Raw genomic sequence first — 57,671 nt, forward strand, 5'->3', positions numbered from 1 at the left:
GAATGGCCGACAGCTGCCAACTGTTATAGAACATTATCGTCATCAGGGCGAAAATCGTTGCCCCTTCACGAACCAAGTTAACCAGAGCACTACTGGTCGCAGATGCCACCTGCTCAGAGTCATAAGTGATACGGGAAAGGAGCTTACCGGCAGATTCTTTATCGAAATAGCCAACTGGCATTTTCATGAAATGATTGAACATTTGACGACGTAGGCTCATCACGACATTGCCTGAAACCCAGGCGAGACAGTAGGAGGAGACAAAGCCACTCGCACCGCGCAATACCATCAAACAAAACAAATAGATTGGCATCATGGCCAGGAAATTCGATTCAATACCATCTATTCCGCCGAAACTTTCATCCATCAGCGGCTTAATCATCGAGAGCATCAATGCATCACTTGCGGCGTTGATAATCAAGGCAACAACAGCGGCAGCCATACCTGTTTTGTAGAGGCTGATTGAAGGCCACAGTCGCTTAAACGTCTCCCAAGTGGTCTGATCGTTCGAAGTAGTCATGGAAACCATTTTTTCTTAAAGACAATTTTTCTATTCTACTCGCATAAATGCCGGAGACCAAATAAGTTCATCTGCTAAGGCATAATGCTGCTTATTTTTCAAACAACCTTGTTATCCATAGTACAGGTTAGGGTTTTCTACTGTGGCAACACAGACCTGAACCAAGCAGCTTTGATATCTTGCCGATAACGCACCACTTGAATTTTATCACCGCTTATTTGCAGCGATACCTGCCCTGAATCGGCCGTAGAGAGCCACTGTATTCCTCTATCTAGATAGCGCTGATGCACGTCGACAGACGGAAGTTGCCAAGGGTTAAAACGCGCGACCGAAACCAGTGCATACTTGGGTTCCATCCTGTCGAACCAGCCCATTTGATCAAGCCAAGTTACCGTTGATGAACTACGACTGCCATGGTGTGGTACCAAGAGAATGTCCGGTGACAAGTTAGGCTCAAGCCTTGCCAATAACAACTCGGATATCGCATCGATATCTCCGGTCAAAAGAAAAGAAATCCCACGCTCTCCTGTACCAGCAGCATATTGTGTCACTTCAATAACGCAGGAGTGGGGATTAGCCGCTCTCGTCACCTGTTTGGGTGGCCAAAGCACACGGAAGCGCAAGCTGTACCACTGCCATTTTTCGCCACGTACGCAAGCTTGGTAACCCTCACGAACGTCACTACTGCGCTTCCATACCGGTTCAAAAACCTCGACCAAATAGTCGGCACCAGCGGCATGATCGCTATCTGCGTGGCTCAGGATTAAACCATCCAGTGACGTTTGTCCTCGCTGCTTCAATACCGGCTCGATGACTGAACTCGCAATAGAGCCTCCTGGCCAGCGGTTACCGGTATCGTAAAGTACACTACGATTCTGGGTCGATATCAACACCGCCAAACCATGCCCGACATCGAGTAAATCAATCTGCCATGGTTCTCGTTTTTTAGTTGAGACAAAGGGAGAAAGAATCTTCGGCTTGTCGTCTGTTTCAGCCGTTTGTCTACCATGTATGGCTACTGGTCGGTCCCACAACATAACCACAATCGAAAGCACGACTAACAAAGCAGTAAACCGCCTCAGCGGCAGGAGCCAAAGCAAAACCGACATAACCGATACCGCCAAGACCCATCGCCCAGCGCTATCGGCTAACATCCACCAGCCGCCACGAGCCCATTCAGCGAGCCAAAGTACTGGCGATAGTGTCGTGTTTGCCAACTGCCAGCACATCATAGCCACTTGCTCAACAGGCGAGAACACAATGGCTGCCAGCACCAAGGGCACCGTGGTCATACTGACCCAAGGCACGGCCAACAAATTCACCAATGGTGCCCAAGGTGAAAAGCCGCCAAACCACAACCACTGCACCGGCAGCATCAACACTAGCAATGCTAACTGGAGCCATAACAGCACCCGCCATTTGCCAAACCATCTTTGGTGAAGCTTCAGCTCTGAGCTTTCCTCGAACCTTACCCCCCCAATGTGGGCCAACGCGATAACCGCGACCGCCGAAAATGAGAGCCAAAAGCCCGCGTTGTATGAGGCAAGTGGGTCCAACGCTAGGCTAACAGTAAAAACCAATAACAAAATCTGCCACCCGGGCCAGACTATCCGAAACCGAAGTAACACCAGTACAACCGAACTCATCAATAATGCCCGCTGCGTCGGTAAGGTAAATCCAGCAAGCCAGGCGTATAACGCTCCAGTGGTCAAACCCACCCATAACGGTAGCCATATTGCATGCGGCCAATCACCAAACAAGTTCCGTAAAACACCACCGAACCACCACCCCAGCATAATGGCAAGTCCAATATGCAAACCGGAAATCGCCATCAGATGGGCAAGACCACTGTCACGCAGTAGCCCCCAATCCTGCGCCTCCAATGCCCCGCGAAAACCAAATCCCAGCGCCAACAGATACCCTTGATGGTTGAGCCCCTCGGTATGTTCCATTGCGCGATCGAAGGCCATTTGACGAAGACCAGCCAATGAGTGCTGACCACTTGTCAAGCGAACACCACTGGTTACGACACCTACCCCGTGGATCCCCGTGCCAACAAACTGCCGCTCTCGATCATATCCGGCGCTGTTAACGCGGCCATGTGGCGGCCTTAGCCTCACTTGTAACTGCCAGCGCTCTCCCTGCTTCATTACCGGAGTATTGGCTTGATGTTGCCAACTCAATCTTAAGCGCAGTGTTTTACTTGTTCGAAAATCTGGTTGACGTAATTCTGACGTTACAAAATCAAACAAAGTATCTAATTTCTTATGATTTAATAGGCTGCTAACTTCCCCAACTATGGTAATATTCCTCGGCTCAATAAAAGCCAGTTGGACGTTTTTTAGATAGGATGTTGCGGCGAGATTCGCCAAACAAGCACCGATACCGACATAGATCAAAAGTCGCCATCGGAAATAGAAACACACTACACTGCCTATCATTAAGGCTGTAATAAAAACATGATAGGTTGGCAATGCCAGCCAAAAGTGAAGCGATAGCAGTCCAAGTGCAACCCCGGCAGCGCCTTTGTTCATCTTAAGCCTGCCTGTGAACAAAAGAATTACAATGCCAAGACAAGTAATTAAACGAATGATGCCAAGCCATGATGTCATCAAACGCCAGAAAGCGTTGAAGATATTTGGCAGCGTGCTTTATAACCCCAATTTGTGGTGCCTTAACCGCCGTTCGGCGTCTGGTGCATTTGCGGTCGGTTTGTTTATGGCGTTCGTCCCCCTTCCCAGTCAGATGATCATGGCTGCCGGCGTCGCCATATTTTTCAGTGTCAACTTGCCACTTTCGATCTGCCTGGTTTGGATCAGCAACCCAATCACCATGCCAGTCATGTTTTATGGTGCATACAAAGTCGGTGCTTGGCTGATGAATACGCCACACCAAGCCTTCCACTTTGAATTGTCCTGGGAATTTTTGCTGCACCAAATGAATCAGATTGGTCCTCCTTTCCTATTGGGCTGTGCCGTCTGTGCCGTGTTCTTTTCTGCCCTCGGCTACTTTGGCATCCGCGGCCTATGGCGCTACTCGGTAGTACGAAGCTGGCAAAAACGTCGATTCCGTATGCTGAAATAGTTCTGTGCAAATATAGTTTTCTGCAGCTAAAACAAAAAACCTCGCATCTGCGAGGTTTTTTGTAGCCCTATAATAAGGCTGTCTCAAATATATCTGTTCACTTAGGGAAGTAGTTGGCAAACCACTGAAAACAACTTGCGCTGACTCAGCCAAAAAGCGATCTTTCCCCCAAAGCATGATTTCGCCGACAACTTGCCACAGCAAGGATTCAAATCATCATCCTCCAGGGGATATACACTTACTTGGCACTTAATACGGTTGCCGGCTGCAGTGCACATGCTCGCTTCGCTGGATACCAGGTGGCCAAGAAACTCAAGATCACCGCAGTGGTTGTCACCAACAACACGTCCTGCATCGACAGTAACGTTGGAAGAAAGTCGACAAAATAAATATCGCCAGACAAAAACTGGTGACCAATGAGGGTTTCGACTCCCTTTATCAGGCTCGTCAGATTGACGGCAACCAAAGAGCCTAACAACGAACCCACTAAGCTACCCACAACACCCGACAACACGCCGTGCCAAACAAAAATGGAGCGGATCAGCCGATCGGTCGCCCCCATAGTACGCAGTATCGCAATATCCGCCGCCCTGTCTTTCACTGCCATCATCAAGGTCGACACGATATTGAAACTCGCGACCCCAATAACGAGCACCATCACCAGATACATAATGGTACGAACCATTTGGATATCACGGTACAGATAGCCGTACTTTTGGTTCCAGCTTTTAAGGTACACATAAACCGGCAAGGTAAAGCCGACCTCACGCACGATGCTCTGGGCATCCAACACCTTATCTACATTAAGCTCAATACCGGTTACCCCCTCGCCCATCGATAGGTACGATTGGGCATCTTTGAGAGGCACTAAGGCAAAGTTGTGATCAATCTGCCCCGCCAACGCGAGCAAGCCGGCAACTTGAAGCCGTATACGATGCGGCGCCTTGAGCTTCAGGCTCGGGTCAGGATTGGGGATCATTGCCGTGATCCAATCTCCCACACCAATACCAAGCTTGTCGGCCACGCCTTGGCCCAAAATAACCTGTTGCTTACCAGCCTCAAAGCTGTCCCATGCATTGTCCTTGACAAATTGTGGCAACACACTGACGTCACGTTGCTTTTCAGGGTTCACGCCACGGACTTCCACCGCCTTGAGGCTGTTACCTTTCTCAAGCAAGGCAGTAAAGTTGATATAAGGGGCCGCCGCGGTCACCCTTGGGTGTTGTTCGACCAAATCGAGAACGGGTTGCCAATCTTCAAAGGGCGGCGTCACCGCCTCCAGTTCGCCATGGGGGATCACCGACAAAACCCGGTTTTGCAGCTCACGCTCAAAACCATTCATCGCCGAAAGGCCAATAATGATCACGGCAACACCCACTGCGATCCCCAAAGTCGAGGAAATCGAAATAAACGATACCATCCGGTTTCTTTGCTTAGCGCGGCTGAAGCGGCTGCCGATATATAGAGAAAGCGGTCGGAACATCAAGCCACCTCTACCAACTGCAACTCACCGTCTTGCATGTGCATGCAGCGATCCAGTTTGCCAGCTAACTCGTTGTCATGGGTCACCACCAAGAAGGCGGTACCCGACTCCTTGTTGAGCTTGCGCATCAAATCATAGATTTCCAGTGCGGTTTTATGATCCAGGTTACCGGTCGGCTCATCGGCCAAAACCAGAGACGGTTTGTTAACCAGTGCCCTTGCAATGGCGACCCGTTGACGCTCACCGCCACTAAGCTCGGAAGGACGGTGCTCCAGTCTGTGGCCAAGTCCAACCAACTCCAAAATACTGTGGGCCTGCGCTCGTGCTTTATTCGCGGCAACACCTCCGATCAGCAATGGCATCGCCACATTTTCCAACGCGCTGAAATCCGCCAGCAGGTGGTGGAACTGATAGACAAAGCCAATCTCCTGATTGCGTAGCTTAGCCTGTTTGTTGGCACTCATTGCATTGAGTTTTTGCCCCTTGAAGAACACTTCGCCTTCGGTAGGCTCGTCCAACGCCCCGAGTAAATGCAACAGTGTACTCTTGCCCGAGCCTGACGCCCCGACAATACCGATAAGATCACCAGCATCAAGGTGGAAACCCACCCCTTTTAGCACCTCTGTTTCAAGTTGGGCTTCTTGATAAACTTTTCTCAGGCCCTGACAAACCAATAGTGCATTACTCATAACGAAGTGCCTCTGCTGGACGAACCGATGCCGCCCGGTAGGAAGGAAAAACAGTCGCCAGCAAACTCAGAACAATCGCGCCGACAATAACTAAAGTAATCTGCAGTGGTGAGATCACAATCGGTAGCTGACCTCCAGCGGTGATCAAATTCACCCCAATAACAGTGAGCAAGGAATTCAAGTTCAGCGCCAATAAGGTGCCTAATACTCCACCTATGATAGCGCCGATCACACCACTACTGGCGCCTTGTACCATAAATACCATCAAGACCTGGCGGCTGCTCATGCCTTGTGTTTTCAATATGGCTACTTCGGCCTGTTTCTCCATCACCACCATGATCAACGCCGAAATAATATTGAAAGCTGCGACACCGATAATCAGTCCCAGCATCAAGCCCATCATGTTCTTTTCCATTTTCACCGCTTGGAACAGCTCACCGCGTTGTTCACGCCAATCTGACCATGTCATCCCCTCGGGTAGAGGCTGGTTAGCGAGATCGGCCACCACGAATGGATCATCAACAAACAAGCGCCACCCTGTGATTTGGCCGGGTTTCAAGCGTAACAATCGCCCAGCATCCTCGATATGGGTCAACATAATCTGGCCGTCAACATCCGAGCCGGTATTGTATAAACCCGCGACTTCAAAGTTTCTCTGGCTTGGAATTCGCCCGAGCGGCGTATATTGGCTGGCGCTGGTGACCATCAAACGCACCTTGTCGCCAACTTTTACTCCCAGCTGATTCGCTAACGTTTGACCAAGGATCACCTTATAACTGCCCGCTTCTAAATCCATGATATCGCCGTGGTTTATATAGTAGCCAACAGGTTCAAAGGCTTCAGGGTCAACACCCAGCATCATTCCGGCCGCCAATGACTTGGCACTTTGCAGAATCGCTTCGCTACGCGTGAGTGGCGAAACCATATCAACATAGGGAATAGTGGTGAGTGCTTCGGGTGGTTGTTCCGTGCGGGTAAGATGACCATCGTGGGTCGAAATCACAGCTTGCGGCATCACCCCAAGGATCCGCTCCTTGAGTTGCTGCTCAAAACCATTCATCACAGACAATACCGTTACCAGGGATAGTACCCCGACGGTAATGCCCGCGGTCGACATATAAGAAACAAAACGGCTGAACCTATCACCAGAACGACCTCTGAGATAACGCAGACCGATAAAAAACGAGACGGGATGAAACATAGATTAAAAAGATACCATCCTTATAAAAACTGTTCGAAAGCATACCCGTTGCCGCGTCTGATTACCATTAAGCACAGTAAAACTAATGTAAAAACAGCGGGTAAAACCACCACTCTGCAACCACTTTACTTGTCCCTGAGCAATAGGTGGGTGATAATCGTAGGATAGTTAATTTATATCGAGTGCGACATGAATCAGGACGAGTATTTTTCAGTCAATGCTGGATTGACCATCAATGTAGAACCACTCCAACCGGGTGAAAATGTTCCCGAGATGCTGGCTTTCCAGCAAGAAATCCCGCCCTTGTTTCGTATCGCCAGTGAATGCAGCAGCTTGGATGAAGGTCTGGAGCATTCATTATCCCAATTAAAAAAAGACGAATTCAAAGCACTCTCGAATTACCTTACAGCACAGAACAACAAGATAAACTTGTTATTATCTTTTGTTCTCGCTCAACAAGATGATGCCGAACTTCGCTTTACAACCCATACTTTTGGTGCCAGCCAACTGTCCTATTTTTCAACAGAGGCATTAACTGAAGGTGGCAAGGTAAAGCTCAAGCTATTTCTCGATAACCCCGCAGCAGCTGTTTACGCCTATGCTGAAGTAACCCAATGCCAATCCCAGCAAGACGGCAGTTTTGAGATTGCCTTGAAGTACGTACGCTTAATGGAAGATGACAGGGATCTGCTGATCCGAGCAGCCCTGTATTTCCAGCAAAAAATTCTGCGCCAACGCGCCCAACTGCGATCAGACAATAAAAGTTAACCATGAAAGCACAGTCTATTCTCTCTCTTCCATTACCGTCCAAGCCAGGTGACAGCCGATTCATCGGTAATGTATCCGGTGCAGCGCTGGCACTCTCTGTTGCAGAAGTGGCTCAAGATCATCAGGGGCCAATTTTGGCCGTGGTGCCTGATACCCAGACCGCATTGCGGCTACAGCCAGAGGTCAGCCAATTCACATCATTAGAAGTCAGTGTATTCCCCGACTGGGAAACCTTGCCGTATGATAATTTTTCGCCGCACCAAGATATCATTTCAGATAGACTGACTCGCCTATATTCCCTCCCCCAGCAAGCTAATGGGGTAGTGTTGGTGCCAATCAGCACCCTGCTGCAGCGAATGACCCCTAGGGCTTTCATCCACCAACATGCACTGATGGTACATAACGGCGATACCTTGTCGCTTGAAAAGCTGCGCTTACAATTGGAAGCCTCTGGCTACCGCCATGTTGAGCAGGTTATCGAGCATGGTGAATATGCCAGCCGAGGTTCGTTGATTGATCTATTCCCAATGGGCAGCAACCAGCCGTACCGCATTGATTTTTTTGATGATGAAGTCGATTCCATTCGTCAGTTCGACCCTGAAAACCAGCGTTCTACCGGTGAAATAGACCAAATCCGCCTGTTGCCAGCCCACGAATTCCCAACCGATGAAATTGCCATCGAGAATTTCCGTATGCGCTGGCGCGAACGCTTCGAGGCCCGCCGTGAGCCAGAATCTATCTACCAACAGGTCAGCAAGCGTACTTGGCCTGCCGGTATTGAATATTGGCAGCCTCTATTTTTCGAGCAAACCGAAACACTTTTCGATTACTTACCGCAAAATAGCCTATTGATAACCATCGGTGCACTTGAGCCTGCAGTCGACCAGTTCCTGACCGACGCCGAGTTCCGCTATGACCAGCGACGGGTCGATCCTCTGCGGCCACTGCTCGAACCTAAAGAGCTATGGCTGAGCAAAGAGGAAATGTTCACTCATTTCAAAACGCTGCCTCAAATACGCATCCGCAAGGAAAGCGAAGCCGACAAGGCTGGTCGCTACAACTTGCCAGTTAAAGCGGTTCCTGAGCTAACTATCAATCACCAGCTCAAAGAGCCATTGGCTGAACTTCGACGTTATTCGGAAAGCTACCAAGGTAAAATCGTCTTCTCGGTTGCCTCTGAAGGACGTCGCGAAGCACTACTTGATCTACTAGCACGAATCAAGCTTCGCCCAGTCGTTGCGCCAACCCTGGCAGAAGCCTTGGCGGCACCGGGCAAGTTTAGCCTGGTGATCGGCTCGGCTGAGCAAGGCTTTCTGCTTAAACAACCAGAAGTCGCCCTCATTTGTGAGAGTGACCTACTGGGTGAGCGTGTCGTTCAGCGCCGCCGCCGGGATGAAAAGAAATCGGTCAATGCCGATACCATTATCCGCAACCTTGCCGAACTAAAGGTAGGCCAACCGGTCGTCCACCTAGACCATGGTATCGGGCGCTTTCAGGGCTTACAGACACTAGAAGCCGGCGGCATGAAAACCGAATACGTCACCTTGGAATACCAAGGCGGTGCCAAGCTTTACGTCCCTGTTGCTTCGCTGCACCTTATCAGCCGCTACTCGGGCGGGGCGGAAGATTCCGCTCCGATCCACAAGCTAGGTGGTGAAACGTGGGTAAAAGCACGAAACAAAGCAGCTGAAAAAGTCCGTGATGTTGCCGCCGAGCTGCTCGATGTTTACGCCAAGCGAGAAATGAAGCCGGGCCACAAATTTACGCTTGATCGTGAAGCCTATGCCGACTTCAGTACTGGCTTCCCGTTCGAAGAAACCCATGATCAAGCACTGGCCATTAATGCTGTGCTATCTGATATGTGCCAAGCCAAAGCCATGGATCGTCTAGTCTGTGGTGATGTCGGCTTTGGTAAAACAGAAGTCGCCATGCGTGCCGCCTTTGTCGCTGTCGATAACAACAAGCAGGTAACCGTACTGGTCCCGACCACCCTGCTTGCCCAGCAGCATTTTGAAAATTTCCGAGACCGCTTTGCCAATACTCCAGTCCGCGTTGAGGTACTTTCGCGTTTCAAAACCGCCAAAGAGCAAAAGCAGATCTTGGCCGACATGGCCGAAGGGAAAATCGACATCCTGATCGGCACCCACAAACTGCTTAATGCCTCGGTGAATTACTATGATCTGGGTTTATTGATTGTCGATGAGGAGCACCGCTTCGGGGTTCGCCAAAAAGAAAAGCTCAAAGCGATCCGCTCCGATGTCGATATCCTGACCCTAACCGCAACCCCCATCCCGCGTACGCTAAATATGGCAATGAGCGGTATGCGCGATCTCTCGATCATTGCCACGCCTCCGGCTCGCCGCCTGGCTATCAAGACCTTCGTCCGCGAGTCAGATGATGCCTTGATCAGAGAAGCGGTACTGCGTGAAGTGATGCGTGGTGGTCAGATCTACTTCCTGCACAATGATGTCGACTCGATTGAGAAGATGACAGAAGATCTCGCCAAGCTGATCCCTGAAGCCCGAGTTACCTTTGCCCACGGGCAAATGCGCGAACGTGAGCTTGAGAAGATCATGAGTGACTTCTATCACCAGCGCTTCAACCTGTTGGTATGTACTACCATTATCGAAACTGGCATTGACGTACCCACCGCCAATACCATCATTATTAACCGTGCTGATCACCTCGGTCTGGCCCAACTTCACCAACTTCGAGGCCGTGTCGGGCGTTCGCACCACCAAGCCTATGCATACATGCTAACTCCGCATCCTAAGCGAATGACCAAAGATGCCGTGAAACGACTTGAGGCCATTTCATCACTGGAAGATTTGGGGGCTGGCTTTACACTTGCTACACACGATCTCGAGATCCGTGGTGCTGGGGAGCTACTCGGTGACGAGCAAAGCGGCCAAATCCAATCGGTCGGTTTCACCTTGTACATGGAGATGCTCGAACAAGCGGTTGAAGCACTCAAAGAAGGCAAAGAGCCTTCGCTCGATGACCTTCTGCGCCAACAAACCGAGGTGGAGCTCCGCCTTCCGGCATTACTTCCTGAAGAGTTTATCCCGGATATCAATACCCGTTTGTCACTATACAAACGCATTGCCAGTGCCAGCAACGATAAGGCATTGGACGAGCTTAAGGTTGAACTTATCGACCGCTTTGGCTTACTACCGGATCCAACCAGCAACTTGCTAGTACTCAATAAAATCAAACTCAAAGCCGCAGACATTGGCGTGCGCAAGATTGAAGCGGGTGAAAAAGGCGGATTTATTGAATTTAACCCGAATGCCAACATCGACCCAGGCTTCTTGGTTGGTTTACTGCAGTCACAACCCCAGCATTTCCGGATGGAAGGGCCAACCAAGCTGAAAGTCATGGCCCCGATGAGTGACAGAAAAGACAGAATAAAGTATGTTGACGGTCTTCTAACAAAGTTGGCCGAAAACGCTCTATAATAGATAGCACTTAAGTGCGGAGTATTATCTTGAAAAATCTCATTTATTTGCTGCTGTTCGCCATTAGCTGGCCAAGTCTTGCAGCGCGACAGTTCGATATTGAAGTGATCTTGTTCAAGCGAAACATCGCACCGGAGCAAGTGAGCGAATCATGGCAGGACAACCCGAAGCCCGTAAACCTTAAAGGGACAATCGACTTCGGTGATACCGCCCGCCTTCAAGCAAGAGGGCTCACACCGATGTCTTCATCCCAGTTCGAGCTAAATAGCCAGTACAGCAAGCTCAAGCAACATGCAGGCTTCACCCCTCTCGCTCACTTTGGCTGGCGCCAAGGTGATTTGAGCCGAGCAGCAGCGCCGCGCATTCACTTTACTGCAGGCAAAGACTTTTCTGCTCAGTTCTTAGCGGATGGTACATTGAAGTCAGCCCAAGCCGATGAGCAAGCTGCCGTTCCGTCAGACCAAGGGTTTACTGAAGAATCATTGGATACTGCGTCTGATGAAGCTACAGAACAAGAGCAAGCAAGCGCACTACGAGAGCTAGACGGCACATTGCGCGTCTATGTTCAGCATTTCTTGTTCACAGAAGCCAACTTTGCTCTGCGCGAGCCAAGTCGACGCGAAGTCATCATCGGTGCTGAGCCACTTGACCCCATGGAAAGTGCACTAGAGCCGGAAGGCAACGTCCAGATCGGCCACCTGCAGGAAGTAAAAAAGCAAGTGAAGGTGGAAGAGTTCCTCAAAGCCTACCCGTTCCAGCAACAGCGTAAGATGCGAAGTGGCGAAACCCACTACCTTGATCACCCGTTAATGGGCATGGTGATTCAAATTCGCCGCATCGACGGCTAACCCCTCTCACTATCGCGATAAAGGGCTGCAAACGCAGCCCTTTTCACATTTTAAACACCTATTCCAACGCCATCCACGACATTCGTTTATGCTCTTAAATACAAGATCAGGACGGCTGTAGCTAGGATGAAAGCAGACTACCAATTAACAAGCGAACGCTTACTACTTCGCCCCTACAAGAATGCAGACTTGTTGAATTTGCTCGATGCTATCCACCGCTCGCAACAGAGCCTTTCTCCTTGGTTACCTTGGTGTCACGCCCAATACAATCAACATGATGCCCATGAGTGGATTCATGCTAGCCAGCAAAACTGGGTGTATGACATCAGCTATGAATTTGCCATCTTTGAGCGCACCACCGATATATTTCTTGGCAGTACATCCTTGAGCAATGTATCCGATCTCACCAATTCGGCTGAGTTGGGTTACTGGATCCGGTCCAGCGCCCAAAGAAAAGGCTATGCCAAAGAAGCCTGCCAAGCCATTGCCCAGTTTGCCTTTGACACCGTTGGTCTAACACGAATAGAAATAGTTACCCACACTGGCAACCTTGCGAGTCAGCGCACCGCCCTTGCCACTAAAGCCCATTTCGAATGCAAAGCCAGAAACCGTATCATCACCCAAGATGGGCCTGTCGATGGCTTGCTGTTTTCTCTGATCCCCAGTGACATTGCCACTTCCCCTCCGCCTAGCCTTTGATGGCCATACCTTGGTTCAAGTCCTTAGGAACCCACCTTTCCCCTGTGCGTGAGCTCTGCTACTATCAGCGAATATATTCAGCACGAAATGAGGAACTTACGTGTTTAAAATTATCCTGGGTATCGCCCTTATTGCGCTTGTCATCTTCTTTATGCAACGCACGCAAGGCAACAAGCAAGCGGCTGTAGAAAACATCCAAGTGGGTGAAACGTTCCTTGCCGAGAATAAGGAAAAAGAAGGGGTACAAACCACGGCATCAGGCCTACAGTACCTGGTACTACAAGAAGGAACAGGTTCTGTACACCCTAAGGCAAGTGATAAAGTAACCGTTCACTATCATGGTACTCTGCTCGATGGCACAGTATTCGACAGCTCAGTAGAGCGTGGTGAGACCATCCAGTTTGGCCTAAATCAGGTTATCAAAGGCTGGACCGAAGGCGTACAGTTAATGGTTGAGGGTGAGAAGACGCGTTTCTTCGTCCCGGCTGATCTGGCATATGGTAACCGTGCTATTGGCGCTATCCCACCAGGCTCTGTGCTGATTTTTGATGTTGAGCTGTTTAAAGTAAACTAATTTCTATTAGTAATTATACCAACCTACATAAATATTTAATCAGCCTTGCAGGTTAAAATCACTGTTCTCTGCGTTAGAGATTTTGTAATTAGAGCCACTAGTTACTGCAATATCTGCCTTGATAACAACGATTTTTCCAATGCAAATACTTGATCAACTACTTATCCAGATTGGTATTAACAAACGATAGATATAAAAAAACCGCCACTAAATGGCGGTTTTTTAATTTTGCTTCAAGCTAGATACTAGCAGCGACAGACATTTGGATGTCTAGCGCTCGCCTGCTCATGATAGATATCCGCTAGATAGGTAGCCAAATCGGCTTCTTCCAGCTCGGGCGGAATAACAACATCATAAATACGGGCACGCATTGCGGTCTCTGATTCTTTAAACAGCAACCAAAATCCATCTTTTTTCTGCACTGACATCTTGGTGCCGAATACATCAAACATTAAGAACATCATTGCTTTCCTTCTTTTGTACCCCGTATAGAGCTACTTGCTTAGTGAAGTTTCAGGTTTGGACGTAGCACTCGGTTAATACGGCCAACCAACATCATCAAACTGGTTTTCACTACGCCATGCAACGCAATTTGGTGCATTCGGTACAGTGAAATATACACTACACGAGCAATGCGTCCCTCAACCATCATCGAACCTTTGGTCAAGTTACCCATCAGGCTACCAACGGTAGAGAAGCGGCTCAGCGAAACCAGAGAACCGTGGTCACTATAGGTATATGCCTTCTGCTCACGGTCTGTGATTTTAGCCACAATGTTAGAGAAACAGCGGCTTGCCATCTGGTGAGCAGCCTGAGCACGTGGTGGGACAAAGCTTCCGTCTTCCTGTGCACACGAAGCCAAATCACCAATCACGTAGATATCGTCATCACGAGTGGTTTGCAAGGTAGGCTTAACCACCAACTGGTTGATACGGTTAGTCTCAAGACCAGCGATATCCTTGATGAAATCAGGCGCCTTGATACCTGCCGCCCATACCATGATTTGTGCAGGGATATGCTCGCCATCTTTGGTTGTAAGGCCAGTTTCATCAGCCTTGGTTACCATAGTCGCAGTACGAACATTCACACCAAGCTTGGTTAGCTCACTGTGGGCAGCTGAAGAAATGCGCGGTGGTAATGCAGGCAAGATGCGCTCACCAGCTTCAACCAAGTTTACATTCAATCGTGAACTGTCCAGATCACCAAAACCGTAATTCTGGAGCTCTTGAACCGCATTGTGTAACTCTGCAGAGAGCTCAACACCGGTTGCACCGGCACCGACAATCGCGATATCAACTGTTTTCTGCTCTTTATTCGCATGTAGTTTCAGGAACTGGTTGTTCATTTGTGTACGGAAACGGTGCGCCTGCTCTGGGCTATCCAGAAAGATGCAGTTGTCACGCACACCTGGAGTATTAAAATCGTTCGAGGTAGAGCCGATCGCCATGACAAGGATATCGTACTCTAGCTCACGCTCAGGCATCAGCAGTTCATTTTTCTTATCATGCAACGGAGCGAGTGTGATCACTTTACGTTCACGATCGATATCTTTCAGGCTACCCATCTGGAAATCAAACGAGTGATTTTTCGCATGAGCACGATAGCTAAGCGCGTCAACACCTGCATCCATAGAGCCTGTTGCGACTTCGTGCAACAGTGGCTTCCACAAATGGCTGCCCTTACGGTCTACCAGGGTGACTTTTGCACGACCTTTCCGACCCAATGTACGACCCAGCTTCGTCGCTAGCTCCAAACCGCCAGCACCACCACCGACAACAATGATTCGTGTCATCACAACATTCCTTCCACAAATTTAAAAACTTATAAATTTAATCTAGCTCGAACTAAATCCAACCAGTATAATTCTTTTTTATCAACGACTTAACTTTAGATATGCGAGGGATGCTTGCTACATCTTCTTTGTTTAATTAACTCAACTTTTTTTGATTCACCTCAAAAAAAGTTAAGATTTGCATTATAAGCGAATATTATTTCAAGGCAAGAAATAATTGATTAGGATCAAAGCTGGCGGCATGGCATGCTGAAGAACACATAGCTAGCCAATTCTAGTTTGGCTATGAGAGAGGTGAGCTGTTGATATCACTATTCGCATAGGGCTGATGAACATAGAGCAGACGGTCAGTCGGCCGCCTGCTTATCTTGCCAAGCTGAATAGTAAGTAGCAGTTAGGCGGTTTCTTTAAACGCTTTTATCGTTTGTAGGTGCTGGGAGATTTTTTTGAATTTATGTGTTTCTTTCTCGTCCCAAATAATTTGGTAAAAATCACCAAGCACATCTTTGGTGTGGTTGTTGTCTAATACTTCATCGTTCTTTGACAGTATGCACAGGCAGTTACCTGCGTTTTCATGACGGAAGTCCGTCACGCATTTGGTGGAAATGTCCGCATACTCCTCCGGACGGTCAATACGACCTTCCATGTTCTGTTCTGGCGACAAATTTGGGTTAAAGATAACCTGCTTCATACCACACAGAAAGCCAATCCGCTCGGACCAATATCCACCAAGCCCCACGCCACAAATCAGCGGTTGCTCATCAGCAGATTCTTCCTGTAGTTTATGCACTTCTTTTAATAGGTGTTGCATATCATGCTTAGGATGCAGGGTACTGTAATTCACAAAACGTACATCAGGATCAATGAATTGAAGCTGCAATACCTTTTCATGGTTCCCCGGGCTTGTTGAGTCAAAGCCATGCAGATAAATAATCATTTTCCTTCCCTATTGTGATTATCAGTAAAAATTAATCTAACACGTTTTGTAGGGTTTGTTGACATTACTTTCACAAGAGGTGAGATACGAATCTAGTTATTGATTAATCAGCAATGCGACATCCTTACGAAGGTCGACCAGTTTACGATTGAGGTACGCCTGCTGCTGTGGCGACATGGTATGGTTGAGCCGCCGCATCAGCTCAAAGCGGCGGTTGAGGTAGAAGCGGATTTCACTTTGATATTGTGGGCTGTCCAACTCCATCATGTCTCGTGCCAACTTGGTAAGTTGTATTTTGAACTCAGGCTGGGTGCGTTTATTCATCAATTGCTGCCAACGTTCAAAGTAACCGTTGCGCATTGAACGGAAAATTGGAGCCATTTCCAATTGATAGCCCGCCAACTCTGTCAGTAACTCTTTTTGCCTACTCGTCAGCGAGCCTACCCAATCTTGAGTAAAATCTTGTAGCCGACCTGCGCGTTTGGCTAATTTTTGGGCGTCGCTTAATTTACTGCGTTCTTGATCAAATTCGGCAAAACGCTGACGCAAACTCGCTTCAACTTGTGCAACTTGGGTATTACTTAACTGAGAGAATACATCCGCAAGAGGATCAGCCAGTATCGCGGCCGAGTCCTGCCCCAATTGGGTAAACACCCTGTAGTATTCCTGTACTTGGCCAAAAGACATAGGGGTAAGCAGATCGGCTTGCAATCTATCAATCGCGCGATGGATTTTGGGTAGTTCCTGCCGTCGGTGGAGTGCCAAAGCACGGTCCAATCCGCGGTCAAATGTCGAGTCCTGGGAAGAATTAAGCGTCACATATGAAGAAAGACGATAGCTAAGCCATACATCAAGGTTGTTATAGGCCAATCGAGTGGTACACCCCGCAACGATTACCACGCTCAAGGTGAGCGCCGCCCATTTTGGGATTTTCGTACTCATCACATTCCCCTCACCGAACCTTAAGGCTTAATACCAACGTGGAGCAGTCACGCAGCAGAGCGTCACATAACCTACAGTATAGAGGCCCTAGAGGCACGAAATACTGATCGTTTATTATTGTAGACGAAGGAAAACAAAAAGTGCCGACTAATCAGAGAATTGCAATTCATTCCACAATTTGTCTTGCAATTTTTTAGCTTCAGACAAGTAACCCTCATCTGACTGCTCTTGGTCTGCAAAGCGTTGTGCCCCAACGTAGAACCACAGCATTGCCAAATAATCACACCACGGCTGCCAATATGTAACAGCCGACTGCCAACGCGACTGGGTAGCAACATCAATGATCCCCATACGCTGGCAATAATGAGTGACAGCCTTAGCAGGATCCAGATGATTAGCAGCAATGGTCAGTGCCAAATCCAATGACGGATCACCTGCGGCCGCATACTCCCAATCAATCACTTTGTGCTGACTGACTGGAGCAATAATTACGTTATACCACCCCATATCATGGTGGCAACACGTGTCAGCAAACCACGTTCTAATAGACAGAGATTGGAAATAAGCATGGATACGGCAAAGCTGATGATCATCCACAACACCACCAACATGCTGCCAATAATGTTCGCCTCGTAGCTGGCAATCTAGCCGCCACGAAGGCAAAGGAAGCTGATGGATAGTCCCCAATATGGCCACGACGGTTTCTACGGACAGATCAGGCTTAGCGGTTTGCCCTTCAGCCCATTCGACTAATAACCCTTCTGGGAGAAGGGCAAAAGGGCGCGGTGCTATATCATGTTTGCCAGAAAGGTAAATGGCCTGGAGTACATCATGCTCTTGCTGACGTGACACTCCAAAAGCCTGTGATGACACAGAGCAAGGCCGCCATACCAGGGTTTGGCACCGGCCAGTCTGGTCGTGCTTAATCACAACCTGCCAGCAGCGGTTGCTGAGACCGCCGCTGAGAGGTTCAGCACTAGCTAAGAGGTATTCCGGTAGTCTGGCTCTGAACAGAGCCTGCAAGTTATTGATACTCATGTCACCGGAATACCCTTATACCAATCTGGATAAGTCGTTGATCAAATATTTATGTGAATTGGTATTATTACCAGCCCAGAAGACTCTTCGATTCCTGCTTACGGATCTCGGTTTCATCAGCCCATTCAATCAGGCCTGTTTCCAAGTCCATCAAGCGCATGGTCATTTTGTAGTAAACGTCTTTGTCGCTACCGGCAGACTTAACAATGCTCGACAGGTTCCCGTAAAGCATGTATTCCGCACCGACCATTTTCCCGAACTGGATGGCTGTGCTCTGGTTAACCAACTCATCGTTATTCTGGAAGTTAAGCTGCTTACGTACATCTTCGACACGAGTCATGTCCACAAAGCGGAATTTACCCGAGTTTAGCAAACGAGTACTGACCGAGTCGGTAACCGACTCGGTATCAATGTGCTCACTGGTTTTATTCTTGATGCTATCAACAACAATGATTGGGCGCTGGCCATTACCGGTGATATAAGCCACCGAGCCTGAAGTCAGCATGCTGTCAGTCATTTCTTCAGCAATTTTCTGCAAGTCTGTCGAGCCAAATTCAATGGTCGTTGTCTCTGCCTGCTGAGCATCACCATAGCTCACCTTCTGGGCACAGCCGCCCATCAGTGCTGCCACACCCATTAGTGCGATTACGCTTTTTTTCATTGTCTTACCTTTATCAGTCAAACAGCACTCGCTACAGTGCCAATCCCAAAATTAATAATCTGCTTTTCGGATATATATCCGGTATTGCGTTGCCTGAGGACTCCTGGCAACCGCTTGTAATGTCATTGTATCTTTACCGTGCAGCACAACCTGACGCCATGGGCTATCGCTACCACTCACCTCTAGGCCCTGGGCGTCATACCAATAAAAGCGGTATTGCAGATTGAGATCAGAATCAATCTGGCTGGTAACCGGAACCCCGGCCCTCATCAATCCATTTACGTCAGAAATATTGGCTTGTTCAATCGACAGGCGGCTGGCCAAGTGAGAGTTACCAATCACCACACTTTGGTTACTGCTTTCAATGCTGATCCCGGAGGTTGTCGTAGAACAAGCTGCTAGCCCCAAGACCATCCCCAATATAAGTATTATTCTCATTAGTTATTCCCCAATAAGACTGACCAACCGGTCAGCTGATTTCCCTGGCGTGACACCCAAACCATGGTTGTTCTGCCTGCTTTTACATCAACATCTATCTTATGGCCGTTCCAAGCCAAATCATACTGCCCTGCTGCGATATCTTGCTGAGCAATTGCTACCGAGGCCGGCAAACTTTGCCAACTTCTAGTATCCGGCTGTTCAGTTAGGGTGTTGAAAATATTGGTCAACACGTTACCGATATCATCCCCTTTCCTCGCCGCGGTTTTGCGCACTTCATTTTTGGCTGCGACTCGCAAAGCCTGTCGAAGCACAATCACGGGTAAATCTTCCTGCAAACTGTAACGAGCCATCCCATCGACATTGGCGACGGTGCTATCAACCAGCGGTTTACCGTTAAGCTGCAATGGCGAATAAGCCTTATTGGACGGGTTACCATAATAAGGCAGCGCCAGATTATAAATGACACCGTCACCTCGGCTATCTGTCAGCCAAATAGGTAAACGCCAGCCGTCTCGAGCCGATACCACTCCTTGTTCATCAAACACAATCACCCTACCCGTGCTGGCAGAAGGTGCTTGGTATTGGCCATATCGCGCTTGTAATGACGGTAGGTCCTGATCCATTCGCATACGTGTCGCTAAACGCAGCACTGTCTCAGCGACAAACGGGTTGTTCGGCGCCACTGCCAGTGCTCGCTTGTAGTCAATATATGCACTATTCAGATCACCGTCGGCTTCGTACAACACCCCTGAGAGGAAAAACAAATAACCATTTTGGATGTTGCCCAACTGACCACCAACATCCGGGTACCGCGCCAAGACAGCTCCAAGGTTTTGATCCATCCCTTTACGGCGTGCTTCCTTTGCGGCTTTATCGAGTTCAGCTTCCCGCAGCCTTTTGGCCGCTTCTTGTACCTGGTTAGCCCGTCGTACTTCGACCAAGGCACCATCGAGGTCACGTTGCTGTAGGTAGTTAAGCGCCAGATATAAATGCAAAAAACCCAACTCATAATCTGCCGGCTGGTAGGTAATCATATTGTCGTTGGTCAGTAACGAGCCAACCTGATTGAACCCTTCCGATACCTGGATACTGGCCTGACGCTGCTGCTCTTTTACTGCATTGTCTGCTAATTGCAGCGCCCCATAGCTTTGCGGATACTGGCCAGCAACAAAGCCGACTCGTCCTTTTTCCATTCCATCAAGAATTTCACCTGCAGGCGCATCAGGCAATACCTCCAACGCTTGCTGGTACAAGCCCTGCTGCATTGCCTGATGGGTCTTGCTGTTTGCCGCACTATAATGACTAAATAAGCTCTGGGTCGACAGGTTCGCACAAGCGACCAACCCCAAAGACAGTACCGCTACGACGGCATGTTTCAACATCTTATTACTAACCCTAATAAAAAGCCTGAGTGCCCTTACCATCGGCAAACACGCCGTAAATACACGCCACTCAGACTTCAATTTGGAACAGAAGTTCACTTATCCTTGGTTTGCCCACAGGCTAACCAAGTCTTGTGTTAACCCACAAGCATTGGCCCTAGAGGGCGACCGCCCAACAAGTGCATATGAATATGGTACACCTCTTGGCCACCATGCGGATTACAGTTCATGATCAAACGGTAACCGTCTTCAGCAATACCTTCCTGCTCTGCCAATTTACGAGCAACTGTAAACAGGCGTCCCATCATCAGTTCATCTTCTGCTTCCACATCATTGACGGTCGGCAACAATTTATTCGGAATGATCAAAATGTGGCTTGGCGCGCGCGGGTTAATATCGCGAAAAGCCGTCACCAAATCGTCCTGGTAAACAACATCAGCTGGGATTTCCTTGCGAATAATCTTACTGAAAATGGTTTCTTCAGCCATGTCTTGCTCCATTTATCGTTATCGAATCTACACTTGCAGTATGCTCGACTACGCAAACAAGAGCAATATTGAACATTGTTTTTAATCTTTTTTCCAGTGATTTTTTTTAACCGTCAAATTCACGTCCTCCAAACATCTTTAATCGTCCATCGAACGCAGCCTTGAACAAATACCTACAGCCGAGATAACAAAGTTATTTTTTGATGCAGTGGTCAAAGAATGTAAGGCGCGAAATCATTTACTATTTGGCATCAATCTCAAGAGTTATATCAAGGATTTATTACTCAACCGAGTCAATTTTGACGCTTTTTAGCTTGCTTTTTTTGCTTCTAAAAATTTAAGCGTCACACTTTGTACGAAGACTAAAACCATAACTCTAACTTCGTATTACATTGCCATAAGTAAGTTCTGCTGTCGCTTGCTTGGATTTTTTTAGGGATATTATGAAGACAACGAAACAGACCTCCGTCATTCGACGTATGTATACCGGCATCGCCGTCATGGTCATGCTTTTTGTAGCCACGCTGGTGATGATGCTCGATGGCACCAGTCGGATCCATCAACAGCTCCAAATCGTCACCAATCAATCTTTACCCTTGGTATCACTGTCAAACCAAGTCAGTGTCAGGCTATTGGCAGCAGATAAGATCTATAAGGATTTTCTGACAAGCCAAGATCTGGCACGCATGGATACTTACGAAAACCAGTTCGGCCGCGCCCACCAACAATTTCTGGGTGCCTTCAAACAACTTGAAAATGCCGCGCAAGACAATACCGCTCTCAGCAGCCAGCTTGAAGCACTTATCGCCCTTGAAAATCGCTACTTTCGCGAAGCTCATACTGCGATGAACAATTATCGCGCCCAACTTGTTGCTCAAGCAGAGCGCCAACAATCAGCCCGACGCTTCCAGCAACTTCACGGTAGCCTTAATAGCCGGATGAAAGATTATGTTGACGATCAAGAAAGCATTTCAGTCAAAATGATCGCCAAAAACTATTTTGTCAAACTGCAGGAAACCGAAGTTGTCACTTCAGACGCACTGGCTACCGAAAACATCGACACCATCGACACCGCCATAAAGAGTAACAGGCGAAATATCAACCACCTCAACAATGCCTACCGCTCACTGATCGCGATTATGCCGGAGCTCAAGGCGATATTTGATAAGTCGATAGCACAGTACACACTAGATATCGGCCAGTCAGGCGGGGTACTTGATGATCACTTCCAGTATATCGAGGCCCGCAACCGTCTCTATGACAATATTGCTATCCTGGCGAATGAAATCGACCAAGCAATGGAGTTGCTCGATAGCTTCAGTGCCCAGGCTAGTACCCAGATGGATACAGCCATCACCAATGCAGACAGGACCTACAGTCAGGGTTACCGCAATGCAACCTTGCTTGGAGTGGGTGCCACGCTGTTTGCCTTATTTATTGGCTGGTATCTCGCACAAAGCGTCCGCAAGCCGCTGAATGCGACGCTAGCAACCCTTGAGGCATTGGCAAAAGGTGATATGACTAAACGCAGCCAAGTGAACCAATTTGTTGAGTTCAGCAAACTGGGTAGCTACATCAATACACTTGCCGACAACCTGCAAGAGATCCTCGGCAAGCTCAGCCAGGCTTCAAGTGATCTCACGGAAGTCGCTGAAGAGAATCAATCAACAACCACCGAAGCCAAGAATCGACTTCATGAACAACGCCAGCAAACGGCCTCTGTTGCTACTGCGATGACCGAGATGGAGCAGTCTGTCACCGACGTCTCCCACAGCGCACAGAATACCATGGAGCGTGTTCACGAGGTTGAGAAGGCATCCAGCACCGGCCGCGAAGTCATGAGTCGCAATATCAACACAACCCACCAATTGTCGACGCGTTTGGATAAGTCTGTTCACGCCGTTTCTGATCTACAGGTGATGAGCAGCAATATCGGTTCGATCCTCGATGTGATCCGTAATATCGCCGATCAAACCAACCTACTTGCCCTAAATGCTGCCATCGAAGCAGCAAGAGCAGGTGAGCAAGGCCGAGGTTTTGCCGTAGTCGCTGACGAGGTTCGGGTACTGGCTAAGCGGACAACCGACTCAACATCCGAAATCGAGCAGATGATCCAGCGTCTACAGTCCAGCTCGGGACAAGCCGTCGAGGTCATGCAGAGCTGTGTCAGTGAAATGGATAACAGCATTACCCAAGCGTCAGATGCCAACAGCGCCATGGAAGAGATCCAAGCCATTATTCTCGAGATCAGCCAGATGAGTACCCAAATCGCCCAAGCTGCTGAAGAGCAGCGCAGTACGACAGGGTCTATTGCCCGCTCACTGGAAGATATCAGCCATATTGCCGATTCCAACTACCGCTCCATGGAAGAAGTTGCTGAAGCCAGTGGCAAGCTTGATCACCTTGCCCACCAACAGAATGACCTCGTTCACCGCTTCAAGCTCTAGAGTTTCTCTTCTTTGACCCAGTATAAAGCCAGCTATCCAGCTGGCTTTATACTCATGCATGTGCATATCAAATCCTTTTATTTGGCTATCAAAAGCAATCGTTTGCTCTTTTCTGCATCAATAAATTCAATACTTTGAAGATGCCGCTTTACAAGCTCCAGCAGAGGTTTTAGAATCGGTCGATTTTTTTTGGGAGGGAAGCAACAATGACGACTATTACGATTACACGTCCTGATGACTGGCACCTGCACTTGCGGGATGGCGACGTGCTCAATGACACTGTTCGCGATACCAGCCGCTATATGGGTCGAGCTATCATCATGCCAAACTTGGTCCCGCCGGTCACTGATACTGAAGCAGCTCTTGCTTACCGAGACCGTATCCTTGCCGAAAAGCCTCAAGGCAATTTCTCTCCTCTCATGACGCTCTACCTCACCGACAACACTTCTCCTGACGAAATTCGCAAAGCCAAAGCAACGGGCCATATCTATGCCGCCAAGCTTTATCCAGCAGGTGCAACCACCAACTCTGATTCGGGTGTTACATCAATTGAAAAATTGATCCCGACGCTGGAAGCGATGCAGGAAGAAGGCATGCTCCTGCTAATTCACGGTGAAGTAACCACTCACGATGTCGATATCTTCGACCGCGAGAAGCAATTCCTCGATACGGTGCTAGGCCCTATCGTCAAACAGATGCCAAACCTAAAAATCGTGGTTGAACATATCACCACCAAGGATGCAGTAGAGTTTGTCAGCAATGCTGGTCCTAATGTGGCGGCAACCATCACGGCACACCACCTGATGTTCAACCGTAACCACATGCTAGTAGGCGGGATCCGACCACACTTCTACTGCCTACCAATTCTTAAGCGCAATACCCATCAGCAGGCGCTAGTAGCAGCGGCAACAAGCGGCAGCCCGAAATTCTTCCTGGGTACCGACTCAGCGCCACATGCCCAAGGTCGAAAAGAATCGGCTTGTGGTTGTGCTGGCTCTTACACGGCACACGCAGCTATCGAGCTTTACACCGAAGTCTTCGAACAAGCGGGAGCGTTGGACAAGCTTGAAGGTTTTGCCAGCTTCAATGGTCCGGACTTCTATGGTCTACCTCGCAACACCGATACCATCACTCTGACCAAAGAAAGCTGGGCTGTGCCTGAGACAATGTCTTTTGGCAATGATGTTGTCGTGCCAATCCTTGCTGGCGAAGACATGACATGGAAAGTGACGGCTTAATCTGCCAAAAATAAGCAAGCTGTCGAAGACTCTTCGACAAACAACTGGCTAAACAATAAAGGGGCGCATTTTGCGCCCCTTTTGTTCATTCAACCTTTCAAATCCTAATTGGATTTAGCTAGGTACTGGCTCCGGCGCTGCAGGGCTGGTACCAGGCAACGGCAAATGGTGGAACAAACGATAAAGCACTGGCACCACGATTAACGTCAGTACCGTAGCGAAACCCAAGCCGAACATAATCGTCACCGCCATTGGCTTAAAAAACACATCTGGTAGCAATGGCACCATACCCAATACAGTGGTAATTGCCGCCATGCACACCGGTCTGACACGACTCACTGCTGCATCCACTACCGCTTGGTATTTTTCTTTACCACTGGCAATTTCTATTTCGATTTGATCCAACAATACGATACCGTTTTTCACCAGCATTCCCGACAAGCTGAGGAAGCCGAGCAAAGCCATAAAACCAAATGGCGTATTGAGCAACAGCAAGCCTGTAGTTACCCCAATGACAGCCAACGGTACTGTCGCCCAGACAATCAGGGCTTCCTTGACTTTGTTGAACAAGAAAATAGTGATCAGAAACATCACCAGATAACCCATAGGCATCGTTTGGAACAGCGACTCTTTCGCATCGGCTGATGACTCGTACTCACCACCCCACTCCAATGAGTAACCCGGCGGGTAATCCAAGCCTTCAATTTTCGACTGAATCCGAGCCTGCACGGTCGCAGCTGTTTCGTCACCCAATGGATCAGGATCAGCCATCACAGTAAGCATTCGCTTACGGTCTTTTCGTGCAATTAATGGATCTTCCCAAATCACATTAGTGCCATTGATCACCTGCTGAAGAGGGATATACCCTTGCGTTGCCGGGCTCCAGATCTTCATCCCTTCAATGGTACTGATATCCACTCGTTCTTCGTCAGGCAGACGAGCGACAATTGGCATCAAGTTCGTCCCATCTCGATATATCCCGACGGTTAAGCCAGAGAAGGACATCTGTAACAGATCGTCGACATCTTTTTTAGTGATCCCGTAGCGACGGGCCTGACTTTCATTGAAGATAGGTTCAATAACCTTATTACGCTCACGCCAGTCGTGGCGGATATTAAATGCGCCAGGATCAGCATTGAGAATATCCACAACCTGTTTGGCAAGGGTTCGTAATACGGTAGGATCAGGCCCAACCAAGCGAGCCTCGATTTTCGAACCGGATGATGGGCCAAGCATGATCTGCTTGAGCTTATATTCGAGTTCAGGGTGTTTCGTATCTAACGTCTCCCCTATCATTCCCATGACCGGCAACACATCTTCGAAATTCTTCACTCGGATAACCAGCTCACCATAAGAAGAATAGCTCTTCTCTGGCGTATAAGTCAGCATGAAACGCTGTGAGCCCTTACCGGCACTGGTACTGACATAATCCACCCGGTCATCTTTCGCCACAAACCCTTCCAGCTCTTTCAAGGTCGCATTGGTGGCACGAATGTCAGTACCTTCCGGTAACCAAACATCCACCATAAACATAGGTGTCGTCGATGACGGGAAGAAGGATTGCTTGAGTAAAGTGAAGCCATATAAGCTCGCCCCCAGCATGGCAACCAGTACTATCACTGTCAGCCATGCACGACGCATACAGAACTCAAGGAAGGTCTTATACCAAACAAAAAGCTTACCGGCATAAGGGTCTGCATTAGGGTCATCATTACCTGTCTTAACACTTTTGAAGAACAGGTCACTGAAAAACGGCGTGAGTGAAATTGCCGTAAACCAACTCAACATTAATGAAACCAGCAATACGGTAAACAGCGTTCGACAGTACTCACCGGTTGAATCCTGAGATAAGCCAATCGGTGCAAACGCCATCACGGCAATCACCGTCGCGCCCAACAGCGGCCACTTAGTTTGGGTCACAATATCGGAAGCTGCCTGCATCCGGGTTCGCCCCTTCTGCATGCCGATCAGCACCCCTTCGACCACCACTATCGCATTATCCACCAGCATACCCAGCGCGATAACCAGTGCCCCCAATGAGATCCGCTGCAAATCGATCGCCAACCAACTCATGAAGACAAATGTGCCTAACACGGTCAGCAACAAGATCAAGCCAATCAGCAGGCCGGAACGCAGCCCCATAAAGAACAACAAGACAATGATTACAATCGCAACGGCTTGACCTAGGCTTACTACAAAACCGCTGACCGACTTGTCTACCTCTGTCGGTTGACTGTACACCACCCCGATATCGATACCGACGGGCTGCTGCTCTTTGAGTTCACTTAACCGTCGTTCCACTCGTTTTCCGACTTCAACAACATTGACCCCTTCAACAGCAGAGATCCCAACATGCAGTGCCTGCCGCCCGTTGTAATTGATCAAGTTACTCGGAACGTCTTGGAAGTCCCGTTTTATTTCGGCGACATCTTTAAGGTAAATCAATCCTTCGGCGCCGCTATCTGTAATGATCAAATCACCCAGCTCATCGACGTTCTGGAACTCACCGGTAGGATGGACGCGGACATATTCAGACCCGATACGCACTGCCCCCGCACTGGTGACAAGGTTTTGGGTTTCGAGCGTGCTGTAGATGGTTTGCGGCGAAATTCCTAAACTGCTCAAGCGCTGCATCGATATTTCAATGAACACCTGTTCTTGCTGGGTGCCAGTAACCGATACCTTGCCAACACCATCTACCAGTTCGACTTCACGACGTAGGTAATCAACGTAATCGCTCAGCTCTTTGTAGCTGTAACCCTGACCAGTGACGGCAAGTAGCATACCGAACACATCGCCAAAATCATCTACTACCGAAGGCTCTTGCACACCTGGCGGTAGTGAAGGCTTGAGGTCGTTGACCTTGCGCCGCATTTCATCCCAGATCTGCGGAAGATCATCCGGCCCATAGTTGTTCTTCATGGTAACGGTGATTTGAGAAAGCCCACGACTGGAAACCGAGTTGACCTCATCAACGTAGATCAGCTGCTGGATCTCCTTTTCTATCGGATAAGTCACCTCTTCTTCAACCTGGAGAGGCGTCGCCCCTGGGTAAGCGGTGATCACCATGGCATCCTTGATAGTAAATGCTGGGTCTTCCAAGCGTCCTAGCCCAAAGAAAGCCATGGTCCCGCCAATCAGAAATATCAGTGTCAGCATCCAGCTGATCACTTTGTTACGAATAAAATAAGCTGCAATATCCTGCTTCATAATCAGCCTGCCTCCTTGTCCACTATGGTGACCGACTGGCCTTCACGTAACCTGTTTGCCCCTTCGATAACAATATGCTCGCCTTCCTCTAGCCCTTCCAACAGGCGAACGCCTTCTGGCACCACCTTATCGGTAACAACTTTGCGTTTGGTCACTGTGTTATCGTCGTTGACTACCCAGACAAATTTATTGTCCATCGCCAACTTATCACCATCCTCGTTAAAGATGGCTTCAAGTGGTATAACCGCTTCACCCTTACGGTAAACTTTTAACTTCTGGGCGTCCGCTTTCACCTCAACTGCCATCCCATCAAGAATAAAGCGATCCTTAGGCATCGGCATAGTCAACGTAACAAGGAATGAGCCCAAATTAGGATCTGGCTCTGTGGTGAACTCTTTCAAATTGGCTTTAAATTCAGAGCCATCTTCAAGCAAAATTGTCGCTCCCGGTTGAGATTCTTGGACTTCCACCGCCGTACTCTGCGAGTAAATCAGATCTGGTGCTTGGATAATGATATCGACCTTGTCAGCAAGGTGCAGATTCATCACCAACTGGCCTATCTGTACATTCTCAAACTGTTCAACCGGAACTCGTGAGATCACACCAGAAAAAGGGGCTTTAAGTTCAGTAAAAGTTAAGTTGAGCTTGGCATAATCCAAACGGGCTTTGGCGATCCGGCGTTGTGCTTTTAATTCATCAAACTGCGATTGTGGTAAGAAACCTTGCTTAACCAACTTAGCCGAACGGCGGTATTGGCTATCTGAAACATTGAACTTAGCTTGGGCATCATCCACTTCTAGCTTGTAATCCGTCGGGTCAAGGCGTGCCAATAACTGACCTTTCTTGACCTGATCGCCGGGTCGTACCCCGATAAAACTCACTTCGCCTTGTACCCTGAATGACAAGCTCGATTTATCTGCTGCTGCCGCTACTGCCGGAAAGGTCAACTGAGGCGCCGATTGTGCCATTTGCACTTCTGCGATGGCTACGGGTGCAACAACAGTACGAGGCTCTACGGCTGCTTTTTCACAACCGACAAGTAGTGTTACCCCACCCAGCACCAAAGGTATTAGCGTTAACGTCTTCATCCTACAGCCCCCGCTCCTTGACCCATTTACGCACTTTCTGCCCTTCTTGCAGTTCCTGCACCCCTGATGTAACAATCAAGTCACCGTCGTTCAAGCCACTCAAGACCCTTCGCTTCTCATCAAGCTGAATTGGTACCTTAGAAACAATCCCTTTGTCATCAACATGCCAAACAAATGTGCTTTCCCCTTCTGTTAAAATCGCTCGAGAGGGAATAGAACCGCTGGCATTTTGCGGAATAGCCACACGAACATGACCTGCCATTCCCGGTAGCAAGTTGAAACCTTGTGGACGTTCCATAAACAGGGTGACTTTATAACTTGAGGTTTTCTCATCCGCTTCGGTATCGATTTCCTTAAATTCTGCCGAGAAGGTCTGGTCGGGAATAGTATCGAAGGTCACGGTTGGATCCCGTTCGAAGTCAGAACGGTGTTGGAAGCGGGCAAACAGCTGATCCGGCAACTGGAAGGTCACGTTAATCAAACCGGCGCTTTGAATGTGCATCACTGGTTGTTTAGCTGGAATATATTCGAAGTTTTCAACCAAAGAAAGGGACAGCGTACCATCGTACGGCGCAACCAAGCTGGCATAGTTGAGATTGGCTTTGGCTTTGTCCAAGTCCGCTTTAGCCTGATTTAACTCGGCTTCCGAGCGGTCAAAGTCCAGCTCCGATACTACATTGGTTTTGAGTAGCTCTTTGTCTCGTTTGTACTGTACATAGGCCAGCTCATAATCAGCTTTTGCCTGTTCAAGCTTAAGGCTTAGTTCATCAGTATTAAGGTGAGCGAGGACTTGTCCCCGCTTGACAACATCACCAGGCTTGCCGTTGACCTTGTCTAATTGTCCTGATACCCGAAAAGCCAGTACGGCTTTATCTCCCGCTTCGACAACCGCGGGAAATGTCCGAAAGCTTTCAGTATTGCCTACTGATACAGCCTCAAGCTTGACAGGCCTAGAGTCGGGTTCAGGAATGACGACTTCTTTATCCCCGCATCCTTGTACCAATAATGCTAGCAAGGCCGGGGCCCACATCACGCGTCCCATAAAATCCTCTGTATTTCTTCATTATTGTTGTATTTATTTATGGTGCCGATCACGCAAGGCAGCTGCTACGTAACACCAAAATGCTTGTTAATACTATAGTCCACATATCGCTACAATAATTAAACAAACATCAGAAAAACAACAAAAAACAACTTATTAAACAAAGCAACGAAACTAACAGAGCGTTAAGACGGCAACGATAGGCAGAAAAAGGAAATCAGCAGAAGTCAGCAAAAATCAGGTTAAGAAATCTAGATACAGGCGATTCGTTGATTTTTTGAGGCCGGTTTAGCTATTTTTATATGACTCAAGAGTAGGCTTCATATTACCCAAAAACACGGATAACAAAAAAGGAGCCTTTCGGCTCCTTTTTAAATAGATGAAAATTCGTGTACTAAACTTATAAGGTTATACTATCAGCTTTCAAATTCTGCGATTTTCACTTTCCAGGTATCTGGCCCAGTTTGGTGAGCATTTACCCCTTCAGCATCAACCGCAACCGTGACAGGCATATCTACGACGTCAAATTCGTAAATCGCTTCCATACCCAAGTCTTCAAATGCGACCACGCGTGCCTGTTTGATAGCTTTAGCCACCAGGTAAGCAGCACCACCAACAGCCATCAAGTAAACCGCCTTGTGCTTCTTGATCGATTCGATTGCAGCAGGACCACGCTCAGCTTTACCGATCATGCCGGTAAGACCGGCTTGCTCAAGCATCATATCGGTAAACTTATCCATACGAGTCGATGTCGTCGGACCTGCAGGACCGACAACCTCATCACCTACAGCATCAACAGGACCGACGTAGTAGATAAAGCGATTGTTGAAATCAACCGGGAAATCTTCGCCCTTGGCCAACATATCCTGGATGCGCTTGTGTGCCGCATCACGGCCGGTTAGGATCTTCCCTGACAGCAGTACGGTCTCGCCAGAGCGCCAATCTTGCACGTCTGCTTTGGTAATTTCATCAAGGTTGACACGGCGTACGTTGTCTCCAACTTCCCATGTCACTTCCGGCCAATCTTCAAGCTTTGGCGGAGAGAGATCTGCCGGGCCTGTACCGTCTAGGGTGAAGTGCACATGGCGCGTCGCCGCGCAGTTCGGAATCATACAAACAGGTTTAGAAGCGGCATGTGTTGGCGCTGTTTTGATTTTGACATCCAATACCGTTGTTAGACCGCCAAGACCCTGTGCACCAATACCCAGCTTGTTTACTCGGTTGTAGATATCCAGACGCAGCTCTTCTTCTGCATTCTGTGCACCGCGCTCTTGCAGTTCATGGATATCAATAGATTCCATCAAGGATTCTTTTGCCATTACCGCCGCTTTCTCGGCCGTACCACCAATACCGATACCCAACATACCTGGTGGGCACCAGCCAGCTCCCATCAGAGGAACGGTTTTTTCAACCCACGCCGCCACGTCATCCGACGGGTTCAGCATCACCATCTTGGTTTTATTCTCAGAGCCGCCGCCTTTGGCTGCAACCTGAATTTCAACTTTGTTACCCGGAACCATGTCAATGTGGACAACAGCAGGGGCATTATCTTTGGTATTTTTACGGCTACCCGCAGGATCGGCGACGACAGAGGCTCGTAGCGGATTCTCTGGGTTGGTATACGCTTGGCGTACACCTTCATCAATCATTTCCTGTACAGTCAGATCGCTATCCCATTGTACATTCATACCAATTTTGACGAAGCAGGTCACAATCCCGGTATCTTGACAGATTGGACGGCGACCTTCAGCTGACATACGCGAGTTGATCAGGATCTGAGCAATCGCATCTTTCGCAGCCTGGCTCTGCTCTTTGTCATAGGCTTTTTCCAAAGCTTGGACAAAGTCGAGCGGATGGTAGTAAGAAATGTACTGCAGCGCATCAGCCACACTACTAATTACATCTTGTTTACGGATGACGGTCATATCTGCCCTCGTTGATTTTTTATCATTCCCTGGCGCCCGATTTTTTGCTTCCAGTGTAGGGTGTGATTCACATTCTGAGTAATAAAATGCAACCACGTGGCCATGATCCTCATGGCATTTCTCCATTCAGCTTATTTTAGTGCTACCTGCTAAAAATAATGCTTTCAGGACGTCCTTGGGCGTCGGATTAAATTCTGTGTTTATGATACTCTTGCGAATAATTTCGCGCCATGCGCCAGACGTACACCTGTCACAAAAAAGAAAATGATTTGTAAATCACATCCAGAACTGAGTATCGAACAACTCGACTACCACAAAGACGCCTCGCTAACGTGGTTTGAATCGTTTGCGGGTCTGCCGTGGGCTATGATATTACGCTCCGCAGCTTCGGATCATCCAGATAATCGATTCGACATATTAGTTGCTGATCCTTTAGCCACTTTAGAGACATATGGTGAAACAACCCGTATTAATTTTTCAAATGGTGATGAAAAGTCGAGCAATGACGACCCGTTCGCTTTAATCCAAGAGATACAGTCACAGTTGATTCCATCAACAACGCCTTTGAAAGATGTGCCTTTTCTCGGCGGTACTGTTGGTTTGTTCAGCTATGATTTGGGTCGGCGGGTGGAAAGCATAGCGGCCACAGCCCAGCATGATATTGCAACCGCAGACATGGCGGTGGGCATTTACGACTGGGCGCTTATTGCCGATCACCAAACCGAACAGCTTTACCTCGTCTCTCCGGAAGGCAGTGATCGCATGCAATGGCTGCAACAGCATCGTCTATTTGCAGAGCAAACAACTGCCACTACGAATTCGCAACACCCTGCTGCTTTTGCATTAACATCACAGTGGCAAGCCAACATGGATAAAGACGAATATTGCAACAAATTCGACCGCATCCAGCAATATCTACTGTCAGGCGACTGTTACCAGATTAACTTAACCCAACGCTTTTCAGCCCGTTATCAAGGCGATGAATGGCAGGCGTATCGATTATTGGAAGAGCGCAACGGTGCACCTTTTTCAGGATTTCTCCGTACCAGTGACAGCGCCATTCTTTCTGTATCGCCAGAAAGATTCCTGCAGCATCGAGATGGTTATATTGAAACCAAACCGATCAAAGGAACTCGACCACGGAACACAAACCCATCCCGAGATAAGGCTTTGGCTGACGATCTTCGCACGGCGGAAAAAGATCGCTCAGAAAACCTGATGATTGTCGACTTACTGAGGAACGATATCGGACGAGTCGCCAAACCGGGCTCGGTGAAAGTCCCCTCTCTGTTCGATATAGAAAGCTTTCCTGCCGTACACCATTTAGTGAGCACTGTTACAGGCGAACTGGATCAGCAATACACCGCAACTGATTTACTGCGTGCCTGTTTCCCAGGAGGCTCGATTACCGGGGCTCCGAAAGTCAGGGCCATGGAGATTATCGAAGAGCTAGAGCCAAACCGACGTAGCGCCTACTGCGGCAGCATTGGCTATATAAGCCGTTGCGGAAAAATGGACACCAGCATCACAATCCGCACCTTGGTTGCGAATGAGCAGACACTTCATGTCTGGGCTGGCGGTGGTATTGTCGCTGATAGCCAGGCGGATAGTGAGTATCAGGAAACCCTCGATAAATTGAGTCGCATCCTGCCAGTACTCGAAAAGTAATCTGGGCAATAAACACCGGCTGAGAACAAGACAAAGGCCAAGGCAAACACTGTGTTTGTCTTGGTCTTTTCGTTTTGGTTTTAAGTAGGTTTGTTTGTATTCGTATGCTTTTGTCTATAGTCTTGCTTATCAAATGCTGCATGGATCCGCAGCGCTGAAACAGCATCGAATCAAAAGAAATTCGCTAAGTAGCTGTTTCAACATCTATAGTTATTAGTATGCCGTAATAGCAACACCACGGAAGGTTTATGAATTGCCAGCAACAGATAATCACCCGCTTCTTATTGGCTCCACAAGCCAACTACGATATAAGCCACACGCTTCGTGTTCGCCAGCACAACCTTGAAAACCGTCCGTTAAAGCCAGCCGCTGTTTTGATCCCTCTCGTTCCCCGCCACGGCTCTTTCAGTATGATTTTCACCCGTCGGGCTGACCACCTGAAACATCATCCGGGACAAGTTTCATTTCCTGGCGGTAGGTATGAACCACAAGATATTGATTTAATTGATACTGCATTGCGTGAAACGGAAGAGGAGACCGGTATTTTATGCAACCGCGACAGTATTATTGGACAGCTACCAAGCCTACCAACTATCAGCGGTTATATCGTCACCCCGTACTTATCGGTTATCTCGCCTGATTATAGGCCAGCACTGGACCCAAACGAGGTTGATGAATTGTTCGAGGCCCCTATCGAACACGTATTAAACCCGATGAATATACGGATACAAAAAGTAACGTTCAAAGGCAAAAGCCACAATATTTATTCAGTTCCATTCAGCAAATATTCAATTTGGGGGGCCACTGCCCAGATGCTAAAAGTACTGTCAGACCAGCTCTGGCATGAGCAAATCTAATCTGACACGATAATTTCCCTAATTTTACCCTCCCCTCGAGCGTGATCAAGATCACACTAAATTGTATTGCAATTTCGCCCCGTTACAGAACGAGATCTCGATCAAGGTTTTCCTGCAATAAATAACGAAAATGCGCCCCGTTCCTAATTTCCGTTCCGTAATTAACTTTGGATATATAATCATGCAAACATCTACAAGCACCGCAGCGACTACTGCTGCAAAAGCAGGATGGACGTATCAAGACGTAACATGGGCGCTATCACTTTTCGGTACTGCTGTAGGCGCAGGCGTACTGTTCCTACCTATCAAAGCAGGTGCTGGTGGTTTCTGGCCTCTCGTTATTCTTGCTCTGCTTGCTCTTCCAATGACATGGTTTGCTCACAAGAGCTTGGCTCGTTTCGTTCTTTCTGCGAAAAATCCTGAAGCAGATATCACTGATACTGTTGAAGAACACTTCGGTAAAACTGGCGCTAACATCATCACTTTTGCTTACTTCTTCGCCATCTACCCAATCGTTCTTATCTACGGCGTTGGTATTACCAATACTGTTGACTCTTTCATGGTTAACCAACTAGAGATGGAATCGCTACCACGCTGGATCCTGTCTGGTGGCTTGATCATGGCAATGACTGCGGGTGTTGTATTCGGTAAAGAACTAATGCTGAAAGCGACTTCAGCTATGGTTTACCCACTAGTACTTGTTCTACTAGCACTTTCTGTATACCTAATTCCTGATTGGAACGCTTCAATGGTTTCTGTTAGCCCAGACTGGAGCGCAATGCCTTCAATCATCTGGCTAGCAATCCCAATCATCGTATTCTCGTTCAACCACAGCCCAATCATCTCTCAGTTCTCTAAAGAGCAACGTCGCGTATACGGTGACAACGCAGTTCAGAAAACAGACATGATCACTGGTGGCGCAGCAATGATGCTGATGGGCTTCGTGATGTTCTTCGTATTCTCTGTTGTACTATCTCTATCTCCAGAGCAGCTAGCTGACGCACAATCACAGAACATTTCAGTACTGTCATACCTAGCAAACATCCACGAATCTCCAATGATTTCCCTAATGGGCCCAATGGTTGCTTTCGCTGCGATTACTTCTAGCTACTTCGGTCACTTCCTAGGTGCTCACGAAGGTCTAGTAGGTCTAGTTAAATCAAGCTCTAAAATGCCAAAGAGCAAGATCGAGAAAATCTCTCTAGGCTTCATCGTAGTAACAACTTGGATTGTGGCAGTCGTTAACCCAAGCATCCTGGGCATGATTGAGACAATGGGCGCGCCAATGATTGCGGCCATCTTGTTCCTAATGCCAATCTTTGCAATGCAGAAAGTACCAGCAATGGCTAAGTACAAGACTTCTGCTCCAGCTCAGATTTTCACAGCACTATGTGGTATTGCGGCGATTACTTCTGTAATCTACGGTGCACTGTAAGGCTAGTTATCATCAACTTAATGATAATTAACCAGCACAAATTGAATTAGTAAGAAAATGTGCTACAACGCATAGTCTTCTGACTCAAATTCCGTACAATAGAGACACTAAAGAGCAGGACGCATTTGCCCCTGCTCTTTTGTTTTAATTATCTCGCCAAGGAAGGGGCGGGAATGATAAAAACTATAACAGTCTAACGGTAACTAGATAGCTACCCTGACTGAGGTATTAGCAATGATCAGTGTTTTTGATATCTATAAAATCGGTGTGGGTCCTTCCAGTTCACACACTGTCGGCCCAATGAAAGCAGGTAAAGAATTTATCGATGACCTGCGTGCCATGGGCAAGCTTCGTGACGTGACTAAAATTACCGTGGATGTTTACGGTTCGCTTTCTCTTACCGGTAAAGGTCACCACACTGATATCGCAATCATTATGGGCTTGGCTGGCAACAGCCCTGAGCATGTTGACATCGACAGCATCCCTGGCTTTATCGCCCGCGTTGAAGAAACTGAGCGTCTACCCGTTGGCATGCACTGCCACACGGTAGACTTCCCACGTGAAGGCGGTATGAATTTCCATACTACCAACCTCCCTCTTCACGAAAATGGCATGACCATCAACGCTTTCATCGGCGAAGAAGTGGCTTATACTAAGACCTACTACTCTATCGGTGGTGGTTTCATTGTAGACGAAGAGAACTTCGGCAAAGAAACAGAGTCATCAGTTAAAGTTCCGTACATGTTTACCACAGCCGAAGAGCTGGTAAACCAGTGTAAAGAAAACGGTCTGTCTGTCAGCTCAATGGTTATGTCTAACGAGCGTGCGATGAACGCCGAAGACGAAATCAACACTTACTTTGCCAACATCTGGCGTACCATGCGTGAGTGTATGGATCGCGGTATGAGCGAAGAAGGGATCCTACCTGGTCCTCTACGTGTACCTCGTCGTGCTGCAGCCCTGCGTCAGCAGCTAATGACAACTGAAAAGCTAAGCAACGACCCAATGACGGTTGTTGACTGGGTTAACATGTATGCGTTCGCGGTTAACGAAGAAAACGCAGCAGGTGGTCGCGTAGTAACTGCACCAACAAACGGTGCGTGCGGTATCATCCCTGCAGTTTTGGCTTACTACGACAAGTTCATCCAGGCAGTTGGTCCGAAAGAGTACACGCGTTACTTTGCCGCATCTGGTGCTGTTGGTGGCCTATACAAGCGTAATGCTTCTATCTCTGGTGCTGAAGTAGGCTGCCAGGGTGAAGTGGGTGTTGCTTGTTCTATGGCGGCTGCAGGTCTTGCAGAGCTAATGGGTGGTAGCCCAGAGCAAGTATGCATGGCTGCTGAAATCGCCATGGAACACAACCTTGGCCTAACATGTGACCCAGTTGCTGGTCAGGTTCAGGTTCCATGTATCGAGCGTAACGGTATCGCAGCCGTTAAAGCGATCAACGCTTCACGTATGGCACTACGCCGCTCTTCTGAGCCTCGTGTATCTCTGGATAAAGTTATCGAAACGATGCTTGAAACCGGTAAAGACATGAACGCGAAATACCGTGAAACGTCTCAGGGTGGTCTAGCAATCAAGGTTGTTTGCTAATTTACCCAACTCTCTGTAAAAATTGAAAAGCTACCCTGTGGGTAGCTTTTTTTGTATCTGAGGTTTGTATACAGCCTAATAGGTCGCCGAGCGACTAACCTAGAATGCCCCACCTGCATTGTGGAGCAACTGTTCAATATCTTCCGCCAATGCTTCGCCACATTGCAACGTCGTGACCCATGAGATAGGGATCCCCTGACTATCGCCAAAACCATAGCATGCCCCGGCTATCGCACCGACCAATATCCCTCGGCCGCAACTATCACCGCCAACGGCAATATTTTTCAATACCGCCTCGGTATAACTCGAACTATTTTGCAACACCCAAGCTGCCACCGGCAGGCTATCAGCAAGGTGACAAGCACTGTTGGCAATGGAAAAAACGTGCGAAAGATCGTTCACATCGCCGTTGAGTCCCCGTACCTGCTCGATCTTTTCCTGTACCAATTCTGGACATTTTACTTTCAGGACATTGAGCACTGGCTCCATCCGCCTTGAGCGCAATGCTTCATTCAGTGCACTAGCAAATGCCTTGGCGCAGGCAAGAGCCAGCTCGTTCTGATGGGTGACACCAATAATACGGTCTATTTCACTTTCCAGCCTCTCAGACGGCATCTTCAAGGCAACCAAGGCGGGAACAGCACATAGTGCAGGGTTCTGATCATCATCGCTTCCGGAGTCTTCTGGCCAATCTTCAGGTGGAAGAGAAAACAGGGATAGCAACAGAGCCTTGGTCGGACTATCGACATAACCGATGAACTCCCCACCAGGACCAAAGTAATCAACAATTTCCTGCTGCAAACGATGGGTTTCAACGTCAGGTTCACTGAGCAGGCGGATATACAATGCCAGCCACTCGCCGTAAATTGTCAGCTCGCCAGCAGTGAGCTTATCATGGGCATAGTAGCCTTCGACCCCTTCATAATGGTGGGGATCGGGTTCGATAAAAGGAAAATGCGGTAGGGATTGGAGGGTTCGGATACGTTCCGGTGAATAGATCCAATGGGTACCCATGCTGGCAGCATCTGCGACCAGTGCTCCCATCAAGGCTGCATAACGTTGTGCCATATTCTCATCCTTTCATGAGCTACACGCGATGCAATAAGCTTATACCAAACTGAACAAAATTCTGACCTAGCAGCAAGAAATAAAAAACCCGCCATAAAGGCGGGTTATATCAATAGGCTATCGAGCTTGAAATTAAGCAGCCGCTTTAAGTGCCTTGTCTTTTTTCAGCTCACCGACAGGCAGGATAGTACGGCCGTATTCATTGTTCAGTACTTGCGCCATTGCGAAGTAAATTGCACTTGCACCACAGATGATGCCTTCGAAACCTGCGATAGTGCCGATTAGCGTGCTGCCAGTGAAATCACGTGCTGCTAGTAGGAAGAACAGTACGGTTAGAGAACCGAATACAAACTGCTTAGCACGTGGGTAGCACAGTGAACCGATGAACATGAAGCCTGTGAAGATGCCCCATAGAAGTAGGTACCAACCCATGAAGCTAGCAGGGCTAGCAGGCAGACCCATGTACGGCATAACAATCAGGCCAACCAGTGTCAGCCAGAACAGACCGTAAGAAGTGAACGCTGTGGTACCAAACGTATCACCACGCTTGAAGCACATCATGCCTACGATAACTTGGCTCAAGCCACCGTAAAAAATACCCATAGCTAGGATCATCGAATCAATAGGGAAAAAGCCCGCATTGTGGATGTTCAGAAGGATGGTAGTCATACCAAAGCCCATAAGACCTAGTGGTGCTGGGTTAGCTAGTTTCGTAGACATGTTTTCCTCAAATAGGAGTGATTCAACAAAAATGATAAAAATTAAAATTTGGGTGCATCTATCAATGCGCGGCGAATTCTAAAGGACGAAGACGGGCAAATCAAGTCATAACTCGTGCAAAACTTAACCAAACTCAAAAAAAGTTGTAATTTGCCGGTTTTCTGTAAAGCATTTTTTAACCACTAGGTGCGACTAAGTGTTAGAAAATGTAATTAAACCGGATGCAAATAATGGCCAAACAAGATTAAAATCAAATATTATCAAAAGCTTAACTTACAAACCAAAAAACAACTCTGTCATAAACTGTCATAACACATCTTTTTTGGTGTCTTACCGTCCTTACTCATAATGTGTTTGGGCTACAGACATAAAAAAAGCAGCATAAATGCTGCTTTTTCAGACGTGCTCATTTTCATCTTAAGCGTGAAGAACGATCAGATTTCCTTCCCCTCGCCCTCTTCATTTGCAGCCACTGCAACAGTGCTGCTATTGTTTTCAACCTGATCAGCATCACCGATTTGATTGTCAGCATTAATCATTTCTGTGTCTTGCTGCTCTGGTGGCGGTGCCTGCACTATTGGTGCTGGCGCTGAAGCTGATAGCTGTGCTTGCAGCTTGGCTATTTGTTGATTTTGCTTCTCGATCAATTCCTTCAGGGTAGCAAGCTGAACCTGTTGCTGATTAGGTTTTGCCTTACTCTTTACCAACTCATATTGCAGACGCGTATCGGCAGCATCCGTACTTAATCGCTGAGCTTGATCTGCCAGAGATTGATCGCGCAAATCAGAATCATTGAGTGCTTTAGAAATGCTGAGTAGCTTTCCTTCAACGGCAAGAATGTAATTCTCATATTCATCACGGTTGCGATCACGAAGGTATTTCACCTCTTCAGCAATATGCTCAGCATGGGCAAGCTCAAACTCTATGGCAGACACCACTTGATTGATAGCATCAAAGGCCCGGGGGTAATTATCAATTAAGTTTTTACCTGCTGTAATTTCCTCTTCAACCTTGGTATAGCTGAGCGGGGCATAATAACGAACATCTTCACGGCGTAACTGGCGCAGTGCTTCTTCTTGTGGCGTAATATAGATGCGTTTTATCACCCTGACTTCCAAGCTGTGGGCGCGTGAAAGAAATTCAGTCTGCTCTTCACGAGCCCGATTTAGATTTCCTCGGGCCACAAAGGAAAATAAATTACTATAAAAGCGATTGAGTCGAACAAACTCACTACGATAGTGGGCATTGGCATCAATCGAATTCAGGTAGGCCAATTGAGTCATCGCCGGTTCCAGAACCTTGTCGGCAATTTTTTTGAGATCCACCAATTCGGTATGATTACTCTTTACCACCTCAATATCATTATAAAAGCGATCCAGATACGTCACTGACGAAAACAGTGAATAACTTTGATTGGCCAGCTCTGGCGAAGACTGAATGTCTTTGAATAGATTATCGGCACGTTGCCAACTTTCCATCATCGCGGCATATCTTTCTGGCGCATAAAGCATTAACCCCTCTGCGTCGACGAGGGTATTGCGCCAATGGCGGTGAATTTTATCAGCAGACTGAAGTACGCTTTCAACATTCACTTCCGTTGATAATCCGTTATCATTGTCTGGCGTGCTTGCACAACCAGCGAGCAAAGCAGCCAATAATGCCATGCAGGCTACTTTCCCAACATACTTCATAGATATGTGTTCCGATTCTTTTCCGGCCTGGTGAATTGCTCAAGCCAGTTATTATTGTCTTTTCTCTCGATATTCTATCTGACTCACTGTTTTATAAAAAGTTCATCGACTCGTTTTGTCGAGTTTTGAATAAAACTTGACATAAGGTCAACCTTTTCGTTTGTTTTACCGCCAGTTTAGCCATTTTTCCCACGTCGCTTCGGGTGCTTGGGTATATTATTTTAGGCTAAATCCCTGCCCTTCAATAAACTTCTTCATAAATGGACGGGCTTCTTTATTCAGTGTTCCTGAAATTTGTTCGCTCCAAGACATGTCTTTATTTCCGCCGGTACGGCTTTGATAATATTCCCTGACATGCTGGTCGTAATTGGCGAGTTTCTCTCGGTCTAATGGGGTATAGCTATTTTCGTGCACGATAAGAGAGCGAGGAAGACGAGGTTTAACCTCTGGTGATTGTGCCGGATGGCCAAGGCAAAGGCCAAATAATGGCAGTACATGCTTGGGTAGGGACAACAAAGAAGACACTTTATCAGGGTTATTTCTCAAACCACCAATATATACGCCTCCCAACCCCAGAGACTCGGCCGCCAAAAGACCATTCTGAGCCATCAAAGCCGCATCAATGGATCCGATTAAAGTTTGTTCAGCAAAGCCAAGTTTCGCTTCAGGATAAATTTGTTGGTGACGATTATAATCAGCACAAAAAACAAAAAACTCGGCGGCACTGGCCACATATTCCTGCCCACCGGCATATTCTGCCAATAACATCCGCTTTTCATTATCTATCACCCGAATAATGCTAACACACTGAATAAAACTGGATGACGACGCCGCAATGGCGCAATCCAAAATCGTATTGCGCTGGCTTTCATTTATCGATTTGGCGGTAAATTGCCGGATAGAGCGGTGTTGCAGGATGGTTTCAATCGTCTGGTTCATACATATCCCTATAACAGTGAGCCTCACGGTGAATTTATCACTCTATCATAGGCACCCGCTTTGACCCACTGCTATACCTTTAACTACCGTTAAATTGACAATAGGAATATGGCGTTAACACTTAATTCTCCTGGCTATATAGATCGTCCGTTGTCGTTGTGTCTTGTACTTTGCATTGGCATATTTGATTAAGGATGCTCAACAAGCGCTCTTTATTCAACGGTAACGGGTTCCCTTTGATGGAGTTGGAGAGCAAGGCATCTTCAGCCACCTCATCAAACAGCACATTACAGAAACCATAATCGGTCACTGAAGGTAAATTCAAGCGCTTAAGTGTCCGTTTCGTCCAGTTAATACCATCTATGATTTCAGCATTCATTCTGCCGGTCAGGATACAAGCCAACTGGCGATAACGGTTAAGCACGTCGGCCCTGCCCGCCTCCCGCGCAGCCAAGACATTTTCCTGCATCACATACGGCGCTAGTTGGGCCGTAATTAAACCATGTGGTGCTTGGAGTCGGCCCCCCAATGAAGAGGCTAAGCCATGGGCAGCTCCCAGTTTGGCATTTGCTAGCGCCATCCCTCCCAGCATGGCTGCAAAGGCCATGTCCGAGCGGGCTCGGGGGTCATCATCTTCACAAGCTGCCAGAATGGCACCCGACAAGCGCCTCAGTCCTTCCTCGCACACCATATCTGTTAACGGATTGGGCTCACCGCAAACATAGGATTCCATCAAGTGGGTAAAGGCATCCATTCCGCAACACCCTGACATGATCGGATCCATACCGTATGTCAAAGTGGGATCAACAATTGCCAAATCCGGAAGCATATCGGGGCTACGCAGCCCCACTTTGACATTTTCCTGAGCCGAGCGGAGCACCGCACTCTTACTGACTTCCGAACCGGTACCTGCCGTAGTCGGTACGGCGATAAACGGAATAGGCTTGGCCTGCAACGGTACATTGCGCCCTACGACTTCAACATAGTCGTAGACACTGCCTTGATTGGGAATTAACGCAGCGAGTGCCTTACCCGCATCGAGTACGCTGCCCCCACCAATCGCCAGCACCATATCGGGCCGAAATTTTCGCCCCATTGCCGCCATCTCTTCCACCATGGCAATCAATGGTTCACCATGCACCGCCACTTGTTGATAACGCATCCCTTGTTGCTTGAAATAACTGATCAATGGCTCCGCTCTGGCACTGTCCCGTCCCGTCACAAGCAGCACGCTATAGCCAAACTGGTTTAAAGTCGACAGCGAATTATTCAGCGCACCTTCCCCAAATATAATCCGGGTGGCCGTCATAAACTGAAACATAGGCACTCCATTCCGTATTTTTATCTAATTATTATCGAGTGTGCCCCTATGCATATTCCTGTTTTTGATTCTGAGCAACTTTTCACCATTGAATATCAGTATCGTGACCATAACCTGCGAGCTGTCACACTTCATCCCAAACTGTAAAATGGTTCCATTCTAGACTGAGCTGCCCACGACTATCGGCGCAATTCTCTTCAATCGGTTTTGTCTATGACAACAAGAGATAAATCCTTCTTTCTCATCCCTGCCTGTCACGTTATAGTAACTCCATCAAATTTAGGAGAGATGTTATGTTTGTTGTTATTTTTGGCCGCCCTGGTTGTCCATTCTGTGTTCGTGCAAAAGATCTGGCTGATAAACTAAAAGAAGAGCGCGAAGGTTTTAACTACCGTTACGTTGATATCCATGCTGAAGGCATCAGCAAAGCTGATCTAGAAAAAACCGTTGGTAAACCTGTAGAGACTGTGCCTCAAATCTTCGTTGATCAAGAACACATCGGCGGTTGTACAGAGTTCGAAGCATACGCGAAAGAAAACCTAGACCTTTTCCAGTAATCTCTAAGCAACAAGTTTAGTAACATTTTCTTAAAAAGGCTGAAATATCAGCCTTTTTTATTACCTTTTGCATTATTTGCCAGCGGAATAATTCGAAAATTTTCTGTCAATAACGATCATTTTCGGTATGCCATAAACATAAAATCAGCTAGAATTTCACCACTTTTGTTGTTGATCCCTCGTCGCGGAAAAAACTGTAGTGAACATCAATGTCGCCGCTCTTCTCCATCAGAATGATATTCTGTTGCTCTTTGTTGTACTTGCTGTTGGCCTGTCGGCCGGAAAAATTCGCCTAGCGAATATGCAATTAGGGAACTCTATCGGGGTCCTCATTACTGCCCTCCTTTTTGGTAACGCCGGTTTTACCTTTGATTCCGAGGCGCTGAATATCGGCTTTATGCTATTTATATTCTGTGTGGGTATTGAAGCCGGGCCTAACTTCTTCGGTATCTTTTTCCGTGATGGTAAACATTATTTAATGCTGGCACTGGTCGTGATTCTTTCAGCCATAGTCATTACGGTTACCATGAGTAACTACCTAGGCCTCGGTCTGGGCCTAAGTACCGGTTTAATGGCGGGGTCACTGACAGCAACACCAATATTGGTAGGGGCAAAAGATGCCTTAGCCAGCGGGTTGTCCAATATCTCCGACCCTGACAGTATTCAGCAAATCATCGACAGTATCAGTGTTGGCTACGCGATGTCTTATTTGGTTGGTTTGGTCAGTGTGATTGTACTAGCCAAACTAATGCCAAAACTGCAAAAGCAGAACTTGGCCGAGTCATCACAGCAGATAGCCCGTGAACGCGGTATCGGTGAAAGCGCCCAACGCAAGGTCTATCTACCCATTATCCGAGCCTACCGGGTTGGGCCTGAGCTGATCAACTGGATTGATGGCCGTAACCTTCGCGAGCTGGGTATTTACCGTCAAACCGGTTGCTACATAGAGCGTATTCGACGAAATGGCATCTTAGCTAACCCTGATGGTGATGCTATCTTGCAGGAAGGGGATGAGATTGCTCTGGTGGGTTACCCAGATAGCCATGCCCGTTTGGATCCGAGCTTCCGTAACGGCAAAGAGGTCTTCGACCGTGATTTGCTCGACTTACGTATCGTCGAAGAAGAAATCGTGGTGAAAAACGACAGTATTGCGGGTAAGCGTCTATCGGAGCTAAACCTCTCTGAATACGGTTGTTTCCTCAACCGCGTAGTCCGTGCCCAGATTGAAATGCCAATGGATCATAACATCCTATTGAGCAAAGGAGATATCCTTCAGGTCAGTGGCGAGAAGAGCCGTGTGCTAGGGCTTGCCGAACGCATTGGTTTTATCTCGGTACATAGCCAGATTGCCGACCTATTGGCATTCTGCTGTTTCTTCATCATTGGCTTGCTGATCGGTACCATCACCATGACCTTCGGCCAGATTGCCTTCGGCCTGGGTAGTGCCGCCGGTTTGCTAGTGGCCGGTATTACCCTAGGGTTTCTGCGGGCCAACCACCCGACTTTCGGTTATGTGCCTCAGGGTGCACTGAACATGACCAAAGATCTCGGCCTGATGGTCTTTATGGTCGGCATCGGTTTGAGTGCTGGCTCCAACTTGTTCGACTCGCTGTCGCAGGTCGGTTTGGCTGTGTTCTCAGCAAGCCTTATGGTAAGCGTAATCCCGGTTGTACTGGCTTATCTATTTGGCGCCTATGTGCTCAAGATGAACCGCGCCTTGCTGTTTGGCGCTATTATTGGTGCCCGTACCTGTGCACCAGCCATGGATATGATTAATGAACATGCTCGCAGTACCATTCCAGCACTTGGCTATGCCGGCACCTATGCCATCGCCAACGTCCTATTGACCATTGCAGGTACCTTGTTTGTGATCCTCAGCTAAGGCTTCAGGCCTGCGAATCTGTGGTTTTATAGCCTTATACACACAAAACGAAAAGCGATGCCCCCAGCAGACCACTGCCGGGGGCATTTTTTTGCTTACCATACCCGTTATGAGTCAGCACAGATTCAGTCCCTTTCATCTAAGCTATAAAGAGCTAAAATTCTCTGTATATCCCTGATTAGCACCACAAATTGCTAGGAAATATTCGCCACCTCATGCTCTATTCAGTATATTGTATGAATAGAATGAAAAACTATTGGTAATCAAAACTATGCGTATCCTTATTGTTGAAGACGATCCGATTCTGAGCCACCACTTGAAATCACAATTAAGTGAGATGGGTCATCAGGTCCAGTGTGCTGGAACCGCCGAAGAAGGCCTATTCTTTGCCCAAGATTACCCAAACGATGTGGCTATCGTTGATATCGGTCTTCCTGATCGTGACGGTATCAGCCTGATCAAAGATATGCGTGAAAAAGGCTTACGCCTACCGATTCTGATTTTGACTGCCCGCTCAAACTGGCAGGACAAAGTCACCGGGCTCGAGGCAGGTGCCGATGACTATCTGGTTAAGCCGTTCCAGAAAGAAGAAATGGTCGCGCGTCTCAGTGCACTGGTCCGCCGCAGCGCCGGCTTTGTCAAACCAGAAATGACCGCCGGTGACATCCGTGTCGACCTGCTGGCCAAGCAAGTCTTTATCCAAGAAAACCTGCTTGAGCTCACCGCATTTGAGTATGACCTGCTGGAATATCTGATGCGCCATAGCCGACAGGTAGTATCCAAGCAACGCCTGCTAGATGTACTTTATGAAGATCAGGAAGGTGATCCAAACACCATCGAGGTGATGATCAGCCGTCTGCGCAAGAAGTTTACTAATAACGGTCAGGAAAACCCAATTTCGACTATCCGTGGTCAAGGCTATATTTTCGAGCTTCAAGCGCAATAATGAAGAGAATTATCCAACCTAGGCTCCGCCGCCGGGTCCTTGTCACCTCGGTGGCTATTATCGTTTTGATCACCTCAGCACTCGCAGGGGTGATTAACCAGCTTTACAGCCAAAGTTATATGGCCGCTTACTCGTCTGAGCTTGTTGCCCAAATGCCCATGGTTGTCGCCCAGTTAAACCGGGCGGGTCTAATCAAAGATGTCGATAAGTGGATTGACTCGGTTGACCCATCCGACACTGATTATATGTCCGTAGTTTGTGACAAATCCGATCACACCATTTGGCTTTCCGATGAGGCTAAAGAGGCCAATATCGGTAATATTTGTAGCGAACTGCCCGACAGTATCCCGGTACCGACCTTGGTCGAAACTCCGGAAGGCGAAAGCTACATTGCCTATAACATGAGTCAAGAGCGTGAAGGCGGCAATATCTACCAGCTTGTAGTACTGCGCTCTGGTGATTCTTATGTGTCATCACTCGACCAGCTACACAAGCGTACAACATTCTACTTAGGGTTATTTGTCCTTATTGCTATTGCATTCTTGATTGCTGCCTTCCATTGGAGCTTCCAGCCGCTGCGAAAAATGGCATCACAGCTTGATCAGATGACGGACTCCAAACGCGACAAGCTTGATGATGATTTCCCTATGGAATTGCAGGACATCACCTTAGCACTTAACCGCTTGATTGAGATCAGTAACGCCCAGAAAGGCCGTTACCGCCATGCAATGGATGACTTGGCACATAGCCTAAAAACCCGGCTGGCTGCTACCAACGCCCTACTGGATGATAAAGACATAGCGCGCTTTGAACTCAATCAGCGGGTAATGGAACAGATCAGCCAAATGGATGAACTGGTGCAGTACCAGCTGAAGCGAGCCATGATGGGCCAACAAGGTCTGCAAAAAGACAAGACCGAGTTAAAACCACTAACAGATAGTTTCAGCCGTTTACTTAGCAAGGTGTATAACGAGAAAAACGTTTCATTGCGCTGTTTCTTCAATGACAAGCTTACGTTACCCGTCAACCGTAGTGATTTAATGGAACTACTTGGTAACCTGCTGGAAAACGCCTACCGCTTCTGTATTACCGAAGTACGGGTAACAGTAAAAGAAAAGCCAGATCGGTTTATCATCGTTATTGAAGATGACGGTCCAGGCGTGCAGGAAGAAGTGCGAGAAGCTATTTTTCAGCGTGGTGTTCGAGCTGATCAGCTCAACCCCGGTCAAGGTATCGGCTTGTCGGTTTGCCACGAGATAGTAATGAGTTACAAGGGCACAATTCATGTTGAATCTGCATCAATAGAAGGTGCTGCCTTTGTGATTGAGTTACCTAAAACCTAAGCGCCTCAGTTCTTTAGCTGCTTAGATAAATAAAAAACCGCCAGATTGGCGGTTTTTTATTTAAGCACTTGGCAGGCATTTAGATGTCTTTAACATCAAACTCTGCAATAGGGCTTACGTCAGCAGTGTAATCAACCGTTTCGATGCCAAAGCCAAACAGCTTCAGGAACTCATCTTTATATTGCTGGTAGTCAGCAACATCAAATAGGTTCTCGTTGGTTACGGTTGGCCATAGGTCACGACAATGCTTCTGGATATCTTCACGTAGTTCCCAGTCATCCAGGCGTAGACGGTTTTCACTGTCAACTTCGGCAGCGCTGCCATCAGCCTTGAATAAGCGCTGGGTGAACATACGGTGGATCTGCTCCATACAACCTTCATGAACACCTTCTTCACGCATCTTCTTAAAGACCATGGCGATGTATAAAGGCATCACAGGGATTGCAGAGCTCGCCTGAGTCACGACACTCTTAAGCACTGCAACGTTGGCTGAACCACCAGCTGCAGATAGCTTATCGTTAAGCTCAGAAGCTGCACGATCAAGGTCCATTTTCGCTTTGCCCAGAGCACCGTGCCAATAGATTGGCCAAGTGATCTCTGTACCGATGTAGCTGTAGGCAACTGTTTTGCAGCCATCAGCCAAGACACCAGCGTCAGACAATGCGTTGATCCATAGCTCCCAGTCCTGACCGCCCATAACAGTCACAGTATCTTCAATTTCCTGCTCTGTCGCAGGCTCAATGCTTGCTTCAATCAACACATCTTTGTTGGTATCAACCGCTGTCGCCGTGTAGGTTTCACCCATCGGCTTCAGAGTAGAGCGAATCACTTCACCCGTTTCTGGCATTTTACGCACAGGAGAAGCCAGTGAGTAAACAACCATATCAATCTGACCCAGATCTTCTTTGATCAGATCAATCACTTTCTGTTTTGCTTCGTGAGAGAAAGCATCACCATTCAAGCTCTTGGAGTACAGACCTTCTTCTTTTGCAAACTTGTCGAATGCGGCAGAGTTGTACCAGCCTGCTGTACCCGGTTTCTTTTCAGTTCCCGGTTTTTCGAAGAACACACCAATTGTTGCAGCACCGCCACCGAATGCAGCCGCAATGCGCGAAGACAAACCGTAGCCGCTTGATGAACCTACGACTAGCACACGCTTAGGGGCATCGGCAATTGGGCCCTGCGCCTTAGTGTATGCAATCTGCTCTTTGACGTTTTCCTCACAACCCACTGGGTGAGTCGTTGTACAAATAAATCCACGAATTCTAGGTTTGATGATCATTTTCAACTTCCCTTACACAATTGACAGTAGGATAAAAGGTAAATGACAAAATCGCATTAAATTTATGAGCGAAAACGCTAAATTCAACAGTGGTTGGAGGTGTTACGCGCGGAAAGTCACAAAAAATACAAAAAAAAGTGCCACGCGATTGCGTGGCACATGGGAGACACCAGGTTTATTGTTCACAAGGCCTAAGCCTTAGGCTGCTTTCCCCGGTTGTAAGCCGCCTTTTTTAAAGTGTGCCGCAGAGAAGTGATCCACCTGAATCGCTTTCTGTCTTAGCTGGTCGGCATTTTGCATTTTTTCTACTTCTGCTTCTGTGACGATACCCGCATCGAGGGCAATTTGTAACTTCTCTGTTAACGAAACCTTGCGCGGGATCTCACCGGCTTTAACGGCCTTGGCAATTTTACGCTCAAGATCCTTCACCCCGTACATGGCAATAAATGCCCGCTCCATCAACCCAACGGGATCATCGTCGTGTTTACCGACATAGCAAAGGTGAGTCAAACGGTCACGCTGCTTACCTGGACGCATCAATAATTCAGCAATCTTCACGGAAAGCTCATCTTTCGGTGCGGCATAATGGATACCCAACGGGAACAGCAAAGTACGCAGTAAGCGGCCGACCCCTTTACGTGGGAAGTTTGCCAGCACCTCATCAAAGGCAACCCCACACTGGTGCAGGCAATGCTGCAATCCGTAATGGACAAACGGAAGATCCTGCTGCTGACGGCCTTCATCTTCATAGCGCTTAAGAACTGCAGAAGCCAAGTATAAATGGCTCAATACGTCACCCAGTCGTGCCGATACCATTTCGCGTCGCTTAAGCTCTCCGCCCAAACTCAGCATGGCAAAGTCAGCAGCTACCGCCAATGCCCGACTCATGCGAGAAAGCTGTTTGTAGTATTTAGCAGTATCACCACTGACCGGCGAGCTGTTAAAGCGTGAACCACTAAAGGCATTAAGCAATGATTTACTCACATTGCCAACAGCAAAACCAATGTGGCTAGCCAACAGCTTATCGAAGTCCTTGGCCCCTTCCCTACTGTCAGGGTTGGCCGCCGCTTCCATCTCGCTTAGTACATATGGATGACAACGGGTTGCCCCCTGTCCAAATATCATCAGGTTACGGGTTAGAATATTGGCCCCTTCGACTGTGATAGCAACCGGCATACCAAAATAGTGGTGACCAATATAGTTCATAGGCCCAAGTTGAATCGCGCGGCCAGCATGCACATCCATCGAATCATTAAGGATGGTACGGGCCATCTCCGTCATATGGTACTTAGCAATCGCAGTGACGATTCCCGGCGTTTCATCCATATCAAGTGACGTCGTTGTCAGAGTTCTGGACGCCTCTAGCATATAAGTAAAGCCACCAATACGTCCCATCGCCTGCGCGACACCTTCAAAGTTACCAATCGACATACCAAACTGCTTACGGACATAAGCGTACGCACCTGTCGTTCTCGCCGTCAGGTGTCCAACCGCGGTACCAAGCGCAGGCAATGAAATCCCTCGCCCAGCTGACAGACATTCCACCAGCATACGCCAACCTCGACCGACATAATCCTGACCCCCAATAACCCAATCCATAGGAATAAAGACATCGCTGCCTCGGGTTGGGCCATTCATAAAGGCAAGGTTAAGCGGATCATGACGCTCACCGATTTCGACGCCGGGATGATCAGACGGGATCAGGGCACAGGTAATACCTAGCTCTTTTTTCTCGCCTATAAGCCCATCAGGATCTTGCAGCTTAAAGGCTAAGCCAAGCACAGTGGCGACAGGTGCAAGGGTAATATAGCGCTTATTCCAACTGACACGGATACCCAAGACTTGCTCGCCTTGGTACTCGTCGTAACACACCACACCCTGATCGGGAATACCACCAGCATCTGAACCCGCTTCCGGTCCGGTAAGCGCAAAACACGGAACATCTTCGCCGTGCGCCAAGCGTGGCAACCAGTAATCTTTCTGCTCTTGGGTACCATAGTGGGTCAGCAGCTCACCTGGACCCAATGAGTTTGGAACCATCACCGAAACGGCCGCACTTAAACTCTTGGTTGCAATGCGGGTTACAATGGTCGAGTTAGCATGGGCTGAAAAGTCCAAGCCACCGTATTCCTTACCAATAATTAGCGAGAAGAATTTTTCTTTACGCAGATACTCCCACACTTCAGGTGGCAGATCTTTATCTTCCTGGACAATCTGATAGTCATTCAACATATCCAACAGTGGCTCTAGCTTGTTGTCGATGAACGCCTGCTCCTCAGCACTCAATGTCGGCTGCGGGTAAGTCAGCAAGGTATTCCAGTTTGGATTCCCGCCAAACAACTCACCATCCCACCAAACGCTACCGGCCTCCATGGCCTCTCGTTCGGTGTCGGAAAGTGGTGGCAACACTTTTTTAAACATCTTGAATGCGGGATCACTGAGATAGCGTTTTCTTAGCTTGGTTAACGTACTCATGTTTCAGGTCCTTTTGTCACTTTTATCGTTATTGGTTTTCTATGGTTTGTTACATACTTTTACTGTGTTCCTGTTTGCTGTTCGCCAATCAGCGAAAGCGATTGTTCTATCGGAGCTGCAACGCCTGCCGCCAAGTAAGGTACCAGACGCTCAATCAAATCTTCAGGTTTAACCTGACAGGAGAAGTCATTCTCGGCGATCTCACAAAGCGCCGTTGACGATGCCATGGTGAAAACGGATGCCCCGAGGGTGAAGTGCAGGCGCCAGAATAAGGTTTCCGGATCCAGAGAGGGGTTGGCCCTGCACACTGCGGTAGTAAATAAGGTAAGCACCTGCTCGTATCGGGTCATAATGAACCAACGCAAGTGGCCTTGAACATCGGTATACCCTCTGCCGATAAGAGACATAAAGACAGTGGCACCGTTAGTACGGTGGTTATTCAGTGCTAACAGTGGCTCTTTAATACAGCGGAAAACATCTTCCATTGAAAAATCGTCGCGGGTCAGTAGTGCTTCCAGTTCCGACTGCAAAGTAGGCATAAACGCTTCGAGGTAACGGCCCAGTACCGCCCTCACCAACGTTTTCTTATCGCCATAGTGATAGTTAACAGACGCCAAATTCACCCCAGCTTTACTAGTGATGGTTCGTAGTGACGTATCTTTGAAGCCGTGTTCAGCAAAGAGTAGCTCGGCAGCATCCAGGATACGTGCCTTGGTTTCTCCCTTTCCAGCCATATTCATTCACCCGTATTAAACACTTGTTTAAACTTTACATCTAAGAAACATTTTTAACAAGTCGCAAATATACACCATGTTCTAACACATTGATATTTTCGCTGTTTAATGTGAAAGCCGTGAAGGTGATCAATATTTTCTCCATTCATCGGTAGTGAAATGCAGAGCGAAAAGTGTCTTACCGTCGTCTCATGCAAAAGGATTGAGAACAAAGCAAATAAAAAAAATCTGAGAAAGTGAAAAATTTTTGGAACAAAGTACACATTTGCGGGTCCTAATTAATGCCACTGCTTTTTCTTAGAAGACATTCTTCGAAACCCGTCCCCACCTATGGAGATGGGTTTTCTTTATTTGGTTATCCTCTTTTTGTTTTTGCTTATCCCGCTCGATTTAAAATCAAACAGTTATAAAAAAATGACGATTTTTTCACTTTTTTCTGAACCAAAGTGAAAACCGCAAGTCCTATATAGTGACATTTAGATTAAAGACTTATCACAGATTGCTGGCCGCAAATTGCATTTACTCTTTAATCTGCTAATGCCACTGCTGCTAAACTCCTAATTGTATATAGAGCTTTGCCCACTGAATTTCAGTGGGCTTTTTTTTGCCTACAACTTAATGCGACCTCATACCAAGCCAATAACATATCACCGTAGCCCGTAGCCCGTAGCCCGTAGCCCGTAGCCCGTAGCCCGTAGCCCATGCTCTCGTTATAATTTTTTTAAATTCTTTTTGAACCAATCGCGTTTAGACCAGTCATATATAGTGACATTCATATTAAAGACGCGTTTCTTAGTTAACTATTAACCCTAGAAATATGCGGTTTTAATTTAAGATGCCACTGCTGCTAAACTCCTAATTGTGTATATAGAGCTTTCGCCCACTGAATTTCAGTGGGCTTTTTTTTACCTAAATCTTCAAGCAATCCCCCCCAGAAAGTGCATACTTGCTCCGTCATCCATGGGGCGTCTACTTGCGACTACAAAAAAAATTAATTCTTTTTGAACCAATTGTATTTAGGTCAGTCCTATATATTGACATTCATATTAAAGGCGCGTTTCTCAGTTAACCCTTGAATCTGCGGTTTTAATTTAAGATGCCACTGCTGCTAAACTCCTAATTGTGTATATAGAGTTTCGCCCACTGAATTTCAGTGGGCTTTTTTTTATCTTAATAAAAATGAAATTATTTTTGAACTATTCGAAGTCAAGCAAGTCTTACTTTACATGATTCAGATTAAAGATGCGGTTCAGATAGATTTATCTTTCCCCCTCTTTAATTGTGATGCCACTGCTGCTTAACTCCTAATTGTGTATATAGGTTTATGCCCACTGACTTTCAGTGGGCTTTTTTTTGCATCGAGCAACAATCCCTTACTCACACCACTAACAACTCCCTGATACCGAGTAAATTGGATGACTGATTTCTAAATGACCCGAGTTCAAGCAAAAAAGCCTCATAGCTCTGGGGGCTCTGAGAGTAGGTCATCGTGAGCCAGTTCAATAGACAGCCACTGACACGTTTTCGTCGCATCAACCACTTTACTATTACGGTCATTTGAGTCTGTAAACACAGGCAAAGGCAAACCCGCTAACTGCGCCATTTTGCTGTAGTACTCTTTTCGGGTCGGATGTTGTGATGAAGCGAGATGCAGCACTTGATGTTGCGGCCACTGATTGACCAATTGGGATACTGCTGTAATACAATCATCCAAATGGATGAGGTTTACTCTGTCCAGGCCATTTTCTATACCTTGGCGCCCCGATAAAAAACGAACAGGGTGCCTGTTTGGCCCAATAAGCCCAGCAAAACGTAACACCACCGCCTTACTCCCCCACTCAGCCAGCAAATACTGCTCTATCTCGAGATGGGCTTTCCCCGACAACGTATCAGGGCATGACTCAGCCGTCTCCTCAACCACTCCCTCGCAGGCACCGTAAACCGCAGTTGTACTGATAAACAACACCTTGTGGCAACCAAGCGCTTTGGCCGTCTCCGATAACCGCTTAATTTTAACTATCAACTCATCAGCCGCTCCCTCGTTACGACCGGGCGGCACATTGATAACTAATAAATCGGTGTTAAAGAACTGCTTTATTTGCGGAGAAAGAATAGTTGGTTCATCCAGCGATTGCGGGAGCGACAGGGCAATACCTTGGATCCCACTCTCCGCCAAACTTTCTGCCTTACCAGCATCTTTCTTGCTGCCCCAAGTTTCTATTCCTAACTGGACGAAGTGCTTTGCCAATGGCAACCCCAACCACCCACAGCCACAAATGCTGATCTTGTTAATCTTTCCTTGTTGCATAACCTCTCCCCTTTCACAAATCACTGAAAGTCGGTTTCATTTGACTGCTTATATTTTCACCTTGATTTATTTTAACCTGTAAATTAATTCCCACTGATTGAAAATTAGCTACAGAAAAGCTCGATATCAGCCCTAAAATCCGTAATTTTGATTAAAAATATTTTCAGTTTTGAAAGAAAAAATTCGATCCCTGTCAAACTATAATAAAAAGAGAAAGCGATATTCATGGATTTACTAGGAGCAGATCCATGAAAAGTAGTATAGTTTCATCAAAATGGCTTTAAGCACTTTATGCGAAAAGAAAGCCAGTAACGAAATTCAGTAACGAGCGGTAACCGCCATGAATACCCTAGAGAAAATTCAAAAGAACCTTGATAACTTCAGTAAATCAGAGCGTAAAGTTGCTGAAGTAATCCTTGCATCACCACAAACAGCCATTCACTCAAGCATCGCAACACTGGCTAAAATGGCGGATGTCAGTGAGCCTACTGTAAACCGCTTCTGTCGTCGCTTGGATACCAAGGGCTTTCCAGATTTTAAACTGCATCTTGCCCAGAGCCTAGCCAACGGTACACCTTATGTGAACCGTAACGTCGAAGAAGATGACGGCCCAGATGCATATACTTCGAAAATCTTCGAGTCGACAATGGCATGCCTTGATGTAGCCAAAAACAGTCTTGACCCAATGCAGGTAAATCGTTCCGTTGATCTGTTAACTCAAGCCAAAAAAATCTCTTTCTTTGGCCTAGGCGCTTCAGCGTCTGTTGCACACGATGCCCAAAATAAGTTCTTCCGTTTCAATATCCCGGTTGTATGTTTTGATGATATTGTGATGCAGCGCATGAGCGTGATCAATTGCAGCGACGGTGATGTCGTGGTGATGATTTCCCACACAGGACGAACGAAGAGCTTGGTCGAAGTTGCTCGTATGGCACGTGAGAACGGTGCCACGGTGATCGGCATTACAGCCAAAGATTCACCGCTGGATCGTGAGTGCTCGATCTCTATCTGCTTAGATGTGCCTGAAGATACCGATGTTTACATGCCAATGGCGAGTCGTGTCGTGCAGATGACTGTAATCGACGTACTTGCAACCGGCTTTACCTTGCGCCGAGGTGCAGGTTTTCGCGAAAACCTAAAGCGGGTTAAGGAGTCACTTAAAGACTCTCGCTTTACCAAAGAAGGTACTCTCTAACCTAATAGTGATTGTATGCCCTTTACATAACGGCATATCGAGTCATTAGATTGTACAGGCGTGGCTTTGGCTGCGCCTTTTCTGTATTTGACCTTTCGAATAGCCTCTCTCAGGCTACTTCCTTCAACTACACTTACCCCAATCTCACAAAGCGGATTTCCGCCCGCATGAGTGGTGTTGCTTATTTAAGTCCTGCAATATTCCTGCATTATGATGAAGAAACACGCACATCTTGTCCTACAATATGTTTTTTTCTTACAGTTTGTTGATAAAGAACAGCTTCTTTCTCCCTTTATGTGTAGTAAAATTTCACGCAATTCAATGAAGCAGATTTCTACAAGCAATCGTTTCATTGGCAAACAATGATACAGATGGAGTTTCCGATGTCTGAAATGCTAAGACGTACTAAAATCGTTACTACTTTGGGCCCTGCAACCGATCGTGACAACAATCTAGAAAAGATTATCGCTGCTGGTGCAAATGTTGTACGAATGAATTTCTCTCACGGCAGTCCAGAGGATCACATCCAGCGTACTAAGACTGTACGTGAAATCGCCGCGAAACTAGGCAAGCACGTTGCAATCCTAGGTGACCTCCAAGGCCCGAAAATCCGTGTATCTACGTTCAAAGATGGCAAGATTCAGCTGGCAATCGGCGACAAGTTCACTCTAGATAGCGATCTAGCAAAAGGTGAAGGCGATCAGCACGCTGTCGGCCTTGACTATAAAGAGCTACCAAAAGACGTTGAAACAGGCGATATTCTACTGCTTGATGATGGTCGTGTTCAGCTTAAAATCACGGCTGTTGAAGGCAACAAAGTTCACACCGAAGTGACTGTTGCTGGCCCGCTGTCAAACAACAAGGGCATCAACAAGAAAGGTGGTGGCCTTTCTGCTGAAGCGCTAACAGATAAAGACAAAGCCGACATCATTACTGCGGCACAAATGGGTGTTGATTACTTAGCAGTCTCTTTCCCACGCAACGGCGAAGACATGAAATACGCTCGCCGTCTAGCGATGGAAGCAGGCCTAGAGGCCAAGCTTGTATCTAAAGTTGAGCGTGCTGAAGCAGTTGCAACTACAGAAGCCATGGATGACATCATCATGGCATCCGATGCGGTAATGGTTGCCCGTGGTGACCTTGGTGTTGAAATCGGTGATCCAGAACTTGTTGGCGTTCAGAAGAAACTGATCCGTCGTGCTCGTAGCCTAAATCGTACCGTGATCACGGCAACCCAGATGATGGAAACCATGATCACCAGCCCAATGCCAACTCGTGCAGAAGTCATGGACGTGGCAAATGCTGTGCTTGATGGTACCGACGCCGTAATGCTTTCTGCTGAAACAGCAGCAGGTAGCTTCCCAGTAGAAACAGTTACAGCGATGGCTAACGTTTGTCTAGGCGCTGAAAAAGAGCCTAGCATCAACGTTTCTAACCACCGCCTAGCGCGTACTTTCGAGTCACCTGAAGAAACCATTGCAATGTCTACCATGTATGCAGCAAACCACATGGAAGGCGTAAAAGCGATGATCGCGATGACCGAGTCTGGCCGTACGCCACTGATGATGTCTCGCATTTCGTCAGGCAAGCCTATCTTTGCCATGTCACGCAATGAGAACACCCTAAACCGCGCAGCACTATTCCGCGGAGTTACACCGGTTTACTTCAACCGCGATAGCGATGCTGGCCTAGACGCCGC

Annotated in this window: 45 protein-coding genes (2 of these 45 cut by a window edge); 18 read left to right on the plus strand and 27 right to left on the minus strand. The window is 47.7% G+C overall.

The window, feature by feature from the left end; translation table 11 throughout:
• Together msbA and ACVA58_RS01500 are read right to left on the minus strand one after the other, a co-directional pair.
• On the minus strand, window positions 1-520 hold the beginning of the coding sequence (msbA, locus tag ACVA58_RS01495) for a lipid A ABC transporter ATP-binding protein/permease MsbA (protein WP_446508696.1). Its footprint begins 1,238 nt before the window's first position; 520 of the gene's 1,758 nt are visible here — the first part of the coding sequence; it begins with the start codon at window positions 518-520; its stop codon lies beyond the left edge, outside the window.
• A gap of 137 nt (window positions 521-657) precedes the next feature.
• Window positions 658-3,054 (minus strand): DNA internalization-related competence protein ComEC/Rec2, encoded by a 2,397-nt coding sequence (locus ACVA58_RS01500; RefSeq protein WP_446508697.1) that lies wholly within the window; start codon window positions 3,052-3,054, stop codon window positions 658-660.
• A gap of 31 nt (window positions 3,055-3,085) precedes the next feature.
• On the opposite strand from ACVA58_RS01500, the gene ACVA58_RS01505 reads away from it, so the two are divergent.
• A complete protein-coding gene (locus tag ACVA58_RS01505; protein ID WP_446508698.1) occupies window positions 3,086-3,604 on the plus strand; it encodes a DUF2062 domain-containing protein in 519 nt (172 codons plus the stop codon).
• 238 nt (window positions 3,605-3,842) lie between these two features.
• Here ACVA58_RS01505 and lolE read toward each other — a convergent pair whose 3' ends face one another.
• Genes lolE through lolC form a run of 3 tightly spaced genes read right to left on the minus strand, consistent with a single transcriptional unit; the run spans window position 3,843 to window position 6,977 of the window.
• Window positions 3,843-5,087, minus strand: a complete 1,245-nt coding sequence (lolE, locus tag ACVA58_RS01510; protein WP_446508699.1) for a lipoprotein-releasing ABC transporter permease subunit LolE — start codon at window positions 5,085-5,087, stop codon at window positions 3,843-3,845.
• Entirely contained in the window at window positions 5,087-5,776 is a 690-nt protein-coding gene (lolD, locus tag ACVA58_RS01515; protein ID WP_446508700.1) for a lipoprotein-releasing ABC transporter ATP-binding protein LolD, read from the minus strand. Before lolD ends, lolE begins: the two co-directional genes overlap by 1 nt.
• Window positions 5,769-6,977 (minus strand): lipoprotein-releasing ABC transporter permease subunit LolC, encoded by a 1,209-nt coding sequence (gene lolC, locus ACVA58_RS01520; RefSeq protein WP_446508701.1) that lies wholly within the window; start codon window positions 6,975-6,977, stop codon window positions 5,769-5,771. Before lolC ends, lolD begins: the two co-directional genes overlap by 8 nt.
• Before the next feature lie 189 nt (window positions 6,978-7,166).
• Here lolC and ACVA58_RS01525 point away from each other — a divergent pair, with 189 nt between their 5' ends.
• The 5 genes from ACVA58_RS01525 to ACVA58_RS01545 all read left to right on the plus strand — a co-directional run bounded on the left by ACVA58_RS01525 (window position 7,167) and on the right by ACVA58_RS01545 (window position 13,324).
• Window positions 7,167-7,745: a PilZ domain-containing protein gene (locus ACVA58_RS01525; protein WP_446508702.1), complete on the plus strand. Its 579-nt coding sequence runs from the start codon at window positions 7,167-7,169 to the stop codon at window positions 7,743-7,745.
• A gap of 2 nt (window positions 7,746-7,747) precedes the next feature.
• Window positions 7,748-11,203, plus strand: a complete 3,456-nt coding sequence (mfd, locus tag ACVA58_RS01530; RefSeq protein WP_446508703.1) for a transcription-repair coupling factor — start codon at window positions 7,748-7,750, stop codon at window positions 11,201-11,203.
• Between the two features lie 29 nt (window positions 11,204-11,232).
• Entirely contained in the window at window positions 11,233-12,051 is an 819-nt protein-coding gene (locus ACVA58_RS01535; protein ID WP_446508704.1) for a peptidoglycan binding protein CsiV, read from the plus strand.
• A gap of 126 nt (window positions 12,052-12,177) precedes the next feature.
• Window positions 12,178-12,750 (plus strand): GNAT family N-acetyltransferase, encoded by a 573-nt coding sequence (locus tag ACVA58_RS01540; protein ID WP_446508705.1) that lies wholly within the window; start codon window positions 12,178-12,180, stop codon window positions 12,748-12,750.
• A gap of 100 nt (window positions 12,751-12,850) precedes the next feature.
• Window positions 12,851-13,324 (plus strand): FKBP-type peptidyl-prolyl cis-trans isomerase, encoded by a 474-nt coding sequence (locus tag ACVA58_RS01545; RefSeq protein WP_446508706.1) that lies wholly within the window; start codon window positions 12,851-12,853, stop codon window positions 13,322-13,324.
• Between the two features lie 245 nt (window positions 13,325-13,569).
• Here the strand turns inward: ACVA58_RS01545 and ACVA58_RS01550 are convergent, their stop codons facing one another.
• The 9 genes from ACVA58_RS01550 to hinT form a co-directional block, all read right to left on the minus strand.
• A complete protein-coding gene (locus ACVA58_RS01550; RefSeq protein WP_446508707.1) occupies window positions 13,570-13,788 on the minus strand; it encodes a DUF7661 family protein in 219 nt (72 codons plus the stop codon).
• Between the two features lie 38 nt (window positions 13,789-13,826).
• Entirely contained in the window at window positions 13,827-15,116 is a 1,290-nt protein-coding gene (locus ACVA58_RS01555; protein ID WP_446508708.1) for an NAD(P)/FAD-dependent oxidoreductase, read from the minus strand.
• Between the two features lie 394 nt (window positions 15,117-15,510).
• Window positions 15,511-16,053 (minus strand): alpha/beta hydrolase YcfP, encoded by a 543-nt coding sequence (ycfP, locus tag ACVA58_RS01560; RefSeq protein WP_446508709.1) that lies wholly within the window; start codon window positions 16,051-16,053, stop codon window positions 15,511-15,513.
• Between the two features lie 96 nt (window positions 16,054-16,149).
• Window positions 16,150-16,995, minus strand: coding sequence for a DUF6279 family lipoprotein (locus ACVA58_RS01565; protein WP_446508710.1), 846 nt, complete (start codon window positions 16,993-16,995; stop codon window positions 16,150-16,152).
• 147 nt (window positions 16,996-17,142) lie between these two features.
• Window positions 17,143-18,033: a phosphotransferase gene (locus ACVA58_RS01570; protein ID WP_446508711.1), complete on the minus strand. Its 891-nt coding sequence runs from the start codon at window positions 18,031-18,033 to the stop codon at window positions 17,143-17,145.
• Between the two features lie 67 nt (window positions 18,034-18,100).
• On the minus strand, window positions 18,101-18,694 hold the full coding sequence (gene lpoB / locus ACVA58_RS01575; RefSeq protein WP_255040929.1) for a penicillin-binding protein activator LpoB: 594 nt from the start codon (window positions 18,692-18,694) through the stop codon (window positions 18,101-18,103).
• Window positions 18,695-18,745: 51 nt separating this feature from the next.
• On the minus strand, window positions 18,746-19,132 hold the full coding sequence (locus ACVA58_RS01580) for a YcfL family protein (protein WP_446508712.1): 387 nt from the start codon (window positions 19,130-19,132) through the stop codon (window positions 18,746-18,748).
• On the minus strand, window positions 19,132-20,517 hold the full coding sequence (locus tag ACVA58_RS01585; protein WP_446508713.1) for a COG3014 family protein: 1,386 nt from the start codon (window positions 20,515-20,517) through the stop codon (window positions 19,132-19,134). Before ACVA58_RS01585 ends, ACVA58_RS01580 begins: the two co-directional genes overlap by 1 nt.
• Before the next feature lie 137 nt (window positions 20,518-20,654).
• Window positions 20,655-21,005 carry a purine nucleoside phosphoramidase gene (gene hinT, locus ACVA58_RS01590; RefSeq protein WP_107348449.1) on the minus strand — a complete coding sequence of 117 codons (351 nt, stop codon included), beginning with the start codon at window positions 21,003-21,005 and terminating at the stop codon, window positions 20,655-20,657.
• Window positions 21,006-21,448: 443 nt separating this feature from the next.
• On the opposite strand from hinT, the gene ACVA58_RS01595 reads away from it, so the two are divergent.
• The gene (locus tag ACVA58_RS01595; protein ID WP_446508714.1) at window positions 21,449-23,452 is read left to right on the plus strand and encodes a methyl-accepting chemotaxis protein; all 2,004 of its coding nucleotides are present in this window, start codon (window positions 21,449-21,451) and stop codon (window positions 23,450-23,452) included.
• A gap of 206 nt (window positions 23,453-23,658) precedes the next feature.
• Complete coding sequence (gene pyrC, locus ACVA58_RS01600; RefSeq protein ID WP_446508715.1) at window positions 23,659-24,690, plus strand: dihydroorotase; 1,032 nt, start codon at window positions 23,659-23,661, stop codon at window positions 24,688-24,690.
• Window positions 24,691-24,804: 114 nt separating this feature from the next.
• On the opposite strand, the gene ACVA58_RS01605 is transcribed toward pyrC, so the two are convergent.
• The 4 genes from ACVA58_RS01605 to ACVA58_RS01620 form a co-directional block, all read right to left on the minus strand.
• Window positions 24,805-27,900, minus strand: a complete 3,096-nt coding sequence (locus tag ACVA58_RS01605; RefSeq protein WP_446508716.1) for an efflux RND transporter permease subunit — start codon at window positions 27,898-27,900, stop codon at window positions 24,805-24,807.
• A gap of 2 nt (window positions 27,901-27,902) precedes the next feature.
• Window positions 27,903-28,988: an efflux RND transporter periplasmic adaptor subunit gene (locus ACVA58_RS01610; protein ID WP_446508717.1), complete on the minus strand. Its 1,086-nt coding sequence runs from the start codon at window positions 28,986-28,988 to the stop codon at window positions 27,903-27,905.
• Window position 28,989: 1 nt separating this feature from the next.
• Complete coding sequence (locus tag ACVA58_RS01615) at window positions 28,990-30,030, minus strand: efflux RND transporter periplasmic adaptor subunit (RefSeq protein WP_446508718.1); 1,041 nt, start codon at window positions 30,028-30,030, stop codon at window positions 28,990-28,992.
• 416 nt (window positions 30,031-30,446) lie between these two features.
• On the minus strand, window positions 30,447-31,955 hold the full coding sequence (locus ACVA58_RS01620) for a fumarate hydratase (RefSeq protein WP_446508719.1): 1,509 nt from the start codon (window positions 31,953-31,955) through the stop codon (window positions 30,447-30,449).
• Window positions 31,956-32,219: 264 nt separating this feature from the next.
• Between ACVA58_RS01620 and pabB the strand changes: the two genes are divergently transcribed.
• From pabB to ACVA58_RS01640, 4 genes are all read left to right on the plus strand, one after another.
• On the plus strand, window positions 32,220-33,623 hold the full coding sequence (pabB, locus tag ACVA58_RS01625; RefSeq protein WP_446508720.1) for an aminodeoxychorismate synthase component I: 1,404 nt from the start codon (window positions 32,220-32,222) through the stop codon (window positions 33,621-33,623).
• Window positions 33,624-33,871: 248 nt separating this feature from the next.
• Window positions 33,872-34,480: a CoA pyrophosphatase gene (locus tag ACVA58_RS01630; RefSeq protein WP_446508721.1), complete on the plus strand. Its 609-nt coding sequence runs from the start codon at window positions 33,872-33,874 to the stop codon at window positions 34,478-34,480.
• Between the two features lie 181 nt (window positions 34,481-34,661).
• Window positions 34,662-35,915, plus strand: coding sequence for an aromatic amino acid transport family protein (locus ACVA58_RS01635; RefSeq protein ID WP_446508722.1), 1,254 nt, complete (start codon window positions 34,662-34,664; stop codon window positions 35,913-35,915).
• Between the two features lie 234 nt (window positions 35,916-36,149).
• The gene (locus tag ACVA58_RS01640; protein WP_446508723.1) at window positions 36,150-37,511 is read left to right on the plus strand and encodes an L-serine ammonia-lyase; all 1,362 of its coding nucleotides are present in this window, start codon (window positions 36,150-36,152) and stop codon (window positions 37,509-37,511) included.
• A gap of 99 nt (window positions 37,512-37,610) precedes the next feature.
• Here ACVA58_RS01640 and ACVA58_RS01645 read toward each other — a convergent pair whose 3' ends face one another.
• The 5 genes from ACVA58_RS01645 to ACVA58_RS01665 all read right to left on the minus strand — a co-directional run bounded on the left by ACVA58_RS01645 (window position 37,611) and on the right by ACVA58_RS01665 (window position 43,250).
• The gene (locus tag ACVA58_RS01645) at window positions 37,611-38,579 is read right to left on the minus strand and encodes an ADP-ribosylglycohydrolase family protein (protein ID WP_446508724.1); all 969 of its coding nucleotides are present in this window, start codon (window positions 38,577-38,579) and stop codon (window positions 37,611-37,613) included.
• A 132-nt stretch (window positions 38,580-38,711) separates the two neighbouring features.
• Entirely contained in the window at window positions 38,712-39,299 is a 588-nt protein-coding gene (locus ACVA58_RS01650) for an acetate uptake transporter (protein ID WP_039457464.1), read from the minus strand.
• A gap of 434 nt (window positions 39,300-39,733) precedes the next feature.
• Window positions 39,734-40,963, minus strand: coding sequence for a hypothetical protein (locus tag ACVA58_RS01655; RefSeq protein WP_446508725.1), 1,230 nt, complete (start codon window positions 40,961-40,963; stop codon window positions 39,734-39,736).
• Between the two features lie 243 nt (window positions 40,964-41,206).
• Window positions 41,207-41,929 (minus strand): oxygen-insensitive NADPH nitroreductase, encoded by a 723-nt coding sequence (gene nfsA, locus ACVA58_RS01660; RefSeq protein WP_446508726.1) that lies wholly within the window; start codon window positions 41,927-41,929, stop codon window positions 41,207-41,209.
• Between the two features lie 121 nt (window positions 41,930-42,050).
• Window positions 42,051-43,250, minus strand: a complete 1,200-nt coding sequence (locus ACVA58_RS01665) for an iron-containing alcohol dehydrogenase (RefSeq protein WP_446508727.1) — start codon at window positions 43,248-43,250, stop codon at window positions 42,051-42,053.
• A gap of 293 nt (window positions 43,251-43,543) precedes the next feature.
• On the opposite strand from ACVA58_RS01665, the gene ACVA58_RS01670 reads away from it, so the two are divergent.
• From ACVA58_RS01670 to ACVA58_RS01685, 4 genes are all read left to right on the plus strand, one after another.
• On the plus strand, window positions 43,544-43,807 hold the full coding sequence (locus ACVA58_RS01670; RefSeq protein WP_428651801.1) for a GrxA family glutaredoxin: 264 nt from the start codon (window positions 43,544-43,546) through the stop codon (window positions 43,805-43,807).
• Between the two features lie 199 nt (window positions 43,808-44,006).
• Entirely contained in the window at window positions 44,007-45,689 is a 1,683-nt protein-coding gene (locus ACVA58_RS01675) for an aspartate:alanine antiporter (RefSeq protein WP_446508728.1), read from the plus strand.
• A 271-nt stretch (window positions 45,690-45,960) separates the two neighbouring features.
• The gene (locus tag ACVA58_RS01680) at window positions 45,961-46,635 is read left to right on the plus strand and encodes a response regulator (protein WP_107297463.1); all 675 of its coding nucleotides are present in this window, start codon (window positions 45,961-45,963) and stop codon (window positions 46,633-46,635) included.
• Window positions 46,635-47,978: an ATP-binding protein gene (locus ACVA58_RS01685; protein ID WP_446508729.1), complete on the plus strand. Its 1,344-nt coding sequence runs from the start codon at window positions 46,635-46,637 to the stop codon at window positions 47,976-47,978. Before ACVA58_RS01680 ends, ACVA58_RS01685 begins: the two co-directional genes overlap by 1 nt.
• A gap of 79 nt (window positions 47,979-48,057) precedes the next feature.
• On the opposite strand, the gene fabV is transcribed toward ACVA58_RS01685, so the two are convergent.
• The 4 genes from fabV to ACVA58_RS01705 form a co-directional block, all read right to left on the minus strand.
• On the minus strand, window positions 48,058-49,260 hold the full coding sequence (gene fabV / locus ACVA58_RS01690; RefSeq protein WP_446508730.1) for an enoyl-ACP reductase FabV: 1,203 nt from the start codon (window positions 49,258-49,260) through the stop codon (window positions 48,058-48,060).
• A 198-nt stretch (window positions 49,261-49,458) separates the two neighbouring features.
• Entirely contained in the window at window positions 49,459-51,735 is a 2,277-nt protein-coding gene (locus ACVA58_RS01695; RefSeq protein ID WP_446508731.1) for an acyl-CoA dehydrogenase, read from the minus strand.
• A 59-nt stretch (window positions 51,736-51,794) separates the two neighbouring features.
• A complete protein-coding gene (locus ACVA58_RS01700) occupies window positions 51,795-52,469 on the minus strand; it encodes a TetR/AcrR family transcriptional regulator (RefSeq protein WP_446508732.1) in 675 nt (224 codons plus the stop codon).
• Window positions 52,470-53,925: 1,456 nt separating this feature from the next.
• Window positions 53,926-54,777 carry an SDR family oxidoreductase gene (locus ACVA58_RS01705; RefSeq protein WP_446508733.1) on the minus strand — a complete coding sequence of 284 codons (852 nt, stop codon included), beginning with the start codon at window positions 54,775-54,777 and terminating at the stop codon, window positions 53,926-53,928.
• 340 nt (window positions 54,778-55,117) lie between these two features.
• On the opposite strand from ACVA58_RS01705, the gene ACVA58_RS01710 reads away from it, so the two are divergent.
• Window positions 55,118-55,972 (plus strand): MurR/RpiR family transcriptional regulator, encoded by an 855-nt coding sequence (locus tag ACVA58_RS01710; RefSeq protein ID WP_446508734.1) that lies wholly within the window; start codon window positions 55,118-55,120, stop codon window positions 55,970-55,972.
• A 383-nt stretch (window positions 55,973-56,355) separates the two neighbouring features.
• Window positions 56,356-57,671 carry the 5' portion of a pyruvate kinase gene (pyk, locus tag ACVA58_RS01715; RefSeq protein ID WP_446508735.1) on the plus strand. Its footprint extends 130 nt past the window's final position, so the window shows 1,316 of its 1,446 coding nt (coding positions 1-1,316); it begins with the start codon at window positions 56,356-56,358; its stop codon lies off the right edge, out of view.

Source organism: Photobacterium sp. DNB22_13_2, assembly GCF_052873915.1.

What these genes read in the sequence shown, in the direction of transcription:
- ACVA58_RS01500 (WP_446508697.1), bottom strand. Translation starts at nt 3,054, where the DNA reads ATGAACAAAGGCGCTGCCGGGGTTGCACTTGGACTGCTATCGCTTCAC.
- ACVA58_RS01505 (WP_446508698.1), top strand. Translation starts at nt 3,086, where the DNA reads ATGCCAAGACAAGTAATTAAACGAATGATGCCAAGCCATGATGTCATC.
- lolE (WP_446508699.1), bottom strand. Translation starts at nt 5,087, where the DNA reads ATGTTCCGACCGCTTTCTCTATATATCGGCAGCCGCTTCAGCCGCGCT.
- lolD (WP_446508700.1), bottom strand. Translation starts at nt 5,776, where the DNA reads ATGAGTAATGCACTATTGGTTTGTCAGGGCCTGAGAAAAGTTTATCAA.
- lolC (WP_446508701.1), bottom strand. Translation starts at nt 6,977, where the DNA reads ATGTTTCATCCCGTCTCGTTTTTTATCGGTCTGCGTTATCTCAGAGGT.
- ACVA58_RS01525 (WP_446508702.1), top strand. Translation starts at nt 7,167, where the DNA reads ATGAATCAGGACGAGTATTTTTCAGTCAATGCTGGATTGACCATCAAT.
- mfd (WP_446508703.1), top strand. Translation starts at nt 7,748, where the DNA reads ATGAAAGCACAGTCTATTCTCTCTCTTCCATTACCGTCCAAGCCAGGT.
- ACVA58_RS01540 (WP_446508705.1), top strand. Translation starts at nt 12,178, where the DNA reads ATGAAAGCAGACTACCAATTAACAAGCGAACGCTTACTACTTCGCCCC.
- ACVA58_RS01550 (WP_446508707.1), bottom strand. Translation starts at nt 13,788, where the DNA reads ATGATGTTCTTAATGTTTGATGTATTCGGCACCAAGATGTCAGTGCAG.
- ACVA58_RS01555 (WP_446508708.1), bottom strand. Translation starts at nt 15,116, where the DNA reads ATGACACGAATCATTGTTGTCGGTGGTGGTGCTGGCGGTTTGGAGCTA.
- ycfP (WP_446508709.1), bottom strand. Translation starts at nt 16,053, where the DNA reads ATGATTATTTATCTGCATGGCTTTGACTCAACAAGCCCGGGGAACCAT.
- ACVA58_RS01565 (WP_446508710.1), bottom strand. Translation starts at nt 16,995, where the DNA reads ATGAGTACGAAAATCCCAAAATGGGCGGCGCTCACCTTGAGCGTGGTA.
- ACVA58_RS01570 (WP_446508711.1), bottom strand. Translation starts at nt 18,033, where the DNA reads ATGAGTATCAATAACTTGCAGGCTCTGTTCAGAGCCAGACTACCGGAA.
- lpoB (WP_255040929.1), bottom strand. Translation starts at nt 18,694, where the DNA reads ATGAAAAAAAGCGTAATCGCACTAATGGGTGTGGCAGCACTGATGGGC.
- ACVA58_RS01580 (WP_446508712.1), bottom strand. Translation starts at nt 19,132, where the DNA reads ATGAGAATAATACTTATATTGGGGATGGTCTTGGGGCTAGCAGCTTGT.
- ACVA58_RS01585 (WP_446508713.1), bottom strand. Translation starts at nt 20,517, where the DNA reads ATGTTGAAACATGCCGTCGTAGCGGTACTGTCTTTGGGGTTGGTCGCT.
- hinT (WP_107348449.1), bottom strand. Translation starts at nt 21,005, where the DNA reads ATGGCTGAAGAAACCATTTTCAGTAAGATTATTCGCAAGGAAATCCCA.
- ACVA58_RS01595 (WP_446508714.1), top strand. Translation starts at nt 21,449, where the DNA reads ATGAAGACAACGAAACAGACCTCCGTCATTCGACGTATGTATACCGGC.
- pyrC (WP_446508715.1), top strand. Translation starts at nt 23,659, where the DNA reads ATGACGACTATTACGATTACACGTCCTGATGACTGGCACCTGCACTTG.
- ACVA58_RS01605 (WP_446508716.1), bottom strand. Translation starts at nt 27,900, where the DNA reads ATGAAGCAGGATATTGCAGCTTATTTTATTCGTAACAAAGTGATCAGC.
- ACVA58_RS01610 (WP_446508717.1), bottom strand. Translation starts at nt 28,988, where the DNA reads ATGAAGACGTTAACGCTAATACCTTTGGTGCTGGGTGGGGTAACACTA.
- ACVA58_RS01615 (WP_446508718.1), bottom strand. Translation starts at nt 30,030, where the DNA reads ATGGGACGCGTGATGTGGGCCCCGGCCTTGCTAGCATTATTGGTACAA.
- ACVA58_RS01620 (WP_446508719.1), bottom strand. Translation starts at nt 31,955, where the DNA reads ATGACCGTCATCCGTAAACAAGATGTAATTAGTAGTGTGGCTGATGCG.
- pabB (WP_446508720.1), top strand. Translation starts at nt 32,220, where the DNA reads ATGATTTGTAAATCACATCCAGAACTGAGTATCGAACAACTCGACTAC.
- ACVA58_RS01630 (WP_446508721.1), top strand. Translation starts at nt 33,872, where the DNA reads ATGAATTGCCAGCAACAGATAATCACCCGCTTCTTATTGGCTCCACAA.
- ACVA58_RS01635 (WP_446508722.1), top strand. Translation starts at nt 34,662, where the DNA reads ATGCAAACATCTACAAGCACCGCAGCGACTACTGCTGCAAAAGCAGGA.
- ACVA58_RS01640 (WP_446508723.1), top strand. Translation starts at nt 36,150, where the DNA reads ATGATCAGTGTTTTTGATATCTATAAAATCGGTGTGGGTCCTTCCAGT.
- ACVA58_RS01645 (WP_446508724.1), bottom strand. Translation starts at nt 38,579, where the DNA reads ATGGCACAACGTTATGCAGCCTTGATGGGAGCACTGGTCGCAGATGCT.
- ACVA58_RS01650 (WP_039457464.1), bottom strand. Translation starts at nt 39,299, where the DNA reads ATGTCTACGAAACTAGCTAACCCAGCACCACTAGGTCTTATGGGCTTT.
- ACVA58_RS01655 (WP_446508725.1), bottom strand. Translation starts at nt 40,963, where the DNA reads ATGGCATTATTGGCTGCTTTGCTCGCTGGTTGTGCAAGCACGCCAGAC.
- nfsA (WP_446508726.1), bottom strand. Translation starts at nt 41,929, where the DNA reads ATGAACCAGACGATTGAAACCATCCTGCAACACCGCTCTATCCGGCAA.
- ACVA58_RS01665 (WP_446508727.1), bottom strand. Translation starts at nt 43,250, where the DNA reads ATGTTTCAGTTTATGACGGCCACCCGGATTATATTTGGGGAAGGTGCG.
- ACVA58_RS01670 (WP_428651801.1), top strand. Translation starts at nt 43,544, where the DNA reads ATGTTTGTTGTTATTTTTGGCCGCCCTGGTTGTCCATTCTGTGTTCGT.
- ACVA58_RS01680 (WP_107297463.1), top strand. Translation starts at nt 45,961, where the DNA reads ATGCGTATCCTTATTGTTGAAGACGATCCGATTCTGAGCCACCACTTG.
- ACVA58_RS01685 (WP_446508729.1), top strand. Translation starts at nt 46,635, where the DNA reads ATGAAGAGAATTATCCAACCTAGGCTCCGCCGCCGGGTCCTTGTCACC.
- fabV (WP_446508730.1), bottom strand. Translation starts at nt 49,260, where the DNA reads ATGATCATCAAACCTAGAATTCGTGGATTTATTTGTACAACGACTCAC.
- ACVA58_RS01695 (WP_446508731.1), bottom strand. Translation starts at nt 51,735, where the DNA reads ATGAGTACGTTAACCAAGCTAAGAAAACGCTATCTCAGTGATCCCGCA.
- ACVA58_RS01700 (WP_446508732.1), bottom strand. Translation starts at nt 52,469, where the DNA reads ATGGCTGGAAAGGGAGAAACCAAGGCACGTATCCTGGATGCTGCCGAG.
- ACVA58_RS01705 (WP_446508733.1), bottom strand. Translation starts at nt 54,777, where the DNA reads ATGCAACAAGGAAAGATTAACAAGATCAGCATTTGTGGCTGTGGGTGG.
- ACVA58_RS01710 (WP_446508734.1), top strand. Translation starts at nt 55,118, where the DNA reads ATGAATACCCTAGAGAAAATTCAAAAGAACCTTGATAACTTCAGTAAA.